This is a genomic window from Bradyrhizobium sp. LeoB3, from assembly GCF_055456055.1.
On sequence record NZ_JBVBEF010000063.1, the window covers coordinates 1 to 48414 of the forward strand.

41 protein-coding genes, 1 tRNA gene and 2 pseudogenes are annotated in these 48414 nt (G+C 62.1%); 19 read left to right on the forward strand and 25 right to left on the reverse strand.

The window, feature by feature from the left end:
* Positions 1-282: 282 nt before the first annotated feature.
* From ACZXDY_RS30750 to ACZXDY_RS30765, 4 genes are all read left to right on the forward strand, one after another.
* Positions 283-1521 carry an LLM class flavin-dependent oxidoreductase gene (locus tag ACZXDY_RS30750; protein ID WP_464348091.1) on the forward strand — a complete coding sequence of 413 codons (1239 nt, stop codon included), beginning with the start codon at positions 283-285 and terminating at the stop codon, positions 1519-1521.
* Between the two features lie 207 nt (positions 1522-1728).
* On the forward strand, positions 1729-2652 hold the full coding sequence (locus tag ACZXDY_RS30755) for a LysR family transcriptional regulator (protein WP_464348092.1): 924 nt from the start codon (positions 1729-1731) through the stop codon (positions 2650-2652).
* A gap of 110 nt (positions 2653-2762) precedes the next feature.
* Positions 2763-3452, forward strand: a complete 690-nt coding sequence (locus ACZXDY_RS30760; protein WP_028162449.1) for an SDR family NAD(P)-dependent oxidoreductase — start codon at positions 2763-2765, stop codon at positions 3450-3452.
* 182 nt (positions 3453-3634) lie between these two features.
* Positions 3635-4507 (forward strand): NmrA family NAD(P)-binding protein, encoded by an 873-nt coding sequence (locus tag ACZXDY_RS30765; RefSeq protein ID WP_464348093.1) that lies wholly within the window; start codon positions 3635-3637, stop codon positions 4505-4507.
* 823 nt (positions 4508-5330) lie between these two features.
* On the opposite strand, the gene ACZXDY_RS30770 is transcribed toward ACZXDY_RS30765, so the two are convergent.
* The gene (locus ACZXDY_RS30770) at positions 5331-6173 is read right to left on the reverse strand and encodes an SDR family NAD(P)-dependent oxidoreductase (RefSeq protein WP_464348094.1); all 843 of its coding nucleotides are present in this window, start codon (positions 6171-6173) and stop codon (positions 5331-5333) included.
* A 195-nt stretch (positions 6174-6368) separates the two neighbouring features.
* Here ACZXDY_RS30770 and ACZXDY_RS30775 point away from each other — a divergent pair, with 195 nt between their 5' ends.
* The 4 genes and pseudogenes from ACZXDY_RS30775 to ACZXDY_RS30790 all read left to right on the forward strand — a co-directional run bounded on the left by ACZXDY_RS30775 (position 6369) and on the right by ACZXDY_RS30790 (position 13030).
* Complete coding sequence (locus tag ACZXDY_RS30775; RefSeq protein ID WP_464348095.1) at positions 6369-7331, forward strand: sensor histidine kinase; 963 nt, start codon at positions 6369-6371, stop codon at positions 7329-7331.
* A 223-nt stretch (positions 7332-7554) separates the two neighbouring features.
* Positions 7555-9297: a putative bifunctional diguanylate cyclase/phosphodiesterase gene (locus ACZXDY_RS30780; RefSeq protein WP_464348096.1), complete on the forward strand. Its 1743-nt coding sequence runs from the start codon at positions 7555-7557 to the stop codon at positions 9295-9297.
* Positions 9298-9752: 455 nt separating this feature from the next.
* A pseudogene (locus ACZXDY_RS30785) lies at positions 9753-12522 on the forward strand (bifunctional diguanylate cyclase/phosphodiesterase).
* A 103-nt stretch (positions 12523-12625) separates the two neighbouring features.
* Positions 12626-13030, forward strand: coding sequence for a YccF domain-containing protein (locus tag ACZXDY_RS30790; RefSeq protein ID WP_028162454.1), 405 nt, complete (start codon positions 12626-12628; stop codon positions 13028-13030).
* Between the two features lie 4 nt (positions 13031-13034).
* Here the strand turns inward: ACZXDY_RS30790 and ACZXDY_RS30795 are convergent, their stop codons facing one another.
* Positions 13035-14114, reverse strand: a complete 1080-nt coding sequence (locus ACZXDY_RS30795; protein WP_464348097.1) for an LLM class flavin-dependent oxidoreductase — start codon at positions 14112-14114, stop codon at positions 13035-13037.
* Between the two features lie 127 nt (positions 14115-14241).
* Here ACZXDY_RS30795 and ACZXDY_RS30800 point away from each other — a divergent pair.
* Positions 14242-14318, forward strand: a tRNA-Arg gene (locus ACZXDY_RS30800).
* A gap of 90 nt (positions 14319-14408) precedes the next feature.
* On the opposite strand, the gene ACZXDY_RS30805 is transcribed toward ACZXDY_RS30800, so the two are convergent.
* The 6 genes from ACZXDY_RS30805 to ACZXDY_RS30830 form a co-directional block, all read right to left on the reverse strand.
* Complete coding sequence (locus ACZXDY_RS30805; RefSeq protein WP_464348098.1) at positions 14409-15662, reverse strand: arsenic transporter; 1254 nt, start codon at positions 15660-15662, stop codon at positions 14409-14411.
* 29 nt (positions 15663-15691) lie between these two features.
* Positions 15692-16978: an MFS transporter gene (locus ACZXDY_RS30810; RefSeq protein WP_464348099.1), complete on the reverse strand. Its 1287-nt coding sequence runs from the start codon at positions 16976-16978 to the stop codon at positions 15692-15694.
* A 54-nt stretch (positions 16979-17032) separates the two neighbouring features.
* Positions 17033-17653: a hypothetical protein gene (locus ACZXDY_RS30815; RefSeq protein ID WP_464348100.1), complete on the reverse strand. Its 621-nt coding sequence runs from the start codon at positions 17651-17653 to the stop codon at positions 17033-17035.
* Between the two features lie 45 nt (positions 17654-17698).
* Positions 17699-18406 (reverse strand): hypothetical protein, encoded by a 708-nt coding sequence (locus tag ACZXDY_RS30820; RefSeq protein ID WP_464348115.1) that lies wholly within the window; start codon positions 18404-18406, stop codon positions 17699-17701.
* Between the two features lie 117 nt (positions 18407-18523).
* Positions 18524-19891, reverse strand: coding sequence for a sigma-54-dependent transcriptional regulator (locus tag ACZXDY_RS30825; RefSeq protein WP_464348101.1), 1368 nt, complete (start codon positions 19889-19891; stop codon positions 18524-18526).
* Entirely contained in the window at positions 19876-21330 is a 1455-nt protein-coding gene (locus ACZXDY_RS30830) for a sensor histidine kinase (RefSeq protein WP_464348102.1), read from the reverse strand. Before ACZXDY_RS30830 ends, ACZXDY_RS30825 begins: the two co-directional genes overlap by 16 nt.
* A gap of 62 nt (positions 21331-21392) precedes the next feature.
* On the opposite strand from ACZXDY_RS30830, the pseudogene ACZXDY_RS30835 reads away from it, so the two are divergent.
* Positions 21393-21784 (forward strand): annotated as a pseudogene (locus ACZXDY_RS30835) (hypothetical protein); the annotation flags it as partial.
* 131 nt (positions 21785-21915) lie between these two features.
* Entirely contained in the window at positions 21916-22605 is a 690-nt protein-coding gene (locus tag ACZXDY_RS30840; protein WP_464348103.1) for a methyltransferase domain-containing protein, read from the forward strand.
* A 236-nt stretch (positions 22606-22841) separates the two neighbouring features.
* Here ACZXDY_RS30840 and ACZXDY_RS30845 read toward each other — a convergent pair whose 3' ends face one another.
* The 7 genes from ACZXDY_RS30845 to ACZXDY_RS30875 form a co-directional block, all read right to left on the reverse strand.
* A complete protein-coding gene (locus tag ACZXDY_RS30845) occupies positions 22842-23276 on the reverse strand; it encodes a hypothetical protein (RefSeq protein ID WP_464348104.1) in 435 nt (144 codons plus the stop codon).
* An 18-nt stretch (positions 23277-23294) separates the two neighbouring features.
* The gene (locus ACZXDY_RS30850; RefSeq protein ID WP_464348116.1) at positions 23295-24170 is read right to left on the reverse strand and encodes a DUF2950 domain-containing protein; all 876 of its coding nucleotides are present in this window, start codon (positions 24168-24170) and stop codon (positions 23295-23297) included.
* A gap of 56 nt (positions 24171-24226) precedes the next feature.
* Entirely contained in the window at positions 24227-25870 is a 1644-nt protein-coding gene (locus ACZXDY_RS30855; RefSeq protein WP_464348105.1) for a DUF3300 domain-containing protein, read from the reverse strand.
* Positions 25871-26047: 177 nt separating this feature from the next.
* Positions 26048-27937 carry a sensor histidine kinase gene (locus tag ACZXDY_RS30860; protein ID WP_464348106.1) on the reverse strand — a complete coding sequence of 630 codons (1890 nt, stop codon included), beginning with the start codon at positions 27935-27937 and terminating at the stop codon, positions 26048-26050.
* Between the two features lie 94 nt (positions 27938-28031).
* The gene (locus ACZXDY_RS30865) at positions 28032-28451 is read right to left on the reverse strand and encodes a hypothetical protein (protein WP_464348107.1); all 420 of its coding nucleotides are present in this window, start codon (positions 28449-28451) and stop codon (positions 28032-28034) included.
* Positions 28452-28502: 51 nt separating this feature from the next.
* On the reverse strand, positions 28503-29735 hold the full coding sequence (locus tag ACZXDY_RS30870) for an HlyD family secretion protein (RefSeq protein WP_464348108.1): 1233 nt from the start codon (positions 29733-29735) through the stop codon (positions 28503-28505).
* On the reverse strand, positions 29728-30150 hold the full coding sequence (locus ACZXDY_RS30875; RefSeq protein ID WP_464348117.1) for a hypothetical protein: 423 nt from the start codon (positions 30148-30150) through the stop codon (positions 29728-29730). The genes ACZXDY_RS30870 and ACZXDY_RS30875 overlap by 8 nt, the downstream gene beginning before the upstream one ends.
* A gap of 171 nt (positions 30151-30321) precedes the next feature.
* On the opposite strand from ACZXDY_RS30875, the gene ACZXDY_RS30880 reads away from it, so the two are divergent.
* The gene (locus ACZXDY_RS30880; protein ID WP_028162470.1) at positions 30322-30777 is read left to right on the forward strand and encodes a hypothetical protein; all 456 of its coding nucleotides are present in this window, start codon (positions 30322-30324) and stop codon (positions 30775-30777) included.
* Positions 30778-30822: 45 nt separating this feature from the next.
* Positions 30823-31620, forward strand: a complete 798-nt coding sequence (gene ppk2 / locus ACZXDY_RS30885; RefSeq protein ID WP_028162471.1) for a polyphosphate kinase 2 — start codon at positions 30823-30825, stop codon at positions 31618-31620.
* A 1261-nt stretch (positions 31621-32881) separates the two neighbouring features.
* Here ppk2 and ACZXDY_RS30890 read toward each other — a convergent pair.
* Together ACZXDY_RS30890 and ACZXDY_RS30895 are read right to left on the reverse strand one after the other, a co-directional pair.
* Positions 32882-33310: a hypothetical protein gene (locus ACZXDY_RS30890; protein ID WP_028162473.1), complete on the reverse strand. Its 429-nt coding sequence runs from the start codon at positions 33308-33310 to the stop codon at positions 32882-32884.
* A 194-nt stretch (positions 33311-33504) separates the two neighbouring features.
* On the reverse strand, positions 33505-35199 hold the full coding sequence (locus tag ACZXDY_RS30895; RefSeq protein WP_464348109.1) for a SulP family inorganic anion transporter: 1695 nt from the start codon (positions 35197-35199) through the stop codon (positions 33505-33507).
* A 173-nt stretch (positions 35200-35372) separates the two neighbouring features.
* Here ACZXDY_RS30895 and ACZXDY_RS30900 point away from each other — a divergent pair, with 173 nt between their 5' ends.
* Together ACZXDY_RS30900 and ACZXDY_RS30905 are read left to right on the forward strand one after the other, a co-directional pair.
* Positions 35373-36227, forward strand: coding sequence for an alpha/beta hydrolase family protein (locus tag ACZXDY_RS30900; RefSeq protein WP_464348110.1), 855 nt, complete (start codon positions 35373-35375; stop codon positions 36225-36227).
* A 30-nt stretch (positions 36228-36257) separates the two neighbouring features.
* A complete protein-coding gene (locus tag ACZXDY_RS30905; protein WP_464348111.1) occupies positions 36258-36854 on the forward strand; it encodes an invasion associated locus B family protein in 597 nt (198 codons plus the stop codon).
* A 16-nt stretch (positions 36855-36870) separates the two neighbouring features.
* Here the strand turns inward: ACZXDY_RS30905 and ACZXDY_RS30910 are convergent, their stop codons facing one another.
* Entirely contained in the window at positions 36871-37323 is a 453-nt protein-coding gene (locus ACZXDY_RS30910; RefSeq protein ID WP_349645071.1) for a response regulator, read from the reverse strand.
* Between the two features lie 129 nt (positions 37324-37452).
* Positions 37453-38085: a response regulator transcription factor gene (locus ACZXDY_RS30915; RefSeq protein ID WP_165435205.1), complete on the reverse strand. Its 633-nt coding sequence runs from the start codon at positions 38083-38085 to the stop codon at positions 37453-37455.
* A 227-nt stretch (positions 38086-38312) separates the two neighbouring features.
* Between ACZXDY_RS30915 and ACZXDY_RS30920 the strand changes: the two genes are divergently transcribed.
* Positions 38313-38999 carry a helix-turn-helix domain-containing protein gene (locus ACZXDY_RS30920; RefSeq protein ID WP_028162479.1) on the forward strand — a complete coding sequence of 229 codons (687 nt, stop codon included), beginning with the start codon at positions 38313-38315 and terminating at the stop codon, positions 38997-38999.
* A 148-nt stretch (positions 39000-39147) separates the two neighbouring features.
* Here ACZXDY_RS30920 and ACZXDY_RS30925 read toward each other — a convergent pair whose 3' ends face one another.
* Complete coding sequence (locus ACZXDY_RS30925) at positions 39148-39498, reverse strand: phasin (RefSeq protein WP_028162480.1); 351 nt, start codon at positions 39496-39498, stop codon at positions 39148-39150.
* A 336-nt stretch (positions 39499-39834) separates the two neighbouring features.
* Here ACZXDY_RS30925 and ACZXDY_RS30930 point away from each other — a divergent pair, with 336 nt between their 5' ends.
* Positions 39835-40482 carry a CoA transferase subunit A gene (locus tag ACZXDY_RS30930; RefSeq protein ID WP_028162481.1) on the forward strand — a complete coding sequence of 216 codons (648 nt, stop codon included), beginning with the start codon at positions 39835-39837 and terminating at the stop codon, positions 40480-40482.
* 3 nt (positions 40483-40485) lie between these two features.
* Complete coding sequence (locus ACZXDY_RS30935) at positions 40486-41136, forward strand: 3-oxoacid CoA-transferase subunit B (protein ID WP_028162482.1); 651 nt, start codon at positions 40486-40488, stop codon at positions 41134-41136.
* Between the two features lie 65 nt (positions 41137-41201).
* Here the strand turns inward: ACZXDY_RS30935 and fabI are convergent, their stop codons facing one another.
* The 5 genes from fabI to ACZXDY_RS30960 form a co-directional block, all read right to left on the reverse strand.
* Positions 41202-41993: an enoyl-ACP reductase FabI gene (gene fabI, locus ACZXDY_RS30940; protein ID WP_130225811.1), complete on the reverse strand. Its 792-nt coding sequence runs from the start codon at positions 41991-41993 to the stop codon at positions 41202-41204.
* Positions 41990-43204, reverse strand: a complete 1215-nt coding sequence (locus ACZXDY_RS30945; RefSeq protein WP_456644291.1) for an acetate/propionate family kinase — start codon at positions 43202-43204, stop codon at positions 41990-41992. Before ACZXDY_RS30945 ends, fabI begins: the two co-directional genes overlap by 4 nt.
* Before the next feature lie 5 nt (positions 43205-43209).
* Complete coding sequence (locus ACZXDY_RS30950; protein ID WP_464348112.1) at positions 43210-44181, reverse strand: phosphate acetyltransferase; 972 nt, start codon at positions 44179-44181, stop codon at positions 43210-43212.
* Positions 44182-44210: 29 nt separating this feature from the next.
* Positions 44211-46430: a DUF3141 domain-containing protein gene (locus ACZXDY_RS30955; protein ID WP_464348113.1), complete on the reverse strand. Its 2220-nt coding sequence runs from the start codon at positions 46428-46430 to the stop codon at positions 44211-44213.
* 116 nt (positions 46431-46546) lie between these two features.
* Positions 46547-47632 carry an AI-2E family transporter gene (locus ACZXDY_RS30960; RefSeq protein WP_464348114.1) on the reverse strand — a complete coding sequence of 362 codons (1086 nt, stop codon included), beginning with the start codon at positions 47630-47632 and terminating at the stop codon, positions 46547-46549.
* A gap of 287 nt (positions 47633-47919) precedes the next feature.
* On the opposite strand from ACZXDY_RS30960, the gene ACZXDY_RS30965 reads away from it, so the two are divergent.
* Positions 47920-48111, forward strand: a complete 192-nt coding sequence (locus tag ACZXDY_RS30965) for a GCG_CRPN prefix-to-repeats domain-containing protein (protein ID WP_433994492.1) — start codon at positions 47920-47922, stop codon at positions 48109-48111.
* The last annotated feature ends 303 nt before the right edge of the window (positions 48112-48414 follow it).

A 48414-nucleotide genomic window follows, 5' to 3' on the forward strand; every position in this document is an offset into this window, starting at 1 on the left:
AATCACAGCTGCCACGCGCCCGATATAAAAAGATTCACAGTCTCGTAGGGTGGGCAAAGCGAAGCGTGCCCACCATTGCGGGCGGAATGCTTGATGGTGGGCACGTCGCTGCGCTCCTTTGCCCACCCTACGATCGCGTGCCTAAAATTCCGGGCGGCGGCATACCGCGCCGCCTGCTCAACAACCATGCAGGCCCGGCGGGCTCGGAGCATTGCGTCGCACCTGCCCTGCCCGTAGGGTTGGCGCAACTAACGACAACAATAATCCTGGAGAAAACACCCAATGGCGCGCCTGAAATTCGGAGCCTTCCTCGCCCCGCATCATCCGATCGGCGAGCATCCGCTGCTGCAATTCCGCCGCGACCTCGATTTCGTCCAGCAGCTCGACGAGCTCGGCTATGACGAGTTCTGGTGCGGCGAGCACCACTCCTCGGGCTGGGAGATGATCGCTTCGCCGGAGATGTTTCTGGCCGCCGCCGGCGAGCGCACCAAGCGGATCAAGCTCGGCACCGGCGTGATCTCGCTGCCCTATCACCATCCGTTCAACGTCGCCCAGCGCATGGTGCAGCTCGACTACATGACCGGCGGCCGCGCCATTTTCGGCTCCGGCCCCGGCGCGCTCGCTTCCGACGCGCACACGCTCGGCATCGACCCGATGACTCAGCGCGACCGGCAGGACGAGGCGATCGCAATCATCCGCCGCCTGTTCAACGGCGAGCGCGTCACCGCAAAGAGCGACTGGTTCGTGATGAACGATGCCGCGCTGCAGATCTTGCCCCTGCAGGAAGACATGCCGTTCGTGGTGGCCTCGCAGATCTCACCCTCCGGCATGACGCTCGCCGGCAAATACGGCATCGGCATCATCTCGCTAGGCTCGATGTCGACCCAGGGCCTGATGGCGCTGCCGCAGCAATGGCAATTCGCCGAGGACGCCGCCAAGAAGGCCAGCACCACCGTGAGCCGGTCGAACTGGCGGGTGCTGCTGTCCTGGCACATCGCCGAGACCCGCGAGCAGGCGCGGCGCGAGGCCGGCGCCGGGCTGATGCGCTGGCACAACGAATATAATGTCGGCACTTTGATGCGGCCCGGGCTGACCGCATTCTCCTCACCGGACGAGGCCGTCGACAAGACTGCTTTTGTCGAGGGTGCGGCCTCCACCATCGGCACGCCTGACGATCTCGTGAAGATGATCAAGAACCTGGTGCAGGTCTCCGGCGGCGTCGGCACCATCGTCGGCTTCGCCCATGACTGGGCCAATCCGGAAAACACAAGGCGAAGCTGGGACATGGTGGCGCGCTATGTGATCCCCGAGATCAACGGCTTTATCGAGCCCTTGCGCAAGTCGCAGAAATTCGTGATCGAGAACCGCGCGATCTTCGAACGCGCCGGCCAGGCCGTGATGGCCAAGATCATGGAGAACGACAAGGCCGCCGCTGCGCTCGCGCATACCGGCCCCGGCCGTGTCGCGATCCCCACCGTCAACGCGCCTGATCTGCAGGAAGCCGCCAAACGCAAAGCGTGAGGGTTCGGTCCACCTCTCCCGCTCGCGGGAGAGGTCGCTGCGCCAAAGGCGGAGCGGGCGAGGGCTTTCTCCACTCAAAGAATGTCAATCGCGGAGACACCCTCACCCCGGCCCTCCCGCAAGCGGGAGAGGGAGCGCAACCGCCAGCGCTATTGATCCAACGACACTCCCGCTCCATCATTACTGACACACAGTCATGGTGAAGCAATGCCCTTCGACGGCCGCCTGTTGGCGGGAATCAGCGTGCTGGCGGCGGTGGTGCAGACCAAAAGCTTTGCCCGCGCCGCCGATACGCTCGGCATCACCGCCTCCGGCGTCAGCCGGGCGGTTGCGCGACTCGAAGCGCGCGTCGGCGTGCGGCTGTTCGACCGCACCACGCGCTCGGTGGCGCTGACCGACGAAGGCCGCCGCTTCTATGAACAAGTGGCGCCGCTGCTGGCCGGGATCGAGGACGCCGCGAGCACCGCGTCGGGATCATCAGGCGTGGTCCGCGGCCGGCTGCGCGTCGACATCGATCCCTATTTCTCGCGCATGATCCTCTCTGGCCATATCGGCGGCTTCTTGCGCCAGCATCCGGAGCTGAAGCTGGAATTGATCACGCGCGAGCATGTCGGCGATCTCGTCGCCGATGGCATCGACGTTGCGATGCGCTTCGGCGAACCTCCCGCCGGCCCGCTGATCGCGCGCAAATTGCTGGAGACGCGCGTGCTGACCGTCGCCTCGCCCGGCTACCTCAGGAAGCACGGCCGTCCCAAGCATCCTGGCGAACTGCAGCATCATCCCTGCATCCAGTTCATCGACCCGCTGTCCGGACAGCTCTTCGAATGGGAATTTCATGCGGGCAAGAAAGTTCTGCCGGTGAAGACCTCGAGTGCGTTGGTGCTGACCGACGTCGGCACCATGATCAACGAATGCATCGCCGGCACAGGGATCGCACAACTGCTGGCCATCGGCGTGCAGCCGCTCTTGGACTCGGGCCGGCTGATCGAATTGTTTCCGGACTGGCCGGGCGAGACCTTCCCGCTCTACGCGCTGCATCCCTCGCGACACCACCCGCCGGCGAAAGTCCGCGCCTTCATCGACTTCGCGCTCAAGGCGGCACAGGGCGCAGCCCGTTCGCGTGCGGAGTAATTGATGACCATCGATCACCAGTCACATGACATATCCGCACTGGGATCATCAGTACCTGAGTGAGAGAGTCCATCCAGCAGATCAAACGATCTCGGAAAGGATCGCTCTCAATGGCAACCAGGAAAACCGCTCTCATCATCGGCGCCTCGCGCGGGCTTGGTCTTGCGCTCGCCGAGGAATATTGCGGCCGCGACTACCAGGTGACCGCCACCGTGCGCGCCCCGTCGAAAGCGCTGGATGATCTTGCCGCGCGCTTTCCTGTAAGCCTCGAGATCGAGACTGTCGACACCACCGAGCCGGCCTCCGTCAAGGCGCTGAAGCAGCGCCTCGGGAATCGCATCATCGACACCTTGCTGGTCAATGCCGGCATTTGCCTCGCGCGTGAGAACACGCCGATCGATGCTGATGTCAACGACTTCGTCGCGATGATGGTGACCAACGCACTGTCGCCGATGCGCGTGGTCGAAACCTTCGAGGACCAGGTGCCGCCGCGTGGCATCATTGCGGTGATGTCATCCGAGCTCGGCAGCATCGCCGCCAATCGTGGTTTCTGGGAGCTCTACAGCGCAAGCAAGGCCGCGCTCAACATGCTGATGAAATGCTTCAGCCAGCGGCATCCCGGTGACCCGCGAGCGATGCTCTTGATCGCGCCGGGATGGGTGCGGACCGAAATGGGTGGCAGCCAAGCAATACTCTCGATCGAGGAGAGCATCCCGGCTGTCGTGACCGCGGTTGAGGCCCGCGCCGGCAAACCCGGCCTGAAGTTCATGAGCCGGCACGGCGACAGCCTGCCCTGGTAGCCGATTTCTACCCGCAGCCCGGGTGAAGCCAACGGGTCGCGCGAACGCGCGCCCGATGACAGGCTCCGCGTTACCCGGGTAACCGTGCCGCCGCATAACAACCATCCCGGGTTGCGCTTCGCTTCACCCGGGCTACGGGTCGCACAATCGGCGGCGATCATATCAGGCCAAAGGAGAGAGACATGTACACGCTCATGGGAGTCACGGGAAAGGTCGGCGGCGCCACAGCCCGCGCGCTGCTCGCGGAAGGCAAGCGGCCGCGCGTCATCGTGCGGGATCGCGCCAAGGGCGAGAGCTGGGCCGCACAGGGATGCGAGATCGCGATCGCCGATCTCGGCGATGCCAATGCGCTGGGCCGCGCCTTCGAGGGCGCGGAAGCCGCGTTTGTGATGCTGCCGCCGCTGTTCGATCCCTCGCCTGATTGGCGCGAAGCTAAAGCGATGATCGCTACGTTGCGCGCGGCGCTGACACGCGGCGCGCCGAAACGCGTGGTGGCGCTCTCGACGATCGGCGCCGATGCGCAGCGCCCGAACCTGCTCAGCCAACTCGGCCTGCTCGAGCGCGCGCTCTCGACGATCGCCATGCCGGTGGCTTTCCTTCGCGCCGCCTGGTTCATGGAGAACGCGGCATTCGATCTCGCCTCAGCCCGGGATCGCGGCGTCATCACAAGCTATCTGCAACCGCTCGATCGCGCGGTGCCGATGATCGCCACCGCTGACATCGGCAACACCATCGCCGATCTCTTGCAGCAGCAGTGGAGCGACACCCGCATCGTCGAACTCGAGGCCGCCGAGCGCGTCAGCCCCGCGGCCATCGCAGCGGCGTTCTCAAAGGCGCTCGGCAAGCCGGTTCGGGCCGAGGCAGTGCCGCGCGACCAATGGGAAACGATCTTTCGCGAGCAGGGCATGCGCAATCCGCTGCCGAGAATGCAGATGATCGACGGCTTCAACGAGGGTTGGATCGACTTTGCGGACAAAGGCGCCAATGCCCGCAAAGGCGCGGTGTCGATCGACTCCGTGATCGCCGCGCTCGTGAAGGGCAATACTTCGGCATGAGCTGCCCGTCATTGCGAGCGCAGCGAAGCAATCCATGCTTCCGCAGGTGGTTGCTGTGGATTGCTTCGCTGCGCTCGCAACGACGATGTGGACACAATGGGTGCGACAAATCAACCCGACGGGCAAATCAGTGGAAATGTGTCCATCCCTCTCGCGAAAAATAAATCGCTTAACCCGTCGGGCAAATCAGCACTATGACTCCGCGCGTCTCACGCGAATGAGGGGCGGGTCGCGATCGTCACGAACGTTGCGGTGAGATGCGGTGGACGCGATGCGTGCGACTGACGAGCGCATGCAACGCGGACGGCGAAGTCGTGTGGTCCTGGCGCCCCGACGCTGGCGCTAAGTTTCCTGCGAATAAATTCGCACGAGATGACGGTGGCAAGAAAGCCCGGTCACCGGGGAGAGTACGAAGTAAGCCGTAACACCATCGCGCAGGGAAAGCCGGAATGCTTCGGTTGAACCTGTGGTCCTACCCCCGTGCTTTTTGTTGCACGGGACCCATGGGTGCAACCGGCACCCGGCTTTCCCTGCGCCCTCTGCTGATTGAGAGGGTGGAAAGTGAAGCAAACCTCGGGCGCAACGCGTCGCGAGAACGCGACCTCACATCCTCACGCTGTTTGAAATTTGAATCATAAGTCACGACGACGCCGTCGGGTGGGCAAAGCGAAGCGTGCCCACCATCACGAGCGGAGTGCTGATGGTGGGCACGGCGCTCATGCGCGTTTGCCCACCCTACACCTCTGCAACCGCTTGCTCGCGCCACAACAACTTCCTGTGGTTATGGGTCCCCGCCTTCGCGGGGACGACACCGGCGCTAGATCTATCCCCCGCCCTGATCAAACGCCTTGCGGAGCGCGACGTAGCCCTGCTGCTGCTGGGTCCAGTTGCGGCCGCCGGTGATGGCGCCGTCGATGACGAGGTCGTGGCCGTTGATGAAGGAGGATTCGTCGCTGGCGAGGAACACGGCGGCGTGCGCGATGTCATCGGGCAGGCCGGCGCGCGGGATCGGCTGCGCGGTCTTGTAGACCTCGCGCATCACGGCCGGCGTCTTCTCCGCGGCGTCAGTCGACAATCCCAACGCCTTGCCGAAGATGCCGGTCGCGATCGCGCCGGGCGAGATCGAGTTGACGCGGATGCCGGACTCGCCGAGTTCCATCGCCACGCATTTGGTCAGATGGATCACCGCGGCCTTTGCCGCGCCATAGACCACCGAGGACGAAAAGCCGGCAAGCCGTCCGGCGATGCTGCCGTTGTTGATGATGCTGCCGGAGCCCTGCTTCTTCATGTACGGCGCGACATGCTTCATGCCGAGCATGACGCTGCGCACCAGCGTCGCCATAGCGGCATCGAAACGGTCGACCTCCAATCCCTCGATGCCGCCGGTCTGCGCCGGGCCGCCGGCATTGTTGAAGAGGCAGTCGACCTTACCGAATTTTTCCAGCGTCAACGCGATCAGCGCCTTCATCTGCTCTTCCACGGTGACGTCGGTCTGGCGGAAGATGCAGTTGGCGCCAAGCGCCTTGGCCAAGGCTTCGCCTTCGGCGACGCGCCGCCCGGCGATAACGACCTTCGCCCCCTCGGCGACGAAAACCTCTGCCGTGCGCAGGCCGATGCCGCTCGTGGCGCCCGTGATCACCGCGACCTTGCCGTCCAACCGTCCCATGTCATTACCCTCTTAAGTTGTCGATCGAATTCCATGAACTGGGATATTCCTGCCACAGGCGGAACAAGGCAAGCGGACTGTTCGGTGCACAACGCCGCCGGCTGTGGCCTGCGGCCCTCTGCCGGCCACAAATCGCAGCTTACCCGTCGGTTCGGCCTTATTTTGGATTCGCTGATCACCTGAAGTGACAAAGCCATGAAGAGATTGATCGACGAGTTCAGGTGCGGCTGGCGCGGGGACGCCCCGCCATCGCTCGCGCTCGGCATCGGCTTTGCGATCACCTGTCTGGCGCTGGCGACGACGGTCCGGTGGGGCCTGTCCCAGCTCCGCCCCGACGTATTCTTTACGCCATACTTTCCGGCGGTGTTCTTCGCCGGCGCGTTCGGCGGCTTGCGCATCGGAATCCTGACCGCGCTCGCAGGCGGCCTGCTCGGCCTCGCCCTCAATTTCGGCAGCACGGTCACCGATCCGACGCGGATCGCGTTGCTTTTGATGTTCTGGGTGGTCTGCGGCCTGACGATCTGGGGCGTCGAGCACTACCGCTCGATCGTCGCCGAGCAGCAGCGGATCGCCAAACGCCTGATCGGCGAGCAGGACTACCGCAAGCTCGTGTTCGACGAATTGCAGCACCGGCTGAAGAACAAGTCCTCCACCATTCACGCCGTGCTGCACCAGGCGCTGCAGGACCAGCCGCAGATCTGGAGCCGCATCGATCATCGCATCCGCGCGCTGTCGGCGACCGACGATTTGATCGCGAAGGTTGACGGCAACGGATGCGATATCCAGGACCTCCTGATCTCCGAACTTGGTCCCTACGGCCACGTCCGGTTCAGCCTGAACGGCGATCGCCTGTTCCTGCCGGCGAAGCTGGCGGTGAGCCTGGCCTTGATCTTTCATGAACTCGCCACCAACGCCGGCAAGTATGGCGCGTTTTCCTCCGCGCGCGGCTTCCTGCAGGTATCATGGTCGGTATCCGACGATCGCCTCACCATCACCTGGGACGAGACCGAGGGCCCGGCCGTAGAGAAGATCGGCGAGCCGGGTTTCGGCACCAGGCTTTTGAAATCGGCGCTGAGGCCATTCGACGGCAAGACCGACGTCAGCTATCTCAAGACCGGTATTCACTGCACCATGCAGTGCCGGATTCCCACGGCTTGAGCGCGCTTTTTCGCGCTCCGCGCCGAAGCGAAGGTGAAACGAAACACAGCCGCAAGCACTCGATGATCGGGTTGACGCTCTGTTAATGACGATTGAGGCAGCGCCTGTTGAAATCTCCTATCGACACAGATGTCGCGGTTTTTCTCAGTTCCACTTAACCAAAACTACAAGGGACTTTGCCAAGTTCGCGCGCATGCACAGTCCCACAAAGCACGACTTTCAGATGGCCACGGCGGCGGTCACGAATGAGAGCGAACTCCATTCCGAATTGCGGATTCTGCGCGATGTCGTCAGGTTGTTGCCTGCGGGCGTCACGGTCCAGGACGAGCACGGCGACTTCCTGGTCGTTAACGATGCCGCCGCGGCGCGCTTCCAATTGGCAAGCGATGCAATGGCCTCGCAACTCGACGAACGCCGCGAGACCTGTCTCGAATTGCTACGCAACGGCCGCTCCGCCGTGCTGGAGGAAGCGGTTGCTTCCGGCGCGACCAGGCAGGTGTTCCTCACCGCGCATCGGCCGGTGCGGATCGCCGACCGCAGTCTCCTGCTGTCGACCTCCGCAGACATCACCGAGCAGAAGGCGTTCGAGGATCAGCTATTCCGCTCCGCCTATTATGACGAACTGACCGGCCTGCCGACGCGCCGCGTGATCGAGCACCGCGTCAACAGCCTGTTGCGCCGTGACGATGCAGATGGCCATTTCGCGCTCGCCTTCCTCGACATCGACAATTTCAAGCACATCAACGACTATTACGGCCACGCCATCGGCGACGCGCTGCTGGTCGAGATGACCCGGCGGCTCAGCCTGTCCTTGCGCGAAACCGACATTCTGTCGCGCATCTCCGGCGACGAATTCCTGCTGCTGCTCAATCCGATCCAGACCGAGCAGGAGGTCGCCGACTACATCGAATTCATGTTGCAGCGGTTGAAGGCGCCGTTCTTCATCGACCAGTCGGAGATCTTTGCCTCCACCTCGATCGGCGTGAGCCTTTATCCCGAGCATGGCCGAAGCTACGACGAGCTGCGCCAGAACGCCGACATCGCGATGTATCGGGTCAAGCACGGCGGCAAGGGTGCCGCGGCCTTCTTCGACGCCAGCATGGAAGTCGAGGCCATGGCGCGGATGAAGATCGAGCAGTCGCTGCGGCTCGCGATCCTGGAGAAGCGCTTCTGTTGCGCCTTCCAGGCCAAGGTCGATCTCAGGACGCAGGAGGTCAGGGGCATCGAGGCGCTGGTGCGGCTGCGCGACAATGAGGGCGTGATCCAGGCGCCCGGCACTTTCGTCAACCTCGCCGTCGAGCTCGGGCTGATCGACGAACTGACCCATCTGGTGCTGGCGGAGATCGTGAGATCGATCGACCTGATCAACAACACCTTTGGTCCCGACGCTTCCATCAGCATCAACGTCGCGGCCAAGCAGGCCGCCAATCCCGAATTCATGCGCCCGTTCGCCCGCGCGCTCGAGGAGACGGGATACCCGAAGCGCTTCATGATCGAGGTGACGGAAGACGCCTTCGTCACCAAGTCGCATTTCCAGGAGGAGATCCTGCCGATACTGCGCCGGATCGGCGTCGGGATCTCGATCGATGATTTCGGCATCGGCTATTCGTCGCTGTCGGCGCTCGCCGACATCACCGCCGACGAGATCAAGATCGACCGCTCATTCATCACCGACATCCATAAGCGCCCGCGCAGCCAGGGCATCCTGCGGGCGATCGAGTCCTTGAGCGAGGCGCTCGGCATGACCGTGATCGCGGAAGGCATCGAATCCTACGAGGAACTGGCCTACCTGCAGGCCGCGACCAAGATCCGCTACGCCCAGGGTTACTATTTCTCGAGACCGATCTTCCTGGACGACCTCAAGCCGTCGATGCCGCTGACGAGCGAAGCGCGGGCCCACCTGGCGAGCCGGGCGATGGAGGAGGCGCGTCCCGCTTACACCCGGACAAGCAGGTATCGGCGCTGAGGAGTGGCGCCCCTACAACCATTGCGAGGAAATACTGCAAGATCCCAATTAAGCGTTGAGTAACCGGATTTCCTAACCGCTTGTGACAATTTTCCGTTCTATCCCTGCCTCCCGGGAATTCGGGAAGGCGCAATCCTTCAAAGCACATCCATAGAATCATCCTTCGCGCGAAGGTATTCCGCCGCCATTTCGCCGCGACGATCCGCGGCCCGGTGCTGTGGCTGACGCTCTGCGGCGGATTGCTGGTGACCGCGATCTTTGCCGGCACCATCCTGATGGTCGGCCAATTCCGTGAGCGCGCCCTGCACAACAGCGAGCGCGAACTGGAAAACACCGTGCTGATGCTGACGCGCCACTTCGACCAGCAGTTCGAAGACTCCGCGACGATCGCTTCCGACCTGATCTCACAATTGCGGATTCCGGAGCTTGCCTCGCCCGAAGCGTTCAAAGAACGGATGTCGACCGTCGAAGTGCACCATGTGCTGAGATCGAAGGGCCTGTCCTATCTCGGCGACGTCTCGCTGTTCGACACCGACGTGCACATCATCATCTGGTCCGGACCGCTGCCGGTGCCGAAGCTCGACATATCCGAGCGGGCCTACTTCAAGAGCTTCAAGTCCAATCCGACCACGGAAACCGTTCTCGCCGAAGCGGTCCGCAGCTATCGCAACGGCAAACTCAATACCGTGATCGCCCACCGCTTGACCGGGCACAACGAAATCTTTCTCGGGATCATGACGCGGCGCATCGATCCCGCGAACTATGAGAAGTTCTTTGCTTCCGTCGCTCCAGGCGAGAGCGCCACCATCGCCCTGTTTCACGCCGACGGGACCTTGCTCGCTCGTCATCCGCGCATCGATGAGATGATCGGACGGAATTTCGCTTCCGCCCCACTGATGCGAGAGGTGCTGGCGAAGGGAGGCCAGCATACCCTGCGCATCGAAAGCCCGGTCGATGGAATGAAGCGGCTGGGCTCGGCGGCGCGGCTCGGCCATTTCCCCGCGGTCGTGATCGCAACCAATTCCATCGACGCGGCGCTCGCGATTGGCGTGCCCAGACCAAATTCCTGGTCGTCGCCGCGGCGCTCGCCGCCCTGGTGGTCGCAGGGGTGCTGTTCCAGATCATCCGCGAGATCAACAAGCAAAACCGCCAGGCGCGGCAACGGCTGAAGGCGGAGCGGCAGCGGCTCGATACGGCGCTTAACAACATGATCCAAGGGCTGGTGCAGTACGACGCCACTGGGCGCATCGTCGCCTTCAACCGGCGCTATCTGGACATGTTCCAGCTCTCGACCGACGTCGCGAAGCCGGGATGCCATTTCCGCGACCTGATGCGCCACCGCCAGGCGAAGGGATTGTTCGACGGCGATGTCGACGCATTCTGCACCTCGGTCATGGACAATATCGCCCAAGGTCAGGTTGATCGCCGACTGATCGGTTGCGCGGACGGCCGCTGGTTTTCGGCCATCAGCACGCCGCTCAAGCACGGCGGGTGGATCACCACCGTGGAGGACATCACCGAGCGCTGCAGGCTCGAGCAGGAGCGCGACCGGAACTTCGCGTTCCTGCGCGAGATCATCGACCACATCCCCTCGCAGATCACCGTCAAGGATGCGCAGGACCGGCGCTATCTCCTGGTCAACCGAGTTGCCGAGGAGCAGTTCGGCATTTCGCGCGAGCTGATCTTCGGCAGGACCGCATTCGATGTCTTTCCGGCCGCCTCCGCGCGAATAATCACCTCGGACGACGAAAGGTTGCTGGGATCCACCGACGGCTTCTACAGGGACGAACACCTCTGGAAGACCCAGGCCAAGGGCGAACGCTACATCACCTCGAAACGCATCGGCATCCGCGATCAGGCCGGCGCGACGCGCTATATCATCAACGTCGTCGAGGACGTGACCGAACGCAAGCTCGCGAACGAAAGGATCACCTATCTTGCGCATTACGATGCGCTGACCGATCTGCCGAACCGCGTGCTGTTCCGTGCGCAGATCGCACGCGAGCTCGAAAGGGCAATGCGCGGAGAACGGTTCGCATTGCTTTACATCGATATCGACGAGTTCAAGGCCATCAACGACTCGCTCGGCCATCACGTCGGCGACGAATTGCTGAAGACGGTGGCCGCACGGATCAAGGCCTGCCTCAAACCCGGCGACCTGATCGCCCGGCTCGGCGGCGACGAATTCGCGGTGATCCAGACCGCAGTTGATGCAACGCCTGATGTCGCGGAATTCGTGACGCGGATCCATGGCGCGATCCGGCAACCTTGCGATTGCCTCGGGCATCATCTTTCCACCGACGCCAGCATTGGCATCGCGCTGGCGCCGCAGGACGGCACGGAGCTCGACCAGCTCATCAAGCACGCGGATCTGGCGATGTATGCCGCCAAAGCCGGCGGGCGCCGGACCCATCGCTTCTTCGAGCCGGCAATGGATGAAAGCGCCCAGGCCCGCCTCGCCATGGAGCAGGACCTGCGGCAAGCATGGTGGAAGGCGGTTTCGAAATCCACTACCAGCCGCTCTTGGACTTGAGGACCAATCAGGTCGCGGGCTGCGAGGCGCTGTTGCGCTGGCGTCATCCGGAGCGCGGCTTGATCTCTCCTGCCGAGTTCATTCCGGTGGCCGAAGACACCGGACTGATCAACGAGCTCGGCGACTGGGTGCTACGCACGGCCTGCACGGAAGCGGCCGCCTGGCCATCCCACATTCGGCTCGCCGTCAACGTCTCGCCGGTCCAGCTCAAATGCGAAACACTGGCGTTGCGGATCACGGGCGCGCTCACCGCCTCCGGCCTCGCGCCCGGTCGGCTGGAGATCGAGATCACGGAGGCGGTGCTGATCAGGGACGATGAAGCCGCGCTCGCGATCCTGCACCAGCTCCGCGCCATCGGCGTGCGCATCGCGCTGGACGATTTCGGCACCGGCTATTCCTCCTTAAGCTATCTGAAGCGGTTTCCGTTCGACAAGATCAAGATCGACCGATGCTTCGTCAGCGACATCGAGGTCGACGGTTCCTCAACCATCGTGCAGGCGGTGGTGAATATCGCTGCGTCGCGCAACATGACCACCGCGGCCGAAGGCGTCGAAACCGAGCAGCAGCGAAAACTATTGCGCGAGCTGGGCTGCACGCAGATGCAAGGCTTCCTGTTCAGCGCACCGAAGCCGGCCTCGGAGATCAGGCGATTGCTCGGCATGGACCAGATGGCGGCGCGGGTTTTGGCCTAGAGTCGATCGGGCGGCTATCTTGCGCGACGGCGATGGCGTACAAATATGGGGTGCGAGCCCGACCACGAGGCAATCTGGCCATAGGGCAATGGCGAGTGAACCCATGTCCCCTCTTTCCATCCTCCTCAATGTGCTCTGGATCCTGATCGGCGGCGCGTGGATGGCGTTTGGCTGGCTTGTCGCCGCGATCATCATGGCGATCACGATCATCGGCCTGCCCTGGGCGCGCGCGGCCTTCAATATCGCTGTCTATACCCTGTTGCCGTTCGGTTCGCGGGCCGCGCGCCGCGACGAAATCACCGGTGTGAGCGACGTCGGGACCGGCCCGCTCGGGCTGATCGGCAACCTGATCTGGTTCGTGCTCGCGGGCTGGTGGCTTGCGCTCGGTCACCTCGTCACGGCGATCATCTGGGCGGTCACCATCATCGGCTTGCCCTTCGCCTGGGCGCACCTCAAGCTTGCCGGCATCGCGCTGTGGCCGATCGGCAAGACGATCGTACCCGCTTGATCCGTTACGCAGCCAAGCGGCCGCGATTGTTCTGGGCAAGGATCGGTCGGATCAGCCGCCCGAAACGCTCGGCCTCTTCGTCATGCAGATAGCCGGACAGGCAGAAGGAATGGCAGCCGGCATCGATGAATTGCTGCAGCATGTCGGCGCATTGGAGGGGATTGCCGACCACGGCAATGCCGGCGCCGGGCCGGACCTTGGTGATGCCGGTCCACAGATGCGGCAACAGGAGATCGCCATGCTCGCGCGCAAGCTGCTGCACCCGTTGATTGGCCGCTGAATTGTTGTAGAGCGTCTTCATCTCCTGTTTCTGACGTTCGGTGGCATGACGCACCAGGCGGTCGGCCGCCTCCCACGCGTCCGCTTCGTTCTCGCGGCAGATCACCTGCAGCCGCATACCGAAACCAATCTCCTGCTCGCGGCCGTGGCTGCGCGCCAGCGCCCTGATCTCGGCGATGTTCTGCGCGATGCGTTCCGGCAGATCGCCCCAGAACAGATGCACATCGGAATGTTTCGCCGATAATTCCCATGCCTGCCGCGAGCCGCCGCCGAGATAGAATTTCGGAAACGGCTGCTGCAGCGGCCGCGGCCGGATATGCGCGCCCGACAGCGAGTGGAACCTGCCATTGAAATGCACCGGCCCGCGCGTGGTCCACAGCTCCTTCAGGATCGAGACCTCCTCGTCCATCAGCGCGTAGCGCTCTTCCTTGGCGTAACTGATACCCTCGGCTTCGACCTCGCTCTCGTTCTGGCCCGCGATCAGGTTGATGCAGATGCGCCCGCCTGACATCTGGTCGAAGGTCGAGATCATCTTGGCAAGCAGCACCGGATTGATGTAGCCGGGACGCGCTGCGATCAGCGGCTTGATCTTCGACGACCGCGCCGCCATGAAGGCTCCCGTGATCCAGGCCTCCCAGCACACCGAGCCAACCGGGATCAGCAAATATTCAAAGCCCGCCGCTTCGGCGGCCTGCACCACCCGCTCGCAGAGTTCCGGCGAGCCCGCCACCTGGGCTTCCATCAGCCCATAGGCGGTGGTGTCGCCATGCGTCGGCAAATACCAGCCAAATTCGAGCGGACGCATGACGATCTCCCCAAGCAGATGGCGCTTTTCGCGCGGTTCTACCGGCAGTTTACAGCCTGCATCTCGCCAGACAATCGCTCTCAAGACCGTTGCCGATGGGGGACCAATCGGCTAAATGAACCGTCAGGCACCCGTAGCTCAGCTGGATAGAGCGTTGCCCTCCGAAGGCAAAGGTCACACGTTCGAATCGTGTCGGGTGCGCCATTTATCCCCATTTTACAGCGCGATAGCGCGCCAGAACCGAACGATCCAGATTTGTCTCGTTCGAGCGAGTAAGCGATCTGGATGAGATCCTCACCAGATCGCGGCCGCGAGCGCCGCGAGCAATGCGGGCGGCGTCACCAGCACACCAATTTTCAGGAAGCGCCAGGCACTGACGTCGACCTTTTCCCGCCGCAACGCCACCAGCCACAGGATCGTTGCGAGCGATCCAGTCACCGAGAGATTGGGCCCGAGATCGACGCCGATCAGCATGGCGCTCAAAACCTGCGCCGGGAGGTGGTCCTTGGCTGCGACCGAGCCCGCAACGAGGCCTACGGGAAGGTTATTGGCGATGTTGTCGGCGATCGAGGCGACGATTCCGGCGCTCCAGGCGGCCTCAGTCGGCGATCTCTCGATTCCGGCCTGCAGAAGCGCATTGAGATGGTCAATCGCGCCGCTCTTCAGCAGCGCTTCCACCATCACGAACAGTCCCGCGACCAATGGCAGCACGCTCCAGGAAATGCCTTTCATCACCCGCCGGGGCGACTGGCGGCTGAGCGCGAGCACTGCCGTAGCCGTGACGAGACCGCAAATGAAGGTCGGCAATCCCAATTGCACGTCGAGTGCCGAAGCCGTCAGGAGTACGACGCCGATCGCGGCGATGCCGATTGCGGTGAGCCTGCCGCCGCGGCCGAGCCTGGGATGTGGCACGCGGCTCGCGATGGTCCCTTCAGCGAGCGCGTGGCGCTGGCTGAGGCACAGCACGACATAGGTCACGACAATTGCGGCAACCGAAGGCAGCGCGAACTGGCGCAGCCATTCAAATAGATGCGGCATGCGTTCGCCGAACACAACAAGATTGGCGGGATTGGAGATCGGCAGCACGAAGCTCGCGGCGTTGGCAATGAAGGCGCATGCGAACAGATAGGGCAGCGGATTTGCGCCGGCGGCGCGGGTCGCGGCGTAGACAGCTGGCGTCAATACGATGGCCGTGGCGTCATTGGAGAGGAAGCTGGTGACGAGAATGCCGACGGCATAAACCAGAAGAAACAGCAGCTGCGGCGAGCCGCGCGCATGTTCGACCGCAAAAGCGGCGAGGTAGTCGAACAGGCCTTCACAACGAGCGAGCTCCGCGATGAGCATCATGCCGGTCAGGAAGAAATATACATCGAGGCCCTTGGCGATACCGCGCAGCGCTTCGCTTGCGGTCAGGAGGTTGCAAAGCACCAGCGCGACCGCGCCCGCCATCGCCCAGACCGCCTCGGGCAGGCGAAAGGGCCTGATGATAACGCCGGCGGTTGCCGGGATAATGATGCTCCAAGTCAGAAGCGATTCGTGCGGCGACATCGCCCTCGTCTCCAAAAGAAGGCCGAAAATCATCCCGCCGCGATACTGGAGGTCGGTGGGATCGTTTTCGCCGTTTGTCCCAAATCCGAACCCGAATGCACGCGCGTCTCCGGGAGCGCAAACCAGCAAACCGCAAAACCAACGCCCGCAACCGCGCCGAGCGTGAGGAAGGCCGCGCTGTAGCCTACCTTCACAACGACAAAGCCTGCGAGTGTGGTAGAGAGTGCCGCTCCGACGCTTTGCGCGGTGATAATCGCGCCTTGCGCGACGTTGAAACGTCCAGTGTTTCGCATGAGGTCGGCGACGATCACGGGAAAGATCGCGCCGAGAATACCTGCCCCAATCCCATCCAGCAGCTGTACGGCAAGGAGCCAGTTCCTGTTGTCGGAAAGGGTATAAAGCGCTCCGCGAAGGGGCAGTATTAGAAGCGCAGCGAGGAAGAAGCTTTTGTGGCCCCATCGGTCGGCCCGCGCCGCAACAAGCATCGCCATTGGCACCATCATTATTTGGGCCGCGACGATGCACGCCGACATCATGCTGGTGCCGAGATTCTTGTCCTGAAGCGCGAGCTTTTGCCCGACGAGCGGCAGCATCGCTGCATTCGAGAGATGAAAGAGCGTTACGCAAACCGCAAAGACCAGAAGCGGGCGGCACGTCAGGAGAATGCTAAGGCCTGCCGGCTGCTCGCGGACGCCGTCTGGATTTCTTCCATGTTTCTGCAGCCCACGCGCGAGGTCATGGTCGATCGCATCTTCTGGGAGCGCCAGCACACTAATTAGGCTTGCGATCGTCATCACGCCAAGCACATAGAATACGACCTGAGGCCCGAAAAAGTAGGCCGCGCCGCCCGCAACAGTCGCGGCCGCTGCGTTACCGGCGTGATTGAAACCTTCATTGCGGCCGACGCGGGCCGTGAAGGCGCGATGGCCCGCGACGCCGAGGGAAACGGCCGCTATCGTCGGCGGAAAGATCACGCCTGCCGCGTGCGCGATGCTCTGCGACAGAACAACCGGCCAGAAGCCTGCGCAGAGAGGCAGAATCAGCGAGGCGCAGGTGACAATCAGCGCTGCACACACCATCATTAAGCGCTTTGCCCTTGTCGCATCGACCAGCACGCCGGCCGGGGTCTGCGCAACGAGGCCGGCAAAACCAGCGATCGACATCACCACGCCGATGCTGGCTTCGTCCCATTTTTGTTCGGTCAGGAGATAGACGGCGAGATAGGGACCGAGCCCGTCGCGCACATCGGCCAGGAAGAAATTGGCGGCATCAAGGGCGCGGTTGGCACGTTGTCCTGATTTTGAATCGCTAGACATGTTCGGCCTCGACCCTTGACGTGATTCCGCCAATTCCTTTCAACACGATCCGCTTCAGGCGTGTGTGGCGCGATCGTGCTTGGGCTTTGCCTCGTGCTTGGGCCTCGGCTTGGCCTCCTTGATCGGACGAAGATCATGGCTGTTGGTGCCGATCTCCTTCGCATCCACGACGCGGCCGTGTTTGGTTTCGACGCCCTCGCCTCTAACGGCGATCTTTGCGGCGGGCGCAAGAAGCTCGGCAACCTGTTCAGCCTCCTTCGGTCCGACACGGATGGTGGTGCCGTCGGCGAGCAGCGCGCCGCGGAGTTCGCCCTTCGGGCCGAACAACGGCAGCCGCACCGTTCCTTCGGCCAACATCTTCCTTTTCTCGAGCTTCGGATGTTTGTGATCGTGGTCCGGTCCTTGGTCCACGATACTTGCCCCGCTCGTGAGGGTAACCGCGATCGCCGCGATGAGATCGCCCTTGCGCGGCCGGACGCCGCGAACGCCGACCATGTCGCCAGCTTTCACTTGGCGAGTGAGTTCGGCCTCCATGTGCGGCGGCGTATGAACCAGGACAGGCACCTGCGTCTCGCCATTCATGACGAAGCCGTCGATCTCGCCGTGGGGGTTGAGCAGGAAGCGTTCGACGGTTCCTTTGACTTCCGGCAGGCAATCGGGATCGATCCAGTGCATGTTGTTCTCCTCTCGTCTGGTGCTTCAGAAATTCGTTGTTGGGGGTCAACCGCGCGGCGGGGGTGGCGGAGGCGGACCGAAGCGATCGGGGCCGCCCTTGGGGTCGCGCGGCGGACGCGGTCTGTCAAATTCGGTCATCTGGCCAGGTGAAGCGCCGATCGCCTGCACATCGACCACCCTACCGAGTGCGATGTCGAGCATCTCCCCGCGCACGGAAACCATCTGCCCGGGCAGCAGCCAGTCCGCAAATCGCTCGGCCTCTGGCGGGGGCAGTCGAAGCTGGGTGCCGTCGTCGAGCAGCGCGCCATTCACCTCGCCGCGCTTGCCGTGCAGCGCCGCGACGATCCGGCCGCTGATGGCCTGCTGCATGCCGCCGCGATCGGGGCCGCGCGGTAGTCCATTGTCGGCCACGCTCCTGCCCGTTGCGACATTGGTGACGGAAGCCGCATCAACGAGCGGAATCGCCCGGGCGCGAATGCCGCGAATCGAAACCTCATCGCCTGGCCGGATCGTATAGACGACCTGGGTGGAGAGATGTGGCGGCAACTTCACTTCCGTGCCGTCCGCAAGGATGATCCCGTCAACGTCACCCCGCGGCGTCAACGTGTATTGCTTCACTCGGCCCAGCGATTCCGGCAGTTGAGACGAATCCCAAACTGAGCCGGGGGCTTGCGAATAGGCATCAGTACCGGTGCCGATGGACGTCGCGGCGAGGACCGCGCACGCAAGTGCGCGTCTTCGTGTCATTGTCATCTTCATGATCGAGCTCCTTCCGAATGACGAGCGAATCGCCAGTGCGAAAGGTTCAGCAGTGGGCATGCCAAAGCCGAAGTGCTTGTTTGTGAAGGTGTTAGCGGGAAGTGAAGTTGTTCAGTTGTCGTCTTTTCTGACGGCGCGCGTCGGATTTTCTGACGCATCGCTGCCTGTGAGGCCGTAACGCTGCATCTTCGTGTAGAGAAGCTGGCGGTTAATGTTGAGGCGCCGCGCCGCTTCGGCGCGGTTGCCGCCGCAGGCGTCCAGTGCCTTGCGGATCATCGCTTCTTCGAGCTGCGCCACCGCCGCCGGCAAATCACTCTCCGGAAGCGCTGTCGGAATTGGGTGATCTTCCGCTGCGCCGGTGTCGATATCGTCGGCGCCGATGGTGTGGCTTCTGGTCAGCACACAAGCCCGTTCGATGACGTTTCGCAGTTGCCTGACATTGCCGGGCCAGTTGTAGCGCGTCAGCTTGTCGATTGCGCCACTACTGAGCTGCTTCATCGGTTGTCCCGAAGAGACCGACAAGGAAAGGAAGTGCTGGGCGAGCGGAACGATATCGGATGGCCGGTCGCGTAGCGGCGGGATCGCGATGGGAACGACATTGAGGCGGTAGTAGAGGTCTCCGCGAAACTCGCCGGCCGCCACAAGCGTTGGCAAGTCGCGGTGGGTTGCGGTCACGACCCGTGCCGTGGTCCGGATCGGCTTGCCGCCGACCGGCGTGATCATCCGCTCCTGCAGCACTCGCAGGATCTTTGCTTGCAGCCCAAGCGGCATGTCGCCGATCTCGTCGAGAAACAGCGTGCCGTTGTTGGCCTCGCGGAAGGCGCCAGTGCGGTCGCTGGTCGCGCCCGTGAACGAGCCCTTCACATGCCCGAACAATTCGCTTTCGAGCAAGTCCGGAGGGATTGCGGCGCAGTTGACGGCTATGAAAGAGCTGTCCTTGCGCTGGCTGTGCAGATGCAATGCGCGCGCCACCAGCTCTTTGCCAGTTCCGGTTTCGCCGAGGATGAGAACCGTCGACTGGCTGTCGGCAGCGAGCCCGATGGCCTTCTGCACACGCCGCATTCCCTCGCTCGATCCGATCAAGGTATCGAGGCTGCCTTTGCTTGCAGTGGTGACCGGCCGCCGCCGCGACGGCAGCCGCTCCAAGAGAGCTTTCAGCTCATCGCGTCCGATCGGCTTCGTGAGATGGTCGAAGGCACCGAGCCGCATGGCTTCGATGGTATTTTCGGCGCTCGCAAAGGCGGTCAGCACCACCACGGCTGGTGGGCTCTCGTGCGAGCGGATGCGGCGCAGTACCTCGATGCCATCCATGCCAGGCATCTTGAGATCGAGCAGCACTGCGTCCACCGTCTCGGACAGCGCGGCGAGACCTTCGCGCCCCGATGAGGCCGTTTGCGGCGTGTGGCCGAGATCGCTCAATGCCTCCGCGAGACCCTCGCGCAGGGCCGCGTCGTCATCGACAATCAGGACGTTTGCCATGGCACCTCGATCTCAAACCTCGCGCCGCGCTCGGTGCGCGCAAGCCGCGCTTCCCCATGATGAGCACGCGCGATTTCCTGTACTATAGCAAGCCCAAGCCCGGTTCCCTCGGAGCGCGCGGTTGCGAACGGCTCGAACAGACGCTCGCGCATCTCTTCGCTCACCCCTGCACCACTATCGGTCACGGACAGCAACAACTTATCCTGTTGCATCAGAGCGTCGACGACGATGCGCCCGCCAGCGTGCGTGTTCTGGATGGCGTTGAGAATCAGATTGTCAAGCGCCCGCTGCATCTGGGAAGGGTCAAAGCGAGGCAACGGACTGGTCGGCTCGGGCGTTCCCATCTCCAAGGACAAGCCGTTGGCAGCCGCCAATTCCTGGTGGGGCTCGATTGTACTTTCTAGAAAAGACACAAGTTCGACATCTATCGGCTTGGGCTCGCCGGCCTGAGTCATTTGCAGCAGATTGCGGAGCAGCGCATCCAACCGTGCGACCTGCGTGAGGATCGCTTCCAGTGCGATCTTCTTGCGAGCGTCATCGCTCGCAGCCAGCGCGTTTTCCGCCTTAAGTCGCATAGCCGCGATGGGATTGCGTATCTCGTGCGCAAGTCCTGCCGATAACCGCCCGACGGCCGCAAGGCACTCGGCCGTACTTGCGCGGCGCCGCTCCAGCGCGAGCCGTTCGCCGGTCTGGTTCAGCGCATCGACCAGCCGGTCGAGCTCCTGCTCGCCGGTGCGCGGAAGCTTTGGAAGGTCGACAGACCCGCTGTCGCTCTTGCCCAGCGCTTTCTCCAGCGCCCCGATCTTCCGCGACCATGAGAACAGCACGCGCGCGAGCCAGATGGCCGAACCGAAAATGGTCAGTGCGAGCACAAGCAGCCCTGCCAGCAACTGCGTGTAAGCCGGGCCCTCGGCGGTGAAGGCGCGCGTCATGGTCCAGGCTGTGGTGCCTTGCAGTGGTCCGCGCAGCGGGCAAGCGTGCACCAGAAGTACCTGCGAACGCGCCGGCTGCCGCCGGCCGGCCGGCCGACCGGAACGCACGGCTTCGGCGTTGACTTCACGGATTGTGTTCAGCTCAGCGGCGGGAAGATCAGTCTTTGGACCCGTACCCTCGTAGGAAGGGAAGGCGTAGGCGAGCGAGCCTGCATCAGCTTGCCAGATGCCGCCTTCGACACCGATAGCGCTGGAGAGAGCGACCTGAACCAGCGTCGTGAGGTCTTGCTTTAGGCTATCGTCGATCCGCCCTCCAGTCCAACCGGAGACGAAGAATTGGTAGCGGTCGGCGATTTCTCGACAGGCCCGCGCGACCAATTCCTCAGAGCGCGCAACACGCGCGTTGGCTGTCTGCTGAAAGGACTCGAACAGAAGATAGCCAGTCGCCACTCCCGACAAGACCAGCATTATCCAGAGTGCAAGCAGTCGCGACCAAAGAGATCGCATCGAAAGTTCTCACGCAGTTAAACAGCTCTGATCTTATACGAAATTCAAGATAGCGCTATTGACCGCTGACGGCCTTCGCGGGGATCTGGACCGAGTTCAGAGGTGACCGCGGCGCAAAGTCAAAGCCGATCCCGGGCCGCACCTCGTCTACGGCTTCCTCACCACCGAGCCGAACGCGATCGTCGCGCCGATCCACTCCAAGGTGACACCGGTGATCTTGACGACGGACGTGGGCGCAACGTGTGGCTGCGCCCACCATGGGAGAAGGCGAAGGCGTTGCAACGGCCGCTGCCGGATGATGCTTCTGAAGATCGTGCTGCGCGGCCCCGACAAGAAAGATAGAGCGGCCGCGTCGTCCCGTGGAGCTGGTGCTGAAGTTATCCGCATTGCGCTGGGGAGGCGGGTCATATTACCGAGCCGCCACAGAATTGCTCGGTTTGGTTGTATACGCTAGACCGTCGGGAGGCGCCGTTAGGGATCACGCTACAGAAGCTAGAGGAACTGCGTGGGCGGGGCTTGTTTGCGGCTGGCTGTCGCGTTCTCGATATCGGATCATCCAATCTGTATTCAGCAGACCGGGATGGATTGCGATCCTTCCTCGCCTGCTACGGGGTGAGCCCCGAGGAAGCGTCCATCAACCAGATATCGAACGGCTCGGGCTATGGATCGGCCGGAGGAGCAAACCAAAGCTTTATCGGCGAAGTCCTTGAGAAGGCAGGCCTGACCTATCTCTCTTTCGACATTGCGAACGGGTACCGCACTAGGATCTTCGATCTAAACACGGAAAGAATTCCCGACGATCTGATGAGTTCGTTCGACACGGTGCTTAATTTCGGCACTACAGAACATGTCTTCGACCAGCTCAACGCCTTTCGAGTGATCCACGACGCTACCAAAGTCGGCGGCTATATCGTTCACGATTTGCCGATGTCCGGCTATGTCGATCACGGCTATTTCTGCTACACGCCGCGCTTCCTGTTCGATCTTTCGGGCCATAACGAATATGAGATGATCGATTTCGCCTACCAGGGTCCCGTCGCAGGCAATGACATTTATGGCATCGTTCGCGACTATACAGCCTACTTTCCAGCGCTGGCCAACAAGCTGCCCGAATACAGGACGGATTTTTGGTCGCGGCTGAATCGCAAGCTCAAGCGCAAGTTACCAGAGGTCAGGCCGGACAACATCTCGTTGTATCTTGTTCTCCGCAAGATAAAAGAGGGGCCCCTGAAAATGCCGTATGACACCAGCACGTCGGTACATGTCGCGGCCTGAATAAGACTAAATCTAAACTAACCGCCATATGCGACTCTGATACCGCGGTTGATCCGATGCCGCCTTCGGGTGATCTGGTCCTGACTGTTATCCGGCGTAGGCTCCGAACGCTAGCCGACGTTCCTAAGCGCGTGAGTCGCTTCGCGCACCATTCCCGCACGAATGTCCGCTCATTGTCATAGGCAAAGAAGCTTAGCTTGAGCGGATAACTGTCGCGCTTCCCCGATACTCATAGCTCACTTCAGCGAAATCCTGATCCCGCTGAGGTTGGCGGCGAACTCCATCCCCGCTTTCGGTCCCTTCAAGACGAGCACGACGCCGTTCTCGTTTCTCAAGTTGACGCCGCCGGCGCCGCCAACCAGAGCACCACCGGCGCCGACCGCGCTATAGGTGCCGGCGAAGTCGCTCACGTCAGCTATGCCGGATGCCCAACCTTCCAGCCGGCTGACGGATGCGCCGGCGGTGACGCCGAGGCTGAGGCCGGAGACCCGGAACGGATAGTTGCGGCCGCGATATGTCAGAACGCCGGTGCCGCCGCCGGCGCCGACCAGCAGGCCCGCTTTCGCGAAATTGACCCGCACGTAGCCCGGCGCTTGCGCTTGCGATGACGTTACCGGAAATACGAAGGCGAGCAGCGCGATGACCGCAAGACGAATTGCAGATGGCTCCATTGCAATGTTTCCGCGTTTTCAGGGATTCGTCGCGTCCACCTTCTTCCACGTCTGGTCCGGATCGAACAGATACGTGCGCTTGGCGATGACCGCCGTGCGTTCGCCGAGATCCTTCTGATAGACGGTGCCCGCGTGGTTGACCATGAAGGTCATGACACCTGAATTGCCATACTCTGCGGGATAGGCGATCAGCCCGAAGCCGCCGATCATCTTGCCCTTGACGACATAATTCACGGCTCCACCGGGCGCATTGGGTCCCTGTCCTTTCAGGATTCGGAAGTAGTAGCCGTGGTAGGGCGCGCTGCCCTCCGCGCCAGCCTTATAGCCTTCCGTTGCCGCCTGCGCCGCGAGCTCACCGAGGGGACTTTGGTCGCGATCGTCGCGCCAGAACAGGCCATCCTTCTTGCCGGGAGTGCTGACAATCCGTTGCGCGTAGATTCCGGACCCGTCGCCGGTGCGATCCTTGTCGGCATATTCGTTCTCGGCATCGACAAAGGCGAGCGCGGTTTGAATGGCATCGAGTTCGTTGCGTCCGATGCGGCGATACAGGATCTCGAGGCGACCCGCGGCGGAATCAAACTCCCAGCCATCCCTGTTGTTGACCAGGGGGATCGGGAACGGGAAGTCATCCGCGCCCAGGATGAGCGTTGCCTTCTTGTTTCCTTCCGCCTTGATCGAATGCTTGGCTTCATACGCGGACAGGAAGCGTTCACGCGTCTCGGCGTCGGCGACATCATCGCCTGATGCGATGATGTCCTTGGCGTCCTTGCCGAGAACCTTCAGCACGGCTCTCTTCTCGCCGGTCTTGACGGCGGCAGCCAGCGCGGCCGCGGCGTCCTCCGGCGAAGGATAGGCCTGTTGCGCGTGAGCCGATGTGATCGGGAATGCCAGCATGATAACGGTGGCGACAGCGGCCGCGGGGCGGGCCAACCGGAGCGACTGAACGATCGTCATGGTGTTGGCTCCGATGCTGTGGGAATCCGCGCGCCGGCGGCAAGCCAGTCGCCGTAGGTCCGGAATTTCAATCCGAGCTTGTCGTAGTAGACCCTGAGATAGCCGTCGCTACCGCGCGTGACAGCTTCCGGCATGATGCCCTGCACTTCCTGCGCCATCACACCGACATAGGACTTGTTGCTGCCGAGATAGCTGAAGCGGTAGTAGCCAAGACCGTTGGCGAGGTGGCCGAGCAGCACGACATCATGCTTCAGCGCGATATCGGAGCGCCGTCCGCCGCCACCACGGAAGCCCCCGCCGCCTCCGCCACGGAAACCTCCACCGCCCCCGCGAATCGCGGCGCCCTGGAAACCACCGCCCCCGCGGCCGGCTAAGGCAACAGCGCCTCCCGCCCGTCCGGCAAAGCTTGCCTGGCCTCGGGCGGCCTGCAGATTGGCAGCCCTGCCGGATGACACATTTTTGAAGGCGGTGTCGCGGCCGCCGCCACGCGCCGCATTGCGACCGCGGTCAGCAGCCCCCGCACGAGCGCCCCCTGCTTTGGCGCGATCGGCCGCGGCTGGGCGATTGGCGCGATCTCCGCCGGGACGATCACGAGAGGCGACGCCCTCGCGGCCGCGATCACCAGCGCGATCACCAGCGCGATCTCCGACGCGATCACCGCTGCCGGGTCGATCCTGTCCGGGACGCAGCACCTGCTCGCCGCCGCGGCCGCGGAAATCCATCCGGTTGGCACTTCCTGCCTTCAGGTTGTTGTTGCCGAAACGCTGCTGAACATTGGCGTTGTTGTATCGGACGCCTTGTCGATGCGCCGGGTTGTGCTGCCAATTGTTTCCGACGTTGGTGACCCTGTTGTAGTGGTTGACGTAGAGGTTGCGGTTGCCCCAATTGAAGCCGCCGCCCCAATAATTACCCCAGCGGCCGATCGCCCAGGCGGTACCGAAGGCAAGGCCCGCCGCGATCACGCCCGCACCAATATAAGATGGGTAGCCGAAGTAATAGGGCGGATAGTCCGCATATGGCCAGGTGCCGTAGACGGTGGCCGGATCGTAATAGGGAACGTACATCGTATTTGGGTCAGCCGAATCGATGACGATCACCTGCTTGTTGTCCTGGGTCTGCACGCTGACCTTCTGCTGCTTGGTCGTCACCAGCTTGTTGTTGGCCTGGGCCTTGGCGCGGAGCCGCTGGATCGCGTCCATCACATCTGGCTGCTGCGCGAGCACGGCATCGCCGACATTCTTGGTCCAGTCGATCTTGTCGCTCATCATCGAAAGAACCGCTGCGGTGCTGACCAATGCCTTCACGCTGTCGTCCCAGGACTGCTTGTCGACTTCGTTCTTCAGTGCATCGCCCTTCAGGTTCTTGTGCGAGGTCACCCAACGGTCGGCCTGCACGATCTCCAGCGGATAGGTCGACGCCGCGAGCACGTTGGCCAGGAGGTCGTCGGGATAGAGTGCAATCGGCGCGACCAGCGCCTCGAGCTGTTCAGGCTTCAACAATTGTTCGCTCGGCGCAGCCTGTGACGCCCCCTGCGGCTGACCGCCCTGATCAGGCGGAGAACTGGTCGCCTGCGCAAAGGCCGCGACGGGAGCCAACAGAAACAGTGCGAGCGCGAGCAAGATCCTGCCGCAACGAGACATCACAACCTCCATGAGCCTCACATGCCGCAAGCATCAGTCCAGGGCATGCACGTCTCTTGATCAAGATCAAAGAAACCAGCGCAGTTCATCCGGAGAGCGGCATTGCTGCGACGCGACATGTTCGCGCGGACACCAGGATTGGGACCAACTCCCGGGGCAGACCGGTCGCGCCGAAGGTCAGCGAGCAAGTGGCAGTTTGATGCGGAACAGCGCCCCGCTGCCGCTCCGGTTTTCCACGGTGATCCGGCCGTGGTGCGCTTCCACGATCGTGCGGGCGATCGCGAGTCCCATTCCCATGCCGTGCGTCTTGGTGGTGAAGAACGGCTCAAAGACATCCTTCAGATGATCGTCGGCGACGCCCGGGCCGGTATCACCGACCAGGATCTCGGCCTGTTCATTCGAGATGCCCATCGCGACGATCACCTCCCGCTTCTCGCTTTGCGATTCCGATATAACGTCGATCGCGTTCATGATGAGATTGAGGACAACCTGCTGAAGTTGGATGGAATCTCCCTTGACGCGCAGCGTCATTGGCGCCGGAACATATTTCAGCATCACATCGCGGCCTTCGGCCGAAGCCGAAATGACGCCGACGGCTTCCCTCACGGTCTCGTTGAGATCAATCTCGCTAACTTCAATTGGCGCCCTTTTCAGCATGTTGCGAAGACGGCGGATCACTTCGCTCGCTCGCTGATCATCACGCCTGATGTCGGCGAGGATTTCTCGTATTTCGTCGAGATCTGGCGAGATCGATTTCAGCATCAGCTCCGCCGTTTCGGTATTGGTGAGAATGGAGCCGAGCGGCTGGTTCAGCTCATGTGCGAGCGAGGTCGCCATCTCTCCGGCAGCCGAATAGCGGTTGACCCGCGCAAGCTCCGCCAGCCGTTGCCGCGCTTCGACCTCAGCGAGGCGACGGCGACGACGTTCATGGAGCAATCCACTGATCAGGCCAGCCTGCACCAGAATCACGCTCGTGATGAGCGCGACCTGCCATCGATATCTTTCCCAGAATGTCGGCTCGCGAAACAGGATTTCGCTTCCCGCGGGCAGGTTGCTCTCGCTGATGCCCCAGCGTTGCAGCTCGCGCCAGTCGTACTTCGGAGCTGCAAATCCAATCGGCTCGATCTTGATGTCGGCCGGCTTCTCGCCACCGAGAATCCGGATCACGGCATTGACGGTTTTCTCGCTCGATGCGCTGATGGAATGCATCGGGCCGCCGACCGTGTCCTGGCCGAAAAAGGCTTCCTGGAATGAAAAGATAGGGGCATTCGCGACTGCATGAAGACTGCGCAGTGCAAGATCGCCCTCATGGGCGACACCTGCCGCGTCGACCGACATCAAGCCCCAGAACAGGACGGTGTGTGGCGGAAGTGTCGCCGCCCGCTGCAGGATTTCCTGGAATGACAAGTCCGCGTACCACACGAATGCGACCCGGCTTTCGAACGGCTTCGCTTCCCTCTTTGCTTCCTCGAGCCAGAACTTCTCCAGGGGCGAGGCGCCGATCACGACGGCAATCGTCTGCGTGTCCGGCAGGACCTTAAGAATGCTGGCGAAAAAGGCTGCGGAATCATTGTGGACGGAGACGACGGTGTCGTTGTCCGTGAGTCCGGCGCGGTTCACCAATCGCTGTTCGACCGCCGTCAGGACCATGGGCGTCCCTGGGAAGAGCTCCGCGCGGTATTTCTGGACGAACCCGGCCGCAGGTGCCCCGATGCTGATCACAATGTCGGGCGCCGCACCCTGATAGAGCGCGCGCAGATAATCGACGAAGGGCGCTTCCGAGCCCGAATTGTTGAATCGCGCCGCCAGTAGCGTCTGTTCCTGGAGGTTCAGCGGCCGCGGCGATTGGCGCTCGAGCTCCGCCCGGATGGCCCGGGCAAATTCGCTCCATGGTCGGAAGTCTCGCCCGAACGAATGGAGCAGCAGCACGCGTTTCGGTTCGCCGCGTGGGACGGCGCTTGCCGGCCCGGGCAGGATGGCAACCCACGCCAGCAGACAGATACAGAGGCGCACGGCAACAATTGCCCGGCCTATGCTGACCGCATCAACGAGGATGCGTCTGCTCATCTTTCTCCCCGCCAACCTCACCGTTTGACGGCTGCACTCTATCCCAACTCTAGCGCCAAAATTGCACTGCAGCCTACGGTCTCAACGGTCCGGCCTATAGCTGGCAGCGATGGTACGTGACCTCCATGCCTTCGACGCCGGGAAACAGCCGCGTGACGCTGTTGTCATCGACCACTTTCAGGAAGAATTGCACGTTTGAGAGCATGATGCCATTGGCGCAGCTCACGACGATGTTGATGTTCTGGCCGTCGTCCTTCCTGGACTTGATCGAACAGGTCTCGAACTTGCCTCTCAAGCGATCAGGCTCGGCGATGAAGCCACCGCCATAGACGCCGGGAAATCTGGTGAAGGTGACCTGTCTTGCCCTTCCCTTGCGCGCAAATACCTTGTTGCATTGGTCGGCGCTCGTGACCCATGCGCCTGTGAGATCGAACGCGGTCGCCTTCTCTGATAGTCCGAAGACGGAAGCGGCCAATGTTGCCGCAAGCACCAGGGACCTGCGAAGTCCATTCATATCATGCCCCCTACCCCGAAACTCTCAAGCGCTTTCCGTCCTCACCACGCATCAATGGCCGCTGAACACCAGGGTCTTGATCGGCAACAGCAGCGCCTGGATGCGCAGCAGCAATGCGTGCACCAGTCCCACGCCGTCGACCACGTGCAGCGCGATGCGGCGGCCCGCGCTGGTTTCCTTGTTGGAAATTTCCTCATGATTGCTGGTGTAGGCGTTGACGATGCAACTGCTGCCCGGCGTGACCCCTTCGAGACCGCCCTTGTAGAGCGGCTCCAGGAACACCAGGACGGTCCCCGGCCGGAGGATGTTTTGCGCTTCGAGCAGTTGCTCGCCACCTCGGAACTGGCCGGCGGCGATATAATCCTGGACCGTCGTGACCACCATCGGAACGATGACCCACGGTCTTGAGATGCAGGTCGCTTCCGCCACCATGCCTTCCCTCATCACCTGCGCCTCGATCTGACCGAACCCGGCCTGCAGAGCCCGCCGGCCCGCCCCCTCCGGGATAAGGATGCCGGCCGGCCGCATCAGCGGGTTGACGACGTCGCCGACGCGAAGCAGGAACTGCTCCACCCGCCCATCGACGCCGGCGCGAACGAAAGTCTTGTCCAGATCCACCTGGGCCTGCGCCAAGCTGGCTTCGGCGCTTGCCTTCTCCGCCGGCAGCAGTGTTGAGAGCCGAAGGGTCGCAGACTGCTTGGTAGCCACTGCGGCATCAATCCCGGCTTGCCGCTGATCGACCAGGACTTGAAGTTTTTCAATATCGCGCTGCGGCACGATGCCGGGATTGCGGCGCTGCAGGTCGCTCTTGGTATCCAATTCGTCCTTCGCTTGCTGATGCGCGCTCCTGGCTTCCTGTGTCTGCGCCTCGGCCTTGACGACGTCGGCCTCCGCCGCCACCAGCGCAGCATCGACCTCGGCGACTTTGCGCTTGGCTGTCTCAACGGCCGCTTCCTGCTTCGTATTGTCCAGCCTGAAGATCACATCGCCTTTCTTCACCGGGGCACTGAAGCCGAAATTGACTTCCGCGACGCGTCCGGAGGTTTCCGGGAGGATAGGGATCGTCCGGAAGAATAGCGTGGCGCTGTCGGTGGCAGGGTGGAAATAGAAGATCATGGTGATCAGCGCTATCGTGAGCATCAGGCAGCCGGTGATGCCCCACCTCAGCTCGAACCAGACCGAGAAGAACGTGATCTCCTTGCCGAAGCGCTTGCCCTGGACGTAGCGGCGATAGAGATAGTCTGGAAGGATCGTCACGAGGGAGCAGATCAGGAGCTCAAGCATTGCTGGGCTCCCTTGCCTTCACTTCCGATGAGGCGGCCGGAACTGCCGGATCCGGTTTGGTTTCAGGCTTTGCCGCGCCGCCCTCATCCGCTGCGACACTCGCTATCTTCTCCACCGAGCCGGCAATGCTGCGCAGCGGCGTGCTGAAGTCGGGAAGATCGATCATGGCGAGCAACAGCGCCGCGACCCAGAACAGGTGGATGTGCGTGAAAAGCGCCAGTAAGCCGAGGACCGCGACGATTTCGAACTGAAGCTTTTGCGATTTGTGCGCCATCCGCTCGGGCAGGCTGTGCAGGCGCCAATAAAGCGTGCCGACCCAGAGCACGACGGCTACCAGGAAGATGCCCATGACAACCATCAGCACGTCGACCTCGTTCGGTGGCGTGATGAAAAACGGCAGATGATGGGGTGCCATTGGATGAATCTGGTCGCTCAACTGCTTCTCCCGGTCAGGAACTGGGGCCTTTCACCGTTCAATCTGGGTACCGTCGACCAGCGGTCGCTTGATCTGGATCAAAGGTGCGCCCCTCCCCGGCCCTAGCGTTTTGCGAACGATCACCGAACGGTCACTCAGGAGATGTCAGCCATGCCCGCGAACATTGATGACCTGATCCCCAGCGCCAGCCAGATCCAGAAGGAGGCCGCCCTCCGCGAGGCGGAAAAGGCGGATGAGTATGTCCGCCGCGCGGCCGCCGCCGAGGCCGAGAAGAAAGCACTGATCGAGCGGCTCAGCCGCCCCTCGGGCAAGTCCGAGGAGGAAAAGATCCAGTTGGCATCGACCATCATCCAGCGTGCCGTGCGGAACGGATTGACCGAAGTCCTGGTGTATCGCTTCCCGAATACGCTGTGCACCGACAGGGGCCGCGCCATCAACCAGATGGAAGCGGGCTGGGAAGCCACGCTGACCGGGATTCCCAAGGAGATCTACCAGCTTTGGACCGACTACCTGAAGCCGCGCGGCTATCGCATCCGCTATCAGGTCATCGATTTTCCCGGCGGGGTGCCCGGCGACATCGGCGTCACCATCGCCTGGGGCGATTAAGCGGCCAGCCGGTTCGAGACGATCTGAAGCAGTGGAAGCCCGGATATGGCAGATGCGCCCGCCGCACGGATGAAGCGAAAGATCTATGAGAAGGAACTGGAGAAGCTCCAGGTCGAGCTATGCCATCTCCAGGAATGGGTGAAAGCGACCCAGGCGCGGGTCATCATCCTGTTCGAGGGCAGGGACGCGGCGGGCAAGGGAGGCACGATCAAGGCGATCACGGAAAAGGTCAGCCCGCGCGTGTTTCGTGTCGTCGCGCTCCCTGCGCCTTCCGATCGCGAAAAGACGCAGATGTTCATCCAGCGCTACATGCAGCATTTCCCCGCCGCGGGCGAGATCGTCATCTTCGACCGGAGCTGGTACAATCGGGCCGGGGTCGAATATGTGATGGGCTTCTGCACCCCCGCCGAGCACAAGCGCTTCCTTGAGCTGTGCCCCACTGTGGAGCACTACGTCGTTGAGGCCGGCATCGTCCTAATCAAGCTGTGGCTCGAAGTGGGGATGGAGGAACAGGAGCGACGATTCAGGGCCAGGATCAACGATCCGCTGCGACAATGGAAGCTGAGCCCGATGGATACGGAATCCTATCGACGCTGGTACGCCTACTCGCGGGCACGCGACCTGATGTTCAAGGCCACCAACTCGAAACATGCGCCATGGCACATCATCCGCTCCGACGACAAACGCCGGGCGCGGTTGAACTGTATCTCGCAGGTCCTGGACTTGATCCCGTACAAGCGCGTTCGCCGCAACAAGGTCAAGCTGCCAAAGCGCTCCACCAAGGGGCGCTACAACGACCAGACCGCACTGCGCGGGATGACGTTTGTTGACGAGCGATACTGACGGTTGCGGCGAAGTCTCAAGTTCCTGGATTCTCCGATCGGCTATCCGGGACTCGCGACGCCAGCTTGATCTATGTCAAGGGAGCGACGCCGTGCACGAATAGCGTCAATACTGGCCGCTCATTCCGGCCAAGCAGGGATAGGTTCGAGGATCATCTCACCATCCGTCGCGATTCGCCAACGGCGGCACAGCAATCATTCGGTCTTCGAATCTTGTCCGCAACGAGAGGAGAGCGCAATGACACGGCTGCCAGTGATTGCCGCAGCGGTTCTAGCGATTGCTGCATCTGCCCCACTTGTCTGCACGACAACAAGCCCCGCATCAGCCCAAGGATGGCACGGCAGGGACGGCGATGTGGGCAGCGATTTGAGAGACCTTCTGAGAGACCGGATTCAAACGCGCGAAGACTTGCGGGATCTCATTATCGACCTCCTGCGAGACCGACAGGAGATGCGGGGCCGCCTGCGCGAGCGGATGGCCCAGTGGCGTGATCGCGAGGAGGATGAGGACGATGGGGGCTGGCACGGCGGTCTACGGGGGCGGCTCGCCGAGAGGTTGGCCGAACGACGCGGTGGAGGTGAGGGAGGAGGGTGCTATTTCCTTACCCGCAGCCTGAGCGATGAGGACCGCGACTTTATCCTTATCATTCGTAGGCGCGTGTGCCGCGACTGAGCATCTCAGGGGTGAGCCGGAGCGGATCACGACCAGGATCGTTCCGCTCCGGCGTCTCAATTCGCTCACAATGAGGAGACGCATGATGAACAAAGCCTTTGCCCTCTCCGTCACGCTTTTGCTTATCTCTCCGCCCGCCTTCAGTCAGAACGCTCCCAGCTCAGATCAGCGAGACTCATCACACTCCCGAATGGATCGTGATCTGGACGATGTTCTGCGGGCGATCGGCGAATCTGGTCGCGGGGGAGCGCGCCGAGGCGGCGCCTCGTTCTTCCTGCGGAATGGCGACTCGATAGTGGCAGTGCGCTGCGATCCACAAGACTCCATGAAGGCATGCGTTGACACCACTCTGACGCTCCTTGAGCGGGCGCGCTCCATGCAGCCAGGAGGAGGAGGAGCGCAGGGTGGCGCCCCGGGAGCGCAGCCCCAACCTCGCTGACAACTCTGAAAGCCGGGATGTCCGCTTGCCATCTACCGTCCAGACTGGCAGGAGGACGCTCCTTGGGCGGATTGACTCTCGCGCATTGCACAAGAGCGCCTCGCCCCCGAGAAGCGGACCAGGGCAACGCAGCCCTGGCCCGCCCCGCGATTATTTCAATCGTATGGTGACGCCACCGACGGCGGCTGACACTTCGGCGCCAATCCTCGGACCGCTGAGCTGCAAGATCACGCCATTGGCATTCTGCAACTGAACGCCTCCGGCGCCGGCGGCAACGGCGCCACCGGCGCCGACCACGGCGTAGCTGCCTTCGATGGACTCAGGCCCCCGCAAATTCAGTGCACGCCCAACAAACTTGGTGGTCGAGGCTCCGATCGTAAAGCCAACGCTCATGCCGGAGACAGTGAATGGATAACGTTTGCCGCGGAGTATCAGCACGCCCTCGCCGCCGCCGACGCCGATGACAAAGCCGCCTTTGGTGAAGACGACTGCAACCTGGCCGGTCTCCGCCCGCGACGGCGTACTCAGTCCTGCCAAGGCCAGCATTGCCATCAGCGCGATCACCCCAACTTGTCTCATGATTTACCTCCAAGAGCGATTTAGAGAAATTTTTCCCAAGACTACTTCTTGCGTCAGACACTCTCGACGGCGGGTTTCTCCCGATCGTCGAGAACGCCGACGTTTGATCGTGCGGGGTCGCCCCGCCGCCCCTTTGATCCAAGTCAATGCCGCGATCACTAGCCAATCTGCGCCTCGTTCTGGAGATCCGGCGATCATCCGCCGGCGTTGCTCTCGCCAAGCACGCTGTCGAGCGTCCGCATCCAGCTGCGGCTATCGGTCTTTTCCGCCAGCCCATCTGCCTGCAACAGGTCGCGCAGTTGGCCATGAGCGCCGACGATGCAGAACGTCACTCCACGATCTGCCAGTTCGTCATGCAGACCATGCAACATGCGCGCCCCGGCCAGATCGATGAAGGGCGATGCCGAGAGATCGCAGACCACCAGCTTGATACCCGACGATTTTCGGAGCGCAGCCAGGACGGCGTCGAAGATCGTCTCGGCGTTGACGTAGAGCAGGGATGCTTCAGGACGGAATGCAATGACGCCGGCCAGCGGCTCCACCCCATGATGCCTGGCGCTGTCCGAATAACGGCCGGTTCCGGGGAGCCGTCCGAGAAACGCCACATTCGGCTGCGACGCGCGGACGAGCAGCAGGAAGATGGATGCGAGTGCCGCAAGCAGCACGCCTTGCAGGATTCCAAGCAGCAGCACCGAGGCGAGCGCGATCGCCGCAGCATAGAAATCGATCCGGCTGATTTTCCACATGCGCAGCAGCGCCGGGATATCGACCAGCCTGTATACGGCGGCAAGAACGATCGCAGCGAGCACCGCCTTGGGAAGATTTGTCAGCAGTCCCGTGAAGAACAGCAGACACAGCGCGAGCGTGACCGAGCAGAGCACCAGCGCCAAAGGCGTACGGGCCCCGGCCGCGTCGTTCACCGCAGATTGCGACAGGCCGCCGGCAACCGGATAGCCGTGGCCGAACGCCGCCGCGAGGTTGGCCGCACCCAGTCCCAGAAACTCCTGCCGGACATCGAGGCCGTAGCCATGCTTGGCCGCAAAGCTCCGCGCTGCGGAAACCCCCTCGACATAGGCGAGCAACAGACAGCCGGCCGCGATCGGAAACAGCTCTTCAGGCTCCGACAGTCCGAATGACGGCATTGCAAACGCCGGCAGCCCTTGCGGGATCGCCCCGGTGATCGGCACTCCGAGCACCGGCAGGCCAAATATCGATGCGACCAGAATCGACAGTGCGACGACGGCGAGTCCAACCGGCTTGCCCGGCAGGACGCGTTCGCCGATCAACAACAGCAGCAGCGCAGCAAGACCGATCGTCAGAACGAGCAAGTGGACGTCGCCGAGCTGGCCGGCGAGCCGAACAGCCCGGTCAAAGATGTTGTGGCCACCGCCGGCGACACCGAACAGGCTGGGTAGCTGGGTCATCATGATCGTCAGCCCGGCGCCCGCCTTGAATCCCACCAGGATGCTGTCGCTGATCAGGCGTACCAGAAGGCTCAGCTTGAACAGCCAGGCGATCAGGCAGAGCAACGCCACCGCGCAGGCCACCAGGCTCGCGATGCCGGCGTATCGCGCCGGATCGCCCGCGGCCAAAGCCCCGACCGAGCCGGCGATCATGAGCGAGATCGCGGATGTCGGACCAATTGCTAGCTGACGCGAGGAGCCGAGGAGCGCATAGCCGACGCCGCCAAGCAGATAGCCGTAGATTCCGACATGCGGCGGCAGTCCGGCAAGCGCCGCATAAGCGAGCGAAACCGGTATTGCGTAGGCGGCGAGCGTAATTCCCGCGACGGCGTCCGAAGGCAGAAAGGAAAGCCGATAGTTTGTAAGCCACTCCACCGGCGGAAAGAGCCGCGTCCATCCCGGTTGCTGAGATGACGATGACTTCATGTGAATTGGCCCGTCGCGAGGCGCTATAGCGGTCGCCGAAATGCTCCGATGAACGGCGGCCTGCGGCCAAGCGGGATTGATCTGGATCAAGCGTCGCTTCGGATTCGATCCGTCAACTCACCTCGTAACAGCGGAGCTCTGATATGGGTCAGGGTTGCTCACGATTCCTGATAATGCTGTTCGTTGTCCTCAGCCAGATCGCGCCGGTGCGCCCTGACGATCAGAACGCCGCCGTGCACATTCAGGAGGAAGTCTGGGCGCTGCCGCTCGTCTTGCCGACCATCGCCTACGTGGTCCGTCCGGTCGGCGGCGGCCCTTTCCCGCTCGCCATCATGAATCACGGCGTGTCACTTGACCCGGTGCAGCGCAGCTTCTTTCCGCTGGTCGAATTCCGCGACGCCGCCATGTGGTTCGCGCGACGCGGCTACCTCGTGGTGGCACCGGTCGGGTCGGGCTACGGCGCCTCGGCCATCGACATACCCGCGCGCGGGCTCTACGGACCGTTCTTCTCCAAGATCGGCAGTTGCACCAATCCCAATTTCCGCGACGCCGGCATGGCTGTTGCGCAGCTCGACCTCTGGATCATCGACTATATGGCTGCCGAGAAGAAGATCGTGCCGAAGGATGTCATCGTGATCGGCCAATCGGCCGGCGGCTGGGCGTCGATCGCGCTTTCAAGCGTGAACCCGCCGCAGGTCAAAGCCATCATCACCTTTGCTGCCGGACGCGGCGGCCGCGTCGATGGCAAGCCGAACAACAATTGCGCCCCGGACAGACTGGTCGAGGCTATCAGTGAATTCGGCCGCACCTCGCGGGTGCCGATGCTCTGGATCTACATTGCAAACGACACGTTCTTCGGCCCGACGCTGTCGAAACGGATGCACGAGGCGTTCACCGCCGCAGGCGGCAACGCCGAATACCACCTTCTTCCGCCGTTCGGCGACGATGGACATTTCCTGGTCGGCTCAGCCGACTCCATTCCGATCTGGGCGCCGCTCGTCGGTGCGTTCCTGGACGGGCACAAGTAGCGACGGTGATCGGCGCTGAGGAGCACAGCCATGACGATGCAGCCTCCCGAACCGTTTTCGATCCTGCTCGCCGCCCTGATATTATCAGCGATGATCACGGCCGGCCCGGCGAATGGACAAAAGGTGCCGACTGGTGCGCAAGCCGGGGAGCCCGAAGTCGCCCCTCGCGGACAGCGCGAAGCGCGCGACATCAGATTCGGCGACTGGGAGAAGGTCTGCTTCAAGCCCGGCGGCGCCAAGATGGTCTGCCGCACCACCATCAGCGGCAGTTTCAATACCGGCCAGACCGCGGTTCGCGTCTATCTGACCGAGCACGAGGACAATAGCGGCGCGCGGCTACAGCTTTTCCTGCCGGTCGGCCTCTATCTGCCAGCCGGCGCCACGCTCACCGTCGATCAGGGTACGGCCTATCGACTTCCGTTCACGTGGTGTCTCACCAATACCTGCATTGCGGGTGACCTCGCAAATCCGAACCTGCTGCGCGACATGGACTCCGGCCAAAAACTCTTCTTGCAGGTGGTCGACACCAATTTGCTGTCAGTGAGGACGCTACTCCCGCTCGATCAATTTGCGACCGTGCGCAAAGGCGCACCGGCACGCCTTTTCGAACAGGATATTGATGAGTGAATATCGGCAAGCTCCGCTAGGCAATAGCGGCTGCCATTTTTTCGATCGGCTCGATCAGCGATTTTGCCGAGAACGGCTTGGTCAGGTAAGCGACACATCCCGACTCCGTCGCCGCCGTGCGGTTCGCGTGGCTGTCATTGCCAGTGATATAGATGACCGGCAGTGTGATGCCCTTGTCCAGGAGCCGGCGACGCAGATCGATGCCGGATTGACCATTCAGATTGATATCCAGGATGATGCAGAAGGCGCGGCCGAAATCGCCGTGGCCAAGCAGCGCGCTGGCGGAATCGAACAGCGTCGTGTCAAAACCGTGCTGCCCCAGCAGACGCTTAAGGCTCCTGAGCATGGATCGGTCGTCATCTACGACAAGAACAGATCTTCGATTCGACAAGGTGCTGGCTTCAGCTTTTCGAGGATGTTTTCGGCTATCTTCTGCAGAAGGCGACCTGACCGCGAGCCGAGAAACCATGCTGATTTCACACGCGCCTGATACGCGCTGTCATTAAGATGTGATATTGTCCGTTCGTACAGGTGTCCTGAGGGAACCCGGAGCGTTTGCGCATCTTTCCTGCGAGATTGGATACTTCGATTTCGAACGCTAACGGGCTGCATCGTCGCTTGAGTCGAGCACGCCGAGCCGTTCCGCGATCGACACCAATTCGGCGAGCGAGTGCACTTGCATCTTTTCCATCACTTGGTGGCGATGTGCTTTCACCGTGCGCTCGGTTGTTCCCAATTGATGCGCGATCTGCTTGTTGATCTTGCCGCGCACGATCAACTCGAACACCTGTCGCTCGCGCGGGGTCAATCTCGCAAGCAGCGAGCGATGGGAATCGAGCCTGATGCGCTGGCTGCGCGTTGCCTCGTGACGGGCAATCGCGCGCTCGATTGCATCGATCAACTGTGCCGAAGACACTGGTTTGGTCAGGAAATCCTCAGCGCCGGCCTTGATTGCCCGCACGGTCGTCGCCGTGTCGGCGTACCCGGTGAGGAACACGATCGGCAGCGTCGAACCGAGTTCGCTGAGACGATCCTGCAGTTCGGGACCGCTCAGGCCGGGTATCCGCACATCGAGCAGGATGCATCCCAGCCGCTCATTGTCCGACAGACGATCCAGTAGCTGCTGAGCGGACGGATAGGTTGCGACCTCATAACCGGCGAGCTTCAGCCGCCGCTCAATGGCCGTCCGAAACGACGCATCGTCATCAACCACGTGAACGAGGCCAGGCAATTTTCCCTCCGAAGAGGCATGGAGCCGCACCGTGACCGGCAATCTCGCCGCCAGTCCGACACCATTGCCTACTTGTCCCATAGTACAATGGTCCGTGGGACAATGATTAGGAATGCTGCCTTCGTCGCAGATCAACGTTGGCGAGACCGGACCCGATACCGAATTCTTGCAGCGCAATAGTTCTAAAGACTGATAGAATTCGTGACGTTCAGGTGAGGAGTTGGGCCATGTTTTCCTACGTTAACATCGATCCGGCAGCGTCCCTACCTAATATGCTCGGCGCGTTCGGCATGGCGAGCGCTTCCAACCCGATGATGACCCTCAACGAATTTACGTACAAGAAAGGGACGGAGATCTACGGCGAGAAAGAGCCTGCCGATTACGTCTACCAGGTCAAGTCTGGCGCGGTGCGAAGCTACAAGCTGCTTTCAGACGGCCGCCGCCAGATTGGCTCGTTTCACCTGGTCGGCGATATCTTCGGGCTGGAGAACGGCAGCGAGCATCGCTTCACGGCCGAAGCGATCGTGGACACCGCGGTGCGCCTGGTGAAGCGTCGCAGCCTTGAACTCGTAGCCGAGAGCGACGCCATGGTCGCCCGCAACCTGCTGAACATGACCACGAACAACCTGCAGCATGCCGAGGATCACATGCTGCTGCTCGGCCGCAAGACGTCGCTCGAGCGCGTTGTCGCCTTCCTGCTCGAAATGGACAAGCGCCTGACCGCGGCCGGCGTCCTGGCGCTGCCGATGTGCCGCCGCGACATCGCTGATTATCTCGGCCTGACGCTGGAGACGGTCTCTCGCGCCCTGTCCCGGCTGCACGAGCTCGGTATCCTCGGATTCATCGGCAACAACCAGCGTCAGATCGTGCTCCTGGACCGGCCCCAGTTGGCTGGTCTCGATTTGCAGAACTGAACGGCCCTCCGGTGTCGTCGCTCTGCAACGCGGGCGATGGCGACCACAACGACGGTCACCAGCGCGTGGATCATGATGTTGGATCCGCTGATGGCTGCGACGACCAGGAATTGAAGGGCCACAGCCAGCTCCCGGCCCGCAAGGCAAATCAGCTCTTGGGAGTAAACACGCCGGTTGCGGCTTTCATGGCCGATTCGCCCATGCTCCTCCCCTGTTCCATCAGCGCTCGCATCTGGTCCTGGAAGAACTCGGACTGAATTCTGACTACATCAGGCACGTCCTTGGCCTGGATCAGGCGGTCGCAGAGGTCGAAGGTCGCCGAAGTCTGGCGCCGCATATGATCGCAGAACTGCTTGGCCTGCCCGGCAATCGGAAGCTGCGAGGAGCTCATCCCCTTCTCAAGCATGTCAAAATAATCCGAATTGGCCTTGCGAACACGACTGAGATTCTCGGCGAGCATCGCGCGGACGTTGTCCGCTGCCACTTGGGGGTCCGACATTGCATCCTCCTCTGTTGATGAAATCTACTAACAGTTCCGTCGATTTCGCAAGGCCGCCGAACCAGCCGTCACAGAGCGCAGCCAATTCGAGATCCATGCCGGTGCCGGGCACGATGGCGAGTCGACGGTCCCTCACAGCCTTCCCCATTGTCTCGAGGTCGGCAAGCGCAATCCAGCCGTCCTGCTCACCCAAGAGCGCAAGACGCGGATGCCGGATAACCGGTATCTGTCGCTCCAGCGAATACCCTTGATACAGATCAAAGCGACGCGATGAGCGGGGACCAGCATCGCACGAGTACCGCCCCGATCAATCGCGTGCCGGCCGGAGTGCCAATCATGAAGGCTATTTCCGTCGAAGAAGCCGTTGCGAAGATCCCGGCCGGTGCGAGCATCATGGTCGGCGGCTTCATGGGCGTCGGGACGCCGGAACGCCTGCTCGACGAAGTCGTACGCCAGCACAAGACGGGCCTTGCCTTGATCTCCAATGACGCGGCGATACCCGGAAAGGGCATCGGCAAACTGTTCGATGCCGGCCTGGTCTCAAGCCTGACCGCAAGCCACATCGGCCTCAATCCCAAAGCGCAACAGCAGATGCTGGCCAACCAGATTGCCGTCGACCTGATTCCGCAGGGGACGTTGGTGGAGCGCATCCGCGCCGGAGGCTGCGGCCTTGGCGGCGTGCTCACGCCGACCGGCGTCGGAACGACGGTTGCCGAAGGAAAACGCCAGATCGAGATCGACGGAAAAGCGTTCCTGCTCGAGACCGCATTGCGAGCCCAATTCGCGCTGGTCCACGCCTTCCTCGCCGATTACCTCGGCAACCTTTCTTATGCGCTGACCGCGCGCAACTTCAATCCCGTCATCGCGATGGCCGCCGATACCGTGATCGTGACTGCCGAGCACATCGTTCCGGTCGGCGTCATCGCGCCCGACCATGTGGTCACACCGGCGCCGCTTGTCGACTATCTCATAGCGAACGAGTGAACCATGGATGCACAAGAGATCATCGGCCGCCGCGTGGCACGCGAGCTTCGCACTGGCCATCTGGTGAACCTCGGGATCGGCATTCCAACGCTGGTAGCCAACTACGTGCCATCAGACATCAAGGTGTTCTTCCAGTCCGAGAACGGACTGATCGGCACCGGCCCGATCCCGGAGCAAGGGTTGGCCCATCCCCTTCTGACCGATGCAGGTGGACGACCGATCAGCGCGCTTCCGGGCGCCAGCACCTTCGACAGTGCGATGTCGTTCGGATTGATCCGCGGCGGCCATGTCGACGTGACCGTGCTCGGCGGCCTTCAGGTCGACGCAGAGGGACGCCTCGCCAACTGGATGATCCCAGGCAAGATGGTGCCGGGCATGGGTGGCGCGATGGACCTCGTCAGCGGCGCCAAACGCGTCATCGTGGCGATGCAGCATGCCGCGAGGGGGAAATCGAAGATCGTCAGAAAATGCACCCTGCCCCTGACGTCGTCGCGAACAATCGACCTCGTCGTCACCGACATCGCCGTGATCGGCTTTCCGGACGGCAAGGCGACGTTGATGGAAACCGCTCCCGGGCTCACGGTCGCTGAGGTCATGGCGGTGACGGAAGCCGAACTCGTCATTCCCGACACGGTTCCGGAAATGACGATCTGACGGGGTAACGAACATGCGGGTATTCAGCGCTGAACGGTCCCAGCCGCTACGGCAGCCGGGTTCACTTAATCGATGATGTGATAACCACCATCGATATACATGACGGTGCCGGTAATGAGTTTTGCACCGTCAAGCGCCAGGAATGCCGTCGCGTTGCCAACGTCATCGATGCTGACGAGGCTGCGGGTCGGCGCCTTCGACTGCGCCTTATCCATCAGCGCGTCGAAATCAGGAATACCCGAGGCTGCGCGCGTGGCGAGCGGACCAGGTGAAATCGCGTGAACCCGGATACCCTTCGGCCCCAACTCGGCCGCGATGTAACGCACGGCGGCCTCAAGCGCTGCCTTCGCGACGCCCATGACATTGTAGTTCTCGACCACCATCTGGCTGCCGTAGTAGGTCATGGTGAACAGCGTTCCGCCGTTCTTCATCAACGGCTCAGCCAGGTGAGCCATGCGCATGAACGACCAGCATGAGACCTCCATCGTCTTCAAGAAGCCATCCCGTCCGACATCCACGACGCGGCCGTGCAGCGCTTCCTTTGGCGAGAACGCGATCGAGTGCAGCACGAAATCAAGCCGGCCCCAATCCTTCTCGATGCGCTCGAACACCTGCTCCATCTGGCCTTCGCTGTTGACATCGAGCGGCATGAAGATCGGCGCTTCCAGCGCCTGCGCCAGCGGCTCGACATGCTTTTTCGCCCGGTCGTTCAGGTAGGTGACGGCCAGATCGGCGCCGAGCGCACGAAACGCCTTTGCGCAGCCCCATGCGATCGATTGATCATTGGCAATGCCGACAATCAGGCCCTTCCTTCCCTTGAGGGCCACCTTGGTCTCCGGAAGCACGGGAATATTCATGACACCCTCTGACGGTTCGCGTTGGGCGATTGATTGTTCAACAGAACCGACAGGGTGTGCTGCGCGATCATCAGTTCCTCATCCGTCGGTATGACGTACACCGGAATGCGGCTGTCGGACCGCGATATCAGCCGCGCGTGGCCGGCATTCGCGGCCGGATCGAACGCAATGCCAAGCCAGGCCAACTGCTCGACGATGCGTGAGCGAATTCCTGCCGAGTTCTCGCCGATGCCGGCCGTAAAGACGAACGCGTCCAGACCCTGCAGCGCCGCCGCCAGCATGCCGACGTTGAGGCATGTCCGATAGACGAAATACTCGATCGCCAGTATCGCGTGCGGATCGTTGCTTGCCTCCAATTGCCGCATGTCATTGCTGATGCCGGAGAGGCCCTTCAGTCCACAACTGCGGTAGAGGAAATCCTGGACGTTCGAGGCCGACATTCCCTTTTCAGATATGAGATAAAGCACGACGCCGGGATCGATCTGCCCCGGACGCGTCCCCATCGGCAAGCCATCAAGCGCGGTGAACCCCATTGTGCTCTCCACGCTGCGTCCACCGTTCAGGGCGCACATTGACGCACCGCTGCCGAGATGGGCGACGATCACCCGCCCCTTCGCGACATCCGGCGCGATCTGCGGCAAGGTTCTCGCGATATATTCATAGGACAGGCCGTGGAATCCGTAGCGCCGCACGCCCTCGGCGTGGAGCTGATAAGGGATCGCGTAGTGATCCGCTACCGGGCCGTGGGTGCGGTGAAAGGCAGTGTCGAAACACGCCACCTGCGGAAGGGCAGGAAAATTGGCGAGCAGCGAACGGATCGGCGCCAGATTGTGGGGCTGATGCAGCGGCGCCAGCGCGACATAGCGCTCCAGGCGCGACACCACGCCATGGTCGATCAGCACCGGCCGCTCATAGTCCGGACCGCCATGGACAACGCGATGCCCGACGGCCATCGGGGAGATGCGAAGCTCGTCCCGCAGCCACGCTCCCGCAACAGCCATCGCGGCCGGGATGTCTGAGACGCTTTCGATCTGGTAGGCCCGCTCCGCCAGCGGATCGCCGTTTGCATCGACAGCGCGCAGGCGCGGGCGGCTGCCGATGCCATCCATCTGGCCCTTGATCTGCCGCCGCAGCCTCCCTTCTCCTTCAATCGCAAAGATCTGGAACTTGACGCTGGAGGAGCCCGCATTGACAACGAGGATCGTATCCATGGCGATCACGCAGCCGCAATTGGAGCAAGCCGGCGCCGCGCGTCGGCATAGAGCGCCGCAACCGCGCAGGAGGCCATGCGCGCCCGCGGTGAATCCGCACGGGAGGTCAGAACGATTGGCACCCGGGCCCCGAGCACGATGCCGGCGCTGTCGGCGTTCGCGAAATAGGCCAGATTCTTTGCCAGCATGTTGCCGGCCTCGAGATCGGGAACGATCAGGATCTGCGCGCGGCCCGCGACCTCGGACTTTATTCCCTTGATCCTGGCCGCCTCCACATCGATCGCGTTGTCGAAGGCGAGCGGTCCGTCGAGCAAGCCGCCGATGATCTGCCCGCGATCCGCCATCTTGCATAGCGCCGCGGCCTCGATGGTGGACGGGATCTTGGACGTAACCGTTTCGACCGCGGACAGGATCGCCACCCGCGGCAATGTGCCGAAACCAGCCTGCGTGAAGAGATCGATGGCATTCTGGATGATGTCCCGCTTGTCATCGAGATCAGGGAAAATATTGATGGCCGCATCCGTCACCAGCAGCGTGTCGGGATAGGCGGGGACATCCATCACGAACACATGGCTGATGCGCCGATCGGTCCGCAAGCCGGTCGCCTTTGCCGTGACGCTGCGCATCAGCTCGTCGGTGTGCAGACTGCCCTTCATCAGCATTTCGCCGTTGGCCGCGTGGATCAGCTCGACGCCTTTGGCGGCCGCGGCGTCGCTGTGGGGAACATCAATGATCTCGACCTCGGCGATGTCGAGGCCATGCTTGCTTGCGGTGTTCCTGATCTTGGCTTCGGGGCCGACCAGCAGCGGACGGATGATGCCGGCTTCTGCACTGTCCAACGCACCGCGCAGCGAGGGCTCGTCGCAGGGATGCACGACAATGGTCGGCACCGGCGGCACGGCCTTGGTTGCCGCGATCAACCGATCATATTTGGTGTGGGATCGCACTTCGCCTGAATCTGCGGGCATGACGCTCATGGTGGCGCTCCGGATTCTTCCAACCAGCGTTACGACGCCTTCGCCTTGGGATCGAAAGGGGTAACCTTATCCCTTTCCGACATTTCGCTCGCATCCAGACAGAATAACTCGGCGACATGCTGCAAGCGCTTGGCGACCTCGCCTGAGATTTCAGCACTGGCCGACAACACCTCGCCGATCGCTGCGAAGGCCGCGCGACGTTCGTTGGCATTGTCGGGCAGCATTTTCGGAATTGCCGCTAGCGCTCTCCTCTGGTCCAGTAACAGCATGAAGAACTGCTCGCGCACCAGCATTTTGAATTGTGCCAACGTCAATCGCTCACCCCTCTCGCGGCGGATTCGCCGCAGCGCTTCGAGGCTGCGCTCGTCCACCATGCCCCGCGCCGACCCGACGTAAAGCAAGCCTCTGATAGCTGCCTCGCGAAGGCCGCCTTCGTCGATCCTGGATTTCAGCTCGCTGATCCGCCGCTGGAGCATTTCGCGGTGCTCGGCCGGCATACCTTGTCGCGACGGTTCCCAGCGCGGATCAACACCGACCGCCGCCTGAAGTGCGGGCGAACCATACACGGCGAGAAAGATGGTTTCGCTGAGTGCTTCCTGGTAGTCCCGCCAGCCGTCGAGCGCACTGACGATCTGCCTTGAGATTCTTTCCTGAAGGGCGATGAACGGATTCTCCCCGGCTGCCGGTTTCCGATCATTCCGAATTCTTTCCGCCGTCGTCCCCACGGCAGTCATCAAAGGATTTCGGCTGCTGAAAAACTCATATTGCAGGCGCAGCGGGTGGATATTGCGCGTCCACTCCGCCACCTGCGGCGTCACCATGCATTTGATCCAGGGCTGGACGAACTTTTTATAGGCGGCGAGATTGATCTCCGAGACGCGCTTGGCGGTCGCGAAGCGCCTTTCGTCTTCCGACGAGTTGCCGCCCATGGCGCGAATATCATCGAGCGTGCGCGCCTCGCAGCGCATCACCCACTGCCCGACCGCAAGATCCGCATTCGCAGTATCGGCGTCCTTTGCCTCGAAGGTCGCTTCATAGAGGCCCGGCGGCAGCACGTCGATCAGATCGATGTTGCTGGAAAATTCCGCGTGTTCCTTCTTGGCGATGCCGCCGGACACGAAGATTCCGAGATGGCCGACGCTCTCATGAACCGTGTAGACGATGGTCTGGCCGTAGGCCCTGATCTCGTCGACGTTGGCATAGAGATCGAGGACCCAGCCCAACGCCTGCTGTGGCGGAGTGATATTGTCTCCCTTGGAGCAGAACACCACGATGGGTGATCTGATGTTGCGCAGGTCGACTGCCTTGCCATCGGACGTCTTGATGCGGCCAGCGGCGAGATTGTTGCCGATGAAGAGCTCATCGACAATGAACTGGATTTCTTCCGCGTTCAGGTTGACATGCCCGCCCCACCAGCGCTCGAATTCGAGATAGCGGTCCGCCTCGGTATCGACCTTCGAATACACATTATATTGTTTGGTCCACAGCGTGTTCGACGGGTTCTGGTTCTCGAAATTCTGCACCAGCCAGGCGCCGTCAAACTTGCCGGCGCCGAGGTCGCTGGTCAGCGCGGTCAACCAGCTTCCGCCGAGCAGGCCGCCCGAGTAGCGCATCGGATATTTGCCGTGCACGCCGGCCCAATAGGCCAGCGGCGCGCCGGCGACGATGATGGGCCCGAACAGTTCCGGGCGCAGCGATGCGAGCATCATCACGGCCCAGCCGGCCTGGCAGTTGCCGATCACGCAGGGCTTGCCGTCGGCATCAGGATGGCGCCTGATGACTTCCTCGATGAACAAGGCTTCCGCGCGCGCGATGCGCTCGATGGTCTGGTGCGGCATCGGCTCCGGCAGGAAGCCGATGAAGTAGCAGGGATGACCGGCCTTCATGGCGACGCCGATCTCGCTGTCCGCCTTGAACCCGCCGATTCCCGGCCCGTGTCCGGCGCGCGGATCGACCACGATGAACGGTCGCCGCTCGAGATCGAGCTCGATACCCTCAGGCGGAATGATGCGCACCAGCGCATAGTTCACCGGTTCGGAGAGCTTGCGCCCGTCCATGACCAGTTCGGCGGCGTAGTGCAGAACATGCGGTGCCGTCTGGGCAATGTGCTGCTGATACTGGTCGCCACGCCGGCGCAGGATATCCAGGAACAGCACACTGCGCTGCCCGGCATCAATCATGTATTCCACGGCCGAAGCAACGAGGCCTGACATGGGAACGCGCGCAAGCGGTGTTTTGTCGATCGACATGTTCAGACCTCCGTGTCGCGCATCGATTGAATGCGCCGCGCCACCCCGGACTTTGATTTAGGTCAACGTCGTGAGCGGAACAGAATGGTCCGTTTTGAGCGGCTTCGGCTTGCGAGCTATTGTTCCGCTGATTGCGCAAGGCGGCTGCGATCCTGATTGATCCAGGCCACTGTCAACTCCCAAGCGACTGACAGGATGACCGGGCCGATAAAGAGGCCAAGAATTCCGTGTGCAAGCGTGCCTCCGACCACCCCGATAAGGATCACGAGGGCGGGTGTGGTAAGGCCGCGCCCCATCACCAGCGGCTTCAAGATGTTGTCGAGCAAGCCAACAATCACCAGAAACACGGTCAGTGGGAGCGCCGTCGTGAAGTCTTTCGCTGTCCAGAGCCAGATGATCACGGGAAGCAGGACCACCGCCGCACCGATCTGCACGATGCTCAGCAGCAGGATCGCGAAAGCCAACAGGCCCGCATTCGGAATTCCCGCCAGCTTGAGACCGATGCCGGCGAGCAGCGACTGGATGATCGCGACGCCGATAACGCCTTGAGATACCCCACGTATCGTTGCGCCCGCCAATTCCAGGAAGTGTTCGCTCTGCTCGGGAACGACGCGGGACAGGAACCCCCTGCTCGCCGCCACTAGTTGCGGTCCATAGGGGAAGAGAAAGCCGGCCAAAGCAACCGACAGGAGGAATTTGAGCGTTCCAACGCCAGCATTCCCGGCAAGGCCGAGAATCGTCGCGGCCAGCGGCTTCAGATAAGGAGCGATTTCGCGCAGAACGGCGCGGAGGTTGGTCGATGCCTGATCCCAGAGATCGTAGAGCTGCGGGCCGATCAGCGGCCAATCCTTGATGCGCGCGGGCGGCGAGGGAACCCCGAGGCTTCCCGCGCTGAGTTGTGCGGCAATTTCCCGGAGGCCATCCACCGCGCCCAGACCGAGCCAGGTCGCCGGCCCGATGACTATCGCGAGGTTGACGATAGTGAGAATCGCCGCCGCCAGCTTCGGGCGTCCGCCGAGCAACTTGGCGAGACCGTTAAAGACCGGATAGAACGCAACGGCGAGCACCACGCTCCAGGCCACGATTGGCACGAAGGGTCGTACAAGAACGAAAGTCCAGTAGATCAGAAAAGCCAGCAATCCAAGCCGGATCGCAAGCTGGATGATGTCTTCCCCGGACAAAAGCTGGCGAAGTGTTCTCAAGGGTGCGCCCTCGTTCGAGGCTGCGCGAAAGCGTACCCACCGCGCTGCGCGACGCGGCTTGATTTAGATCAAGCACACCGACCCCCACTGCCCCATCTCGCGAAATCAGTGCCCTCGACCGCTCGGTTTCGTGCTCGGGGAGGGGCTTCGCTTTTCCGCCCCATTGATCCAAGATCAACGCCGCGCGCTCGGCGCAGCACTTGCCTGCAAAACATGAGAGGCGAGAGGAAACAGAGATGAAAGTGACATTCGCAGTTCTGTTCGCAGCCATATTCGCGAGCATTGGCATGGCCAACGCCGCGGACGGCTGCGGTCCCGGTTGCCATGCGGCGCGCAACGGTGGGTGCGTCGTCGACGGCTGGGATAGAGGCGCGCGTGTGCGCAATGAGTGTCCGGTCGGGGCTCATCCCCGTCCTCCGTGCTATCGGTGGTTCGTTTGGAGCCGTCGCGACGGAGCCTGCATCATCAGCCCCAACTAGGGGGCGATCCAGATCGGGATGATCGGTGTCCGTCGCGGGAGCCGACCGGAGTGAGCCGCGTCTCGCGGCCCGCGCAGATTCACACGACTATCAAGTGCCCGTGACTAGAGCTTCGGTTCTGATAGAATCAGAACCGAAGCTCTAGATTCTAGTTTTGACGCGTTTTCTTCACGCGAACCGGTATCCACCCTCGGATCAAGTCCAAGGACATGCTTCGCTCGAAAACGCTCTAGCAGTCTGCTGAAAAACCTTAAAATGGAGAGTTTTCGTCTTCTCGGCGGTTGTTGTTGGAGCGGCGGGGTG

What these genes read in the sequence shown, in the direction of transcription:
- ACZXDY_RS30920 (WP_028162479.1), top strand. Translation starts at nt 38,313, where the DNA reads ATGTTTTCCTACGTTAACATCGATCCGGCAGCGTCCCTACCTAATATG.
- ACZXDY_RS30750 (WP_464348091.1), top strand. Translation starts at nt 283, where the DNA reads ATGGCGCGCCTGAAATTCGGAGCCTTCCTCGCCCCGCATCATCCGATC.
- ACZXDY_RS30875 (WP_464348117.1), bottom strand. Translation starts at nt 30,150, where the DNA reads ATGGCACCCCATCATCTGCCGTTTTTCATCACGCCACCGAACGAGGTC.
- ACZXDY_RS30810 (WP_464348099.1), bottom strand. Translation starts at nt 16,978, where the DNA reads ATGTCTAGCGATTCAAAATCAGGACAACGTGCCAACCGCGCCCTTGAT.
- ACZXDY_RS30755 (WP_464348092.1), top strand. Translation starts at nt 1,729, where the DNA reads ATGCCCTTCGACGGCCGCCTGTTGGCGGGAATCAGCGTGCTGGCGGCG.
- ACZXDY_RS30825 (WP_464348101.1), bottom strand. Translation starts at nt 19,891, where the DNA reads ATGGCAAACGTCCTGATTGTCGATGACGACGCGGCCCTGCGCGAGGGT.
- ACZXDY_RS30925 (WP_028162480.1), bottom strand. Translation starts at nt 39,498, where the DNA reads ATGTCGGACCCCCAAGTGGCAGCGGACAACGTCCGCGCGATGCTCGCC.
- ACZXDY_RS30805 (WP_464348098.1), bottom strand. Translation starts at nt 15,662, where the DNA reads ATGTCGCCGCACGAATCGCTTCTGACTTGGAGCATCATTATCCCGGCA.
- ACZXDY_RS30770 (WP_464348094.1), bottom strand. Translation starts at nt 6,173, where the DNA reads ATGGGACGGTTGGACGGCAAGGTCGCGGTGATCACGGGCGCCACGAGC.
- ACZXDY_RS30865 (WP_464348107.1), bottom strand. Translation starts at nt 28,451, where the DNA reads ATGAATGGACTTCGCAGGTCCCTGGTGCTTGCGGCAACATTGGCCGCT.
- ACZXDY_RS30965 (WP_433994492.1), top strand. Translation starts at nt 47,920, where the DNA reads ATGGCCAACGCCGCGGACGGCTGCGGTCCCGGTTGCCATGCGGCGCGC.
- ACZXDY_RS30760 (WP_028162449.1), top strand. Translation starts at nt 2,763, where the DNA reads ATGGCAACCAGGAAAACCGCTCTCATCATCGGCGCCTCGCGCGGGCTT.
- ACZXDY_RS30765 (WP_464348093.1), top strand. Translation starts at nt 3,635, where the DNA reads ATGTACACGCTCATGGGAGTCACGGGAAAGGTCGGCGGCGCCACAGCC.
- ACZXDY_RS30775 (WP_464348095.1), top strand. Translation starts at nt 6,369, where the DNA reads ATGAAGAGATTGATCGACGAGTTCAGGTGCGGCTGGCGCGGGGACGCC.
- ACZXDY_RS30815 (WP_464348100.1), bottom strand. Translation starts at nt 17,653, where the DNA reads ATGCACTGGATCGATCCCGATTGCCTGCCGGAAGTCAAAGGAACCGTC.
- ACZXDY_RS30935 (WP_028162482.1), top strand. Translation starts at nt 40,486, where the DNA reads ATGGATGCACAAGAGATCATCGGCCGCCGCGTGGCACGCGAGCTTCGC.
- ACZXDY_RS30790 (WP_028162454.1), top strand. Translation starts at nt 12,626, where the DNA reads ATGTCCCCTCTTTCCATCCTCCTCAATGTGCTCTGGATCCTGATCGGC.
- ACZXDY_RS30880 (WP_028162470.1), top strand. Translation starts at nt 30,322, where the DNA reads ATGCCCGCGAACATTGATGACCTGATCCCCAGCGCCAGCCAGATCCAG.
- ACZXDY_RS30910 (WP_349645071.1), bottom strand. Translation starts at nt 37,323, where the DNA reads ATGGTTTCTCGGCTCGCGGTCAGGTCGCCTTCTGCAGAAGATAGCCGA.
- ACZXDY_RS30830 (WP_464348102.1), bottom strand. Translation starts at nt 21,330, where the DNA reads ATGCGATCTCTTTGGTCGCGACTGCTTGCACTCTGGATAATGCTGGTC.
- ACZXDY_RS30890 (WP_028162473.1), bottom strand. Translation starts at nt 33,310, where the DNA reads ATGAGACAAGTTGGGGTGATCGCGCTGATGGCAATGCTGGCCTTGGCA.
- ACZXDY_RS30905 (WP_464348111.1), top strand. Translation starts at nt 36,258, where the DNA reads ATGACGATGCAGCCTCCCGAACCGTTTTCGATCCTGCTCGCCGCCCTG.
- ACZXDY_RS30945 (WP_456644291.1), bottom strand. Translation starts at nt 43,204, where the DNA reads ATGGATACGATCCTCGTTGTCAATGCGGGCTCCTCCAGCGTCAAGTTC.
- ACZXDY_RS30855 (WP_464348105.1), bottom strand. Translation starts at nt 25,870, where the DNA reads ATGTCTCGTTGCGGCAGGATCTTGCTCGCGCTCGCACTGTTTCTGTTG.
- ACZXDY_RS30930 (WP_028162481.1), top strand. Translation starts at nt 39,835, where the DNA reads ATGAAGGCTATTTCCGTCGAAGAAGCCGTTGCGAAGATCCCGGCCGGT.
- ACZXDY_RS30870 (WP_464348108.1), bottom strand. Translation starts at nt 29,735, where the DNA reads ATGCTTGAGCTCCTGATCTGCTCCCTCGTGACGATCCTTCCAGACTAT.
- ACZXDY_RS30820 (WP_464348115.1), bottom strand. Translation starts at nt 18,406, where the DNA reads ATGACAATGACACGAAGACGCGCACTTGCGTGCGCGGTCCTCGCCGCG.
- fabI (WP_130225811.1), bottom strand. Translation starts at nt 41,993, where the DNA reads ATGAATATTCCCGTGCTTCCGGAGACCAAGGTGGCCCTCAAGGGAAGG.
- ACZXDY_RS30900 (WP_464348110.1), top strand. Translation starts at nt 35,373, where the DNA reads ATGCTGTTCGTTGTCCTCAGCCAGATCGCGCCGGTGCGCCCTGACGAT.
- ACZXDY_RS30780 (WP_464348096.1), top strand. Translation starts at nt 7,555, where the DNA reads ATGGCCACGGCGGCGGTCACGAATGAGAGCGAACTCCATTCCGAATTG.
- ACZXDY_RS30950 (WP_464348112.1), bottom strand. Translation starts at nt 44,181, where the DNA reads ATGAGCGTCATGCCCGCAGATTCAGGCGAAGTGCGATCCCACACCAAA.
- ppk2 (WP_028162471.1), top strand. Translation starts at nt 30,823, where the DNA reads ATGGCAGATGCGCCCGCCGCACGGATGAAGCGAAAGATCTATGAGAAG.
- ACZXDY_RS30860 (WP_464348106.1), bottom strand. Translation starts at nt 27,937, where the DNA reads ATGAGCAGACGCATCCTCGTTGATGCGGTCAGCATAGGCCGGGCAATT.
- ACZXDY_RS30955 (WP_464348113.1), bottom strand. Translation starts at nt 46,430, where the DNA reads ATGTCGATCGACAAAACACCGCTTGCGCGCGTTCCCATGTCAGGCCTC.
- ACZXDY_RS30845 (WP_464348104.1), bottom strand. Translation starts at nt 23,276, where the DNA reads ATGGAGCCATCTGCAATTCGTCTTGCGGTCATCGCGCTGCTCGCCTTC.
- ACZXDY_RS30795 (WP_464348097.1), bottom strand. Translation starts at nt 14,114, where the DNA reads ATGCGTCCGCTCGAATTTGGCTGGTATTTGCCGACGCATGGCGACACC.
- ACZXDY_RS30850 (WP_464348116.1), bottom strand. Translation starts at nt 24,170, where the DNA reads ATGCTGGCATTCCCGATCACATCGGCTCACGCGCAACAGGCCTATCCT.
- ACZXDY_RS30895 (WP_464348109.1), bottom strand. Translation starts at nt 35,199, where the DNA reads ATGAAGTCATCGTCATCTCAGCAACCGGGATGGACGCGGCTCTTTCCG.